General features: G+C 46.5%; 37 protein-coding genes. 25 read left to right on the forward strand and 12 right to left on the reverse strand.

Annotated features, from left to right (window positions below):
* Window positions 1–125 precede the first annotated feature (125 nt).
* Window positions 126–548 carry a hypothetical protein gene (locus FCL48_RS22185; protein WP_136875810.1) on the reverse strand — a complete coding sequence of 141 codons (423 nt, stop codon included), beginning with the start codon at window positions 546–548 and terminating at the stop codon, window positions 126–128.
* Between the two features lie 267 nt (window positions 549–815).
* On the opposite strand from FCL48_RS22185, the gene norR reads away from it, so the two are divergent.
* Complete coding sequence (gene norR / locus FCL48_RS22190; RefSeq protein WP_169309332.1) at window positions 816–2,351, forward strand: nitric oxide reductase transcriptional regulator NorR; 1,536 nt, start codon at window positions 816–818, stop codon at window positions 2,349–2,351.
* Between the two features lie 132 nt (window positions 2,352–2,483).
* Here the strand turns inward: norR and FCL48_RS22195 are convergent, their stop codons facing one another.
* The 8 genes from FCL48_RS22195 to FCL48_RS22230 all read right to left on the reverse strand — a co-directional run bounded on the left by FCL48_RS22195 (window position 2,484) and on the right by FCL48_RS22230 (window position 10,673).
* Window positions 2,484–3,212, reverse strand: a complete 729-nt coding sequence (locus tag FCL48_RS22195; protein WP_136875814.1) for a DUF1641 domain-containing protein — start codon at window positions 3,210–3,212, stop codon at window positions 2,484–2,486.
* Between the two features lie 11 nt (window positions 3,213–3,223).
* Entirely contained in the window at window positions 3,224–4,453 is a 1,230-nt protein-coding gene (locus FCL48_RS22200; RefSeq protein WP_136875816.1) for an NAD(P)/FAD-dependent oxidoreductase, read from the reverse strand.
* Between the two features lie 97 nt (window positions 4,454–4,550).
* Window positions 4,551–5,780: a sulfate reduction electron transfer complex DsrMKJOP subunit DsrP gene (gene dsrP, locus FCL48_RS22205; RefSeq protein WP_136875818.1), complete on the reverse strand. Its 1,230-nt coding sequence runs from the start codon at window positions 5,778–5,780 to the stop codon at window positions 4,551–4,553.
* 43 nt (window positions 5,781–5,823) lie between these two features.
* Window positions 5,824–6,792 carry a 4Fe-4S dicluster domain-containing protein gene (locus FCL48_RS22210; RefSeq protein ID WP_136875820.1) on the reverse strand — a complete coding sequence of 323 codons (969 nt, stop codon included), beginning with the start codon at window positions 6,790–6,792 and terminating at the stop codon, window positions 5,824–5,826.
* Between the two features lie 12 nt (window positions 6,793–6,804).
* A complete protein-coding gene (locus FCL48_RS22215) occupies window positions 6,805–7,410 on the reverse strand; it encodes a hypothetical protein (RefSeq protein WP_136875822.1) in 606 nt (201 codons plus the stop codon).
* A gap of 41 nt (window positions 7,411–7,451) precedes the next feature.
* Window positions 7,452–8,102 (reverse strand): hypothetical protein, encoded by a 651-nt coding sequence (locus FCL48_RS22220; RefSeq protein WP_136875824.1) that lies wholly within the window; start codon window positions 8,100–8,102, stop codon window positions 7,452–7,454.
* Window positions 8,102–10,420 carry a molybdopterin-dependent oxidoreductase gene (locus FCL48_RS22225; protein ID WP_136875826.1) on the reverse strand — a complete coding sequence of 773 codons (2,319 nt, stop codon included), beginning with the start codon at window positions 10,418–10,420 and terminating at the stop codon, window positions 8,102–8,104. Before FCL48_RS22225 ends, FCL48_RS22220 begins: the two co-directional genes overlap by 1 nt.
* A 19-nt stretch (window positions 10,421–10,439) precedes the next feature.
* A complete protein-coding gene (locus FCL48_RS22230) occupies window positions 10,440–10,673 on the reverse strand; it encodes a hypothetical protein (RefSeq protein ID WP_136875828.1) in 234 nt (77 codons plus the stop codon).
* Between the two features lie 701 nt (window positions 10,674–11,374).
* On the opposite strand from FCL48_RS22230, the gene FCL48_RS25075 reads away from it, so the two are divergent.
* On the forward strand, window positions 11,375–11,854 hold the full coding sequence (locus FCL48_RS25075; protein ID WP_169309333.1) for a hypothetical protein: 480 nt from the start codon (window positions 11,375–11,377) through the stop codon (window positions 11,852–11,854).
* A 379-nt stretch (window positions 11,855–12,233) separates the two neighbouring features.
* Here the strand turns inward: FCL48_RS25075 and FCL48_RS22240 are convergent, their stop codons facing one another.
* A complete protein-coding gene (locus tag FCL48_RS22240; protein WP_136875830.1) occupies window positions 12,234–13,421 on the reverse strand; it encodes a hypothetical protein in 1,188 nt (395 codons plus the stop codon).
* A gap of 649 nt (window positions 13,422–14,070) precedes the next feature.
* Here FCL48_RS22240 and FCL48_RS22245 point away from each other — a divergent pair.
* The 12 genes from FCL48_RS22245 to FCL48_RS22300 all read left to right on the forward strand — a co-directional run bounded on the left by FCL48_RS22245 (window position 14,071) and on the right by FCL48_RS22300 (window position 30,262).
* Window positions 14,071–16,401 (forward strand): PAS domain S-box protein, encoded by a 2,331-nt coding sequence (locus tag FCL48_RS22245; protein ID WP_136875832.1) that lies wholly within the window; start codon window positions 14,071–14,073, stop codon window positions 16,399–16,401.
* A 134-nt stretch (window positions 16,402–16,535) separates the two neighbouring features.
* The gene (locus FCL48_RS22250) at window positions 16,536–17,795 is read left to right on the forward strand and encodes a response regulator (protein ID WP_136875834.1); all 1,260 of its coding nucleotides are present in this window, start codon (window positions 16,536–16,538) and stop codon (window positions 17,793–17,795) included.
* Between the two features lie 72 nt (window positions 17,796–17,867).
* Complete coding sequence (locus FCL48_RS22255) at window positions 17,868–18,236, forward strand: roadblock/LC7 domain-containing protein (RefSeq protein ID WP_136875836.1); 369 nt, start codon at window positions 17,868–17,870, stop codon at window positions 18,234–18,236.
* A gap of 94 nt (window positions 18,237–18,330) precedes the next feature.
* On the forward strand, window positions 18,331–19,080 hold the full coding sequence (locus FCL48_RS22260) for an MBL fold metallo-hydrolase (RefSeq protein WP_136875838.1): 750 nt from the start codon (window positions 18,331–18,333) through the stop codon (window positions 19,078–19,080).
* A gap of 277 nt (window positions 19,081–19,357) precedes the next feature.
* Window positions 19,358–20,263, forward strand: coding sequence for a response regulator (locus tag FCL48_RS22265; protein WP_136875840.1), 906 nt, complete (start codon window positions 19,358–19,360; stop codon window positions 20,261–20,263).
* Between the two features lie 89 nt (window positions 20,264–20,352).
* Window positions 20,353–21,171: a ParA family protein gene (locus FCL48_RS22270; protein WP_136875842.1), complete on the forward strand. Its 819-nt coding sequence runs from the start codon at window positions 20,353–20,355 to the stop codon at window positions 21,169–21,171.
* Complete coding sequence (locus FCL48_RS22275; RefSeq protein ID WP_136875844.1) at window positions 21,143–21,763, forward strand: hypothetical protein; 621 nt, start codon at window positions 21,143–21,145, stop codon at window positions 21,761–21,763. Before FCL48_RS22270 ends, FCL48_RS22275 begins: the two co-directional genes overlap by 29 nt.
* Window positions 21,764–22,187: 424 nt before the next feature.
* Window positions 22,188–23,162, forward strand: a complete 975-nt coding sequence (locus FCL48_RS22280) for a radical SAM protein (RefSeq protein ID WP_240744922.1) — start codon at window positions 22,188–22,190, stop codon at window positions 23,160–23,162.
* A gap of 665 nt (window positions 23,163–23,827) precedes the next feature.
* On the forward strand, window positions 23,828–24,544 hold the full coding sequence (locus tag FCL48_RS22285; protein WP_136875846.1) for a hypothetical protein: 717 nt from the start codon (window positions 23,828–23,830) through the stop codon (window positions 24,542–24,544).
* Window positions 24,545–25,301: 757 nt separating this feature from the next.
* A complete protein-coding gene (gene hrpB, locus FCL48_RS22290) occupies window positions 25,302–27,917 on the forward strand; it encodes an ATP-dependent helicase HrpB (protein ID WP_205747797.1) in 2,616 nt (871 codons plus the stop codon).
* A 419-nt stretch (window positions 27,918–28,336) separates the two neighbouring features.
* Window positions 28,337–29,503, forward strand: coding sequence for a glycosyltransferase family 2 protein (locus FCL48_RS22295; RefSeq protein ID WP_136875848.1), 1,167 nt, complete (start codon window positions 28,337–28,339; stop codon window positions 29,501–29,503).
* Between the two features lie 405 nt (window positions 29,504–29,908).
* The gene (locus FCL48_RS22300) at window positions 29,909–30,262 is read left to right on the forward strand and encodes a response regulator (protein ID WP_256374308.1); all 354 of its coding nucleotides are present in this window, start codon (window positions 29,909–29,911) and stop codon (window positions 30,260–30,262) included.
* Window positions 30,263–30,881: 619 nt separating this feature from the next.
* On the opposite strand, the gene FCL48_RS22305 is transcribed toward FCL48_RS22300, so the two are convergent.
* Entirely contained in the window at window positions 30,882–31,115 is a 234-nt protein-coding gene (locus FCL48_RS22305) for a hypothetical protein (RefSeq protein WP_136875852.1), read from the reverse strand.
* Window positions 31,116–31,678: 563 nt separating this feature from the next.
* Here FCL48_RS22305 and FCL48_RS22310 point away from each other — a divergent pair.
* The 11 genes from FCL48_RS22310 (at window position 31,679) to FCL48_RS22360 (ending at window position 42,716) form a co-directional block, all read left to right on the forward strand.
* Window positions 31,679–32,704: a bifunctional oligoribonuclease/PAP phosphatase NrnA gene (locus FCL48_RS22310; RefSeq protein ID WP_136875854.1), complete on the forward strand. Its 1,026-nt coding sequence runs from the start codon at window positions 31,679–31,681 to the stop codon at window positions 32,702–32,704.
* A gap of 368 nt (window positions 32,705–33,072) precedes the next feature.
* A complete protein-coding gene (locus tag FCL48_RS22315; protein WP_136875856.1) occupies window positions 33,073–33,858 on the forward strand; it encodes a tyrosine-protein phosphatase in 786 nt (261 codons plus the stop codon).
* Complete coding sequence (locus FCL48_RS22320; RefSeq protein ID WP_136875858.1) at window positions 33,855–35,096, forward strand: CDP-alcohol phosphatidyltransferase family protein; 1,242 nt, start codon at window positions 33,855–33,857, stop codon at window positions 35,094–35,096. The genes FCL48_RS22315 and FCL48_RS22320 overlap by 4 nt, the downstream gene beginning before the upstream one ends.
* Window positions 35,093–36,178 carry a lysylphosphatidylglycerol synthase transmembrane domain-containing protein gene (locus FCL48_RS22325; protein ID WP_136875860.1) on the forward strand — a complete coding sequence of 362 codons (1,086 nt, stop codon included), beginning with the start codon at window positions 35,093–35,095 and terminating at the stop codon, window positions 36,176–36,178. Before FCL48_RS22320 ends, FCL48_RS22325 begins: the two co-directional genes overlap by 4 nt.
* A gap of 164 nt (window positions 36,179–36,342) precedes the next feature.
* Window positions 36,343–37,077, forward strand: a complete 735-nt coding sequence (locus tag FCL48_RS22330) for a dihydrofolate reductase family protein (RefSeq protein WP_136875862.1) — start codon at window positions 36,343–36,345, stop codon at window positions 37,075–37,077.
* Entirely contained in the window at window positions 37,074–38,111 is a 1,038-nt protein-coding gene (locus FCL48_RS22335) for a zinc-binding alcohol dehydrogenase (RefSeq protein WP_205747798.1), read from the forward strand. The genes FCL48_RS22330 and FCL48_RS22335 overlap by 4 nt, the downstream gene beginning before the upstream one ends.
* A gap of 21 nt (window positions 38,112–38,132) precedes the next feature.
* Complete coding sequence (locus FCL48_RS22340; protein ID WP_136875864.1) at window positions 38,133–38,510, forward strand: 6-carboxytetrahydropterin synthase; 378 nt, start codon at window positions 38,133–38,135, stop codon at window positions 38,508–38,510.
* A complete protein-coding gene (locus FCL48_RS22345; protein WP_136875866.1) occupies window positions 38,510–39,607 on the forward strand; it encodes a glycosyltransferase family 4 protein in 1,098 nt (365 codons plus the stop codon). Before FCL48_RS22340 ends, FCL48_RS22345 begins: the two co-directional genes overlap by 1 nt.
* Before the next feature lie 30 nt (window positions 39,608–39,637).
* On the forward strand, window positions 39,638–40,609 hold the full coding sequence (locus FCL48_RS22350; protein WP_169309334.1) for a bifunctional 2-polyprenyl-6-hydroxyphenol methylase/3-demethylubiquinol 3-O-methyltransferase UbiG: 972 nt from the start codon (window positions 39,638–39,640) through the stop codon (window positions 40,607–40,609).
* The gene (locus FCL48_RS22355; protein WP_136875870.1) at window positions 40,606–42,204 is read left to right on the forward strand and encodes a sulfatase-like hydrolase/transferase; all 1,599 of its coding nucleotides are present in this window, start codon (window positions 40,606–40,608) and stop codon (window positions 42,202–42,204) included. The genes FCL48_RS22350 and FCL48_RS22355 overlap by 4 nt, the downstream gene beginning before the upstream one ends.
* 65 nt (window positions 42,205–42,269) lie before the next feature.
* Window positions 42,270–42,716, forward strand: coding sequence for a nucleoside 2-deoxyribosyltransferase (locus FCL48_RS22360; RefSeq protein ID WP_136875871.1), 447 nt, complete (start codon window positions 42,270–42,272; stop codon window positions 42,714–42,716).
* A 302-nt stretch (window positions 42,717–43,018) separates the two neighbouring features.
* Here FCL48_RS22360 and FCL48_RS22365 read toward each other — a convergent pair whose 3' ends face one another.
* Window positions 43,019–44,092, reverse strand: coding sequence for a phosphatidylserine/phosphatidylglycerophosphate/cardiolipin synthase family protein (locus FCL48_RS22365; RefSeq protein ID WP_256374309.1), 1,074 nt, complete (start codon window positions 44,090–44,092; stop codon window positions 43,019–43,021).
* Window positions 44,093–44,237 lie beyond the last annotated feature (145 nt).

The following is a 44,237-nucleotide window of genomic DNA, read 5'->3' on the forward strand; positions in this document are numbered from 1 at the left end:
CAAAGTGTCAAGGCTGCGAGGAACGAGCACTCGCCTTGGTCTTGACACTTTGAGATAGCTGCACTACTCGGGCCTTTAAATAAACACGAAAGGTTAGCCGAATTTACAGAAAGAATGTTGCTTTATCAAAATTCTTCTCCGTGGGAGTGCAGCAGATCAAGTAAACTACTCGGAGGAAATCGTTGAATCGCTCTCTGGATAGAATCTGAACCAAACTTTATTACCAAATCATCCAAGTCATCGATGGCAAATTCACTAAGATATGTTTTTAATTGGGAATGTTTTTTGGCAAACAGCGGGTCTTGATTGAGATAGGTCTGAAGGGCAGAGTAAAATGGATCACCCATAGAAAAAATAGACGAATTGGTAGTGAGGCTTTTTGCACATACATCTTCAACGGAAAATAATCTAATGATATTACAGTTACTTTGACAGTAACCAGTCATACAGCCTGAATGCCCAATTATACTAAAAAAAAGGGTAGTGACAAATGCAGTGCAGAGTTTGGTCATATTCCACCACACGTACAATAGTTGTAAAACTCTCATAAGTTTCACCTCCCAGTGTTAAGTGGACGTTGACCTCAGTCGTAATACATTGTAGTTGCCTCCACAAAATTGATTTTTCAGTGCTTTTTTTTATAAGCTGCAGCTATGACATGTGAAGGTAACTTATAGTTTGTTATCCAAAAATAATGCCAAAAAAAACTTCAGTTATTTCAAGGTATAAAAAGTTCTTGTGGTAAATAATATAACAAATTACTGTTGCTGAATTACCCTGGCTGTTGTACTTTTTACACTATGGATAAAGCCAATATGTTAACTCAACTTGCTGATCAGTTAACAACCGCAACCGACCATGAAGAGCGGTATCGTATCCTACTTCGTGCCTTTCAGGATCTTGTTCAAAGTGATGCAGTTGCCTTGCTCAGAATGAATGGAGAAACCCTGACGATAGTTGCTTGCCTGGGGTTGAGTCCGGACGCCATGGGCCGTAGTTTTAAGATTACTGAACACCCACGCTTAGAAAAGATTTGCAAATCAGAGGAGGGCGTGGTCTTTCCTTCTGCCTGCACCTTATCGGATCCGTATGACGGCCTTCTCGAAACCGATGACTCTGCTGCGGCTCACGTACATTCCTGCATGGGCCTACCCCTTTTATTCAACCGGAAGTTGATCGGAGTATTGACTGCTGACGCCTTGGCGATAGATGTTTTCACTCATCTTGACATACCACTCATCAAGACTATAGCAGCATTCGCAGTAACGGAAATGCATACGTCGCAACTGATCGGACGCCTTCAGAATGCCGCCCAAAAAATGGACCGGATATCCCGGCACCTGGTAGAGGATGCACGGAGATCTGCAGGGATGGATCTAATTGGAAACAGCATTTCAATCAAGCAATTGCGACGTGACATCGAGTTGGTGGCTCGCTCGGATTTTAGTGTGCTCATCACTGGAGAAACTGGTGCTGGCAAGGAGGTGGTCGCACGTGCCATTCATGCATTGTCTATACGTCGTGAGCACCCGCTGATTTGCTTGAACTGTGCGACCCTGCCTCAAAATTTGGTTGATAGCGAGCTTTTTGGCCATGTCCGGGGAGCATTTACCGGTGCGACGACCGATCGGGCTGGAAAACTAGAACTGGCTGAGGGTGCCACCTTGTTTTTGGATGAAATAGGCGAACTGCCGCTGGATGACCAGCCGAAATTATTGCGGTTTCTTCAAACTGGAGAGGTGCAACGACTCGGCAGTAACCTTACTCAGTCCCTGAACGTCCGCCTGCTCTCTGCAACTAATCGCGATTTGGCCACCGCTGTGAAAGATAAACGTTTCCGAGCCGACCTCTTCCATCGTCTGAACGTCTACCCAATTCATGTTCCACCTCTTCGGGAACATCCAGAAGACATACCGTTGATCATTGGCCGGTATTGCGAGATGGTCCAGAGACAGCTTGGATGTAAAATGGTTAGGTTTCGACCAGACACCTGCCGGGCGTTACAATTATATGAATGGCCGGGAAACGTCCGTGAGCTTGAAAATCTTGTTGCTCGGGCTATCTTGAGAGCTGCTGCTGATCAGCTGGAAAAGGACTTGGTCGTTGTGGCTCCGCACCATTTCGGTGGTGAGATGTTATCAACGGTGAGTTTGAATTACACGGAGAAAGAAACAGATGGCAAGATTGGCCGTATCGTGAAGCCTTTAAAATCGGCCACTGATGACCTCCAGCGGGACCTTATCCAGGCTGCCTTAATGAATAGTAACGGCAACTGGGCAGCAGCGGCAAGAGAGCTTGGGATTAACAGAAGTAATTTGCACAAATTGGCAAAAAGATTGAATCTTAAATGATAGTGAGAAGGAGTTGTGGGAAGTTTAAGGATGAGATCACAACTCCATAATGTCTTTTTCTCTTTGTCGTTGAACACCTCCTCAAGGATTTAAAATCACTCTTAAGAAAGTGTCCATTAAGTTCCTACCACATCACCGGGGAACGGGCTCTTGCTTCAAGGCAGTCATCACGGTGGAAAGCTCGACCAGAATCCCCAACCCTTCCTGTACTTCGGGACGTTTCATCGCGGACATCATCCCCCAAATTCCTCGTATCGGTTCAATTTTTTCAAAGTCAACCTGTTGCATCCTGCTACCAACCCGTTCGGTCATTTCCAGAACCTGCTCGAATGTCTCAAAAGTACCGCGTTGTTTAAGACGTTCCAACCGTTCTATCGAATCGTTGAATGCAAGTTTGGATAGGTTTCCGGCATCCTTTTTCATATCCATGAGCGAACCGAGCATTTTGAGACCTTCAGCCATATTGCCCATATTGACAATAAACTGCCGGATCAGTTCCTGGAGGTTTTCAGGCTCAAAACCGTGCAGGCTAGTTTGCAGTTGTTCACTCAGTTCCTTGAACAAGTCTTTTGAATAGGGCTCGAAATCCTTTTTGAATTCCATAAATTTATTCAAAGTCTTTAAGGCTTCCGCCATGTTTTTACTGGAGATGAGCAGTTGTCCTATCATATCTCCGATATCTTCCAGATCGAACCTGCGATCCAGGCCGCTGAGTTTTCCTATGGTACTGACCACCATATCGTTAATGAGTGGTTCGAGATCCCGCTTGAGTTCCACATACGGTCGGATTGCCTGCTTGGCCTCTCTAATTTCTGCGGTCAGTTCATCGAGTCTTGCAAGAATTTTTTCTTCGTTGGTCATAGTGTCCTCCTTTAGTCCTGTACTTTTCCTGCAAGTGACATCTGGGCTTCCAGAGGCATTTCTTCTCCACTGACGAGTTTGTTCCAGTAGACCCACTTAAACATCATTTTCCCCCAATGATTGGCCTTGGACTCACCGAGCAGAGAGAAGGGTCCAAGCCCGGGAAGAGGAAATTTTCCTGGTAGTGGTTCGTATTTATAGTTGAAATCAATGAGTGCCGCCTTGTCAAAACCTGTTTCGATAAAGCAGTTGGCATGGCCATCAAAATCTGCGCGCAACGGTTCCCCGTTAATTTCCCGCATGAAGTTTTCGACCATGATTTCAGCGGAGAAATGTGCCACCGAACCAGCCTTGGAGGTCGGCAGGGTAGTGGTATCACCAAGGACGTACATGTTCTCAAAGTCTTCGGCTTTCAACGTGTGGTTATTGGTCTTTACATAGCCGATCTCATCCATGGCTACACCGGATTTGACCAGATAGCGGGCACCGACATTAGGAGGAATAGACACCAGTAAGTCAAATTCAAGTTCTTCGCCTCCGGCAGAAATGATTTTTTTGTTTGTGCAATCCACCTCTACCAGGTCATAATTGGCTGTGGTTTTAATATTTTTCTGCTCCATAAGTTGTGAAAAAAAGGCGCTTGCCTTGGGTTTAGTAAAAGCACCGGGCAGGGGAGTGACCAGCCTGATTTCTACCTGGTCACGCAGACCACGTTCAGTGAAATATGCATCGGCAAGATAGACAAATTCCAGTGGAGCCACGGGACACTTGAAGGGAAATTCGGCAATGTTGAGGATCAGTTTGCCGGATTTGAACTCACGGATGGCGCGGCTGAGATTAACCGCACCTTCGAGGGTATAGAAATCAAATGCGGTTTTTTGCCACCCTTCCATGAGGCCGGGTACTTCCTCTGGAGCAAGAGAAACGCCGGTGCAGACAATAATTTTATCATAATCATAACTGCCGGCAGTTGTTTCCACCCGTTGCTTGTCGGTGTCGATGGCAACTATTTCATCAACAACAAAGGTGACGCCTTTGGGGATAAATTCACTGCGGCTGCGGACAACATCTTCGGCTGTGTATATACCGAATGGAATAAAAAGAAGACCCGGTTGATAGATATGTTTGTCATCCTTGTCGATAATCGTTATGGCCCATTCATCACGATTGAGTAGTTTACGCAGCTTATTGGCAACCATGCTTCCAGCACAACCTGCACCGAGAATAACGATTTTTTTCATAGCACACCTCCTGGTGAGAGAAAAAATACATCTATATGTTTCCTGGATGGACGTTTAGTCGAACGAACTTGTTATGAGATTTTTTTGAGCTTTGAGATTATTTGGCGTCCGGGATGTCGCCATAGTCCTGTTCTATGATCAAAGCGGCTCTGACCAGCCAGGTGACGACAGTTACGCCTAAGGCGAAGATGCCCAGAGTCACACAGAGCTCAACCCAGGTTGGCAGGTAATCGACCACCTCTCCCAGTGGACTCGGAATAAGGCCAGGCACAATGAGGCCGATACCTTTTTCCATCCAGATCGCCACAAAAAGGAAAAAGCAGGCAGGAAGAAGCACTTTTGGATTGTTTTTGCCGGGATTAAAAGCAAGAACAAGGGTCGCCATGAGATTTACGCAGACAGAAGTCCAAATCCATGGAACCAGGGAGTTATGTCCATCCATGCCGAAAAAAAGATATATTGCAGAACTGGAGTGATGGGTGGGAAAGTAGAACTCTTTAAAAATCTCAGAAAAAAGCATCAGCAGATTGATTATCGCCGAAATAACAATAATCAGCCGCAGTTTATTAAACACATTCCTCTCAATTTTATAGGTTGTCGAGCTGTGAATAACCGCGAGAATAAGGGTAATTAACGCCGGTCCGGCGGCAAACGCCGAGGCCAGAAAGCGAGGTCCCATGAGTGGATTATTCCAGAATGGTCGGGCTGGCAGTCCCTGGTATAAAAATGCGGTAACCATATGGATTGAAAAAGCCCAGAAGATCGACAAAAAAACAAAAGGTCGATATTTTCGTTCATCCGCTTTGCGGCCCATATAGTGGCTGTACAAAATATATGCCGGAACCAGAGCGTTGAGCAGCAGATAGCCGTTCAGTACCAGAACATCCCAGGCAAGAATTGAAGAGGGGAAGTTGAACAGCCCGATACCGGGAATCAAATGCCATGCCTGAAGCGGCCCGCCAAGATCTACCAAAATAAATGACAGGCACATGATAATTGCGCCGACCGCGACGCCTTCACCGATAATGACAACCCTGTGGAAACCCGGGTCGTGAAAGATGTATGCCGGCAAAATGAGCATAACGGCAGCCGCTGCCACTCCAACCAGAAAAGTGAAATTGGAAATGTAAAATCCCCAACTGACAACATCGTTCATTCCGGTTACTGAAAGGCCGTATCTTGCCTGAAATGAATAGGCATAGATTCCAAGCCCCATAATACCAAACAAGACGATCCTGAACAGTTGAAAGCCAAAGCCTCCACGCAAGTTCCAGCGGATAACATCGCTCACAAACGTGATTAGATTTTTCTTTTGTTGTGCCTGCATTACCACACCTATCCCTCTCGAATTATGACTGTCTGTGACGCCATCAATCTATGAAGTACCAGAACTTTGGATCTGTACCAATTTCTTCCTTCATCCTGAACACCTTCTTATTTTTCAAGACGAAGCGTATCTCGCTGTCAGGGTCAAGCAGGTTGCCAAAAACACGGGCACCTGTCGGGCATGCTTCCACGCAGGCGGGCAGTCTGCCTTTGCGTGTTCGCTGGATGCAAAAGGTACATTTTTCCATTTTGCCTTTGGGACGAAGGCGATTGCCCAGGTAATGCTGTTTGAGGGTAATCTCTTCTTTTGGTATCTCCGCCTGTCCCCAGTTAAATCGTCTGCCGTAATAGGGGCATGCAGCCTGACAATAGCGGCAGCCTATGCACCAGTCGTAATCGACGACCACGATGCCGTCAGGCTCCATCCAGGTGGCCTTGGTAGGGCAGGCTTTGGTACAGGGAGCGTTCTCGCAATGAAAACACTGGGTACCCATGTAAAATTTGTTCTCCACCGGGACCTCATGGTAGTACTGGCCATCCCCTGTGCTTGGATCAAGTTTTCCAGGCTCCATTTCAAAGATCCTGATGTATTGCGTATCTGTTTTACGGTCCAGGTTGTTTTCTTTGACGCAGGCAGAGACACATTCCATAAACCCTTCACAGCGGGTGATATTAAAAGCATAGCCGTAGAGCACTCCTTCAATCGGCGGTAGACTGCTCATCTGCAGGTCAAGATTGTTGCGCAGTTTTGCCAAACGTTCCAGCCGGGCAACCGTCTCATCCTTTTCTTCCTGGGTCATCATCCGGTAATTCTCTTTGAAGAACTCCTGCCAGCGCAGTTTCATTTCTTCTGAGCTGGCCGCGTTCGCAGAAGGGATGCACCCAGCCGTCAAGGCTGCACTTCCTGCAGCGGCCGCAATGGACATCGTTTTTATAAAATCTCTTCTATTGCTTTTACTTGCAAGCAACTGAGAACAGATTTTTTCATTTTGGTCTTTTTTATCAGAGCTCATATGTTCTCCCTATCAGTCCAGTGGTACCGAATAGGTAGCCGGAAATCGCTTTTCAAATCGTGGCGAATGAGGATTGTGGCATGTGGTACAATTGAACACCACCCGCTCACCGGCCCAATTGGCAACTCGTTTGCCATGCGCGCCACCGAGCCAGTCTCGTTTCTGGCGAAAATGGCATTGACCGCAGAGCTGGTAGCTATGGTCGAAATCGATTTTTCTGCCCTTTTTATCCTCCAGAAAATTTCGTTCTTCGACATGGTGGCAATCTATACAGCTCAAAGCCTGCCCTTCCTGGCCGTGTTTTAGCGCGATATCACTATGGGTCAATTCCAGGCCCTGGTTCGCTGTGACAGCCTTTCCCGTATGACAACTGCTGCATTTAAAGCGGCCGATGAGTTTTTTGCGGGTGAGAACCCGAAAGGGACCATCCTGGTTTTCCTCTTTGGCCAAAACCGATTCCTGAATGACCAGTTTGTCCACGGGAACCGAGCGATTATCGAATTTTTCATTCGACATGTTCACTTCATCCAGGAATGATTTTTCACTTGCCTGTGCCTGTCCGCCGACACCAATGGCACAGCACAACACAATCAAACAGTTATTGAATATTTTAGTCATAATGAGCCTGGCATGAAAAATTGTTATAACCTGTTAATTGTTTAGGGCCGCTTGAACACCTGTACTGTCGCTGTCCGTACGACAACAGCGTGACATTGGCGACAATCCCCGCGCCCTGCATGGTTTACGCGTATTTCCTCGACAGCGCTTGGCCCGGTGTGACAGGCGATGCAGTTTTCTCGAAGTTGCAGGCTATGGGGAGCCGGTGGTGGCGAGCTGCTCAAAAACGACTGGCCGAGGCGTGGTGGTTGAATTGATTGCCAATTGCTATTGACAAAGAGTTCCTCGGTTTGCACCTGGGTATGACACTGGTAACAGAGAGTGTTTTCCGGATGCGGCGTCACAGGAACAAATTTGCCGAATTCCTGGCTAAAACCGCCCTTTTGATGGCAAGAGAGGCAATCAGTCTCATTGCCACTGAAGGTCAAATCCACCGGATGGGGAATGCGTGGTGGCGACCCGGGGTATTGTCTTAAACTGTAATAACTCGCCAGGTTTCGCCCGCCTGAGTCTGCCGTCAGGTATATTTCCGGGGTTGCCCGCTGGGCATTAAATATTTTTTTTCCAAGGTTATCATAGTTATCCGGTACTCCTGAATCTGCCATCACCCCTGATGAAAGAAGTGCAACGCCGATGCATCCAAGGATGGTAAAACACGTTATAAACCTGCTTTTTGCATTTGCATGTTTCATTATGCTTTCTCCAGTCTCACTGCACACTTTTTATAATCCGGCTGCTTGGAAATAGGACAGAATGCATCTAAGGTCACCTCATTGATGAGGTAGCTTTCATCAAAGAAGGGGACAAACACCATTCCCCGTACCGGAACACCTCTGCCGTTGATCTGGGCAGGCATGGTTATCTCACCTCGGCGGGAAATTATTTTAACCTTTTCTCCGTTTACCACGCCGAGTTCGGCGGCGTCTTCCGGGTGGATTTCGACATATGACGAAGGGACCGCATTATGCAGTACCGGCACTCGGCGGGTCATTGAGCCGGTATGCCAATGTTCGATGACCCTGCCGGTATTTAGCCAGAAGTTATATTCATTATCAGGCGATTCCGCGGCAGGTTCGTAGGGTCGTGCCCATATCCAGGCGCGATCATCTTTTTGACCGTAAAAATGAAAATCCTTGCCGTTGGTACAAGCCGGGTCGTGCTGCGGATTAAAGCGCCAGCGTGTTTCTTTGCCATTAACAAAAGGCCACTGCACTCCGGAACGTTCATTGAGTACCTTGTACGGCGCCATTTCATGTTTTGGTCCGGCATGGAACCGTCTATACTCTTCCCATATTTTTTCTATATAATCCTTCTCGCTCCAGGGAAATTGCTTCTCGAAACCAAGCCTTTTGGCAATCTCGATAATCTGCCAGGTATCAGACATAGCCTCTCCCGGTGGATCGACTATCTGGCTAAAATGCTGGGTCCGCCGTTCAGAGTTGCCGTACATTCCTTCCTGCTCAATCCACATGGCTGCGGGCAATATGACATCGGCAACATCTGTAGTGGGGGTCGGATAGACATCGGAGACAACGACAAACCGGTCCTCTTTCAGTGCACCTTCCCGGTATCTCTTGAGATTTGGCATGGTGACCATGGGATTGGTGACCTGAATCCAGATGAATTTTATGTCCCCTCGATCCAGAGCACGGAACATTTCCACCGTATGGTATGTTGGTTTTGGATCGATATTACTCAGAGGCACATCCCATATTTCAGCGGCCATCTGCCGGTCGTGTTCATTCATGACCACGCCATGGGGCAGGGCGTGGGTCAGGGTGCCGACCTCGCGAACGGTCCCGCAGGCGCTTGGCTGTCCGGTGAGGGAGAAGGGACTGTTTCCCGGGGTGGAAATTTTGCCGACGAGTAGATGAATATTATAGACAAGATTGTTGATCCAGGTTCCCCTGGTATGCTGGTTCATCCCCATGCACCAGAACGATGTCACCTTTAGCGAAGGATCACCATACAGGGCTGCCATATATTTGATGTCGGTGGCAGGGACGCCTGATATCTTTTCAACTTTTTCAGGAGTGTAATCTTCCAGAAACGCCTTGTAATCCTCGAAACTGATCCCTTCTTCTTGATCGGTGAACGCGAAATGGTCCTCTGTGCCATAACCGATATTGGTTTTACCTTTATGAAAGGAGACATGCTTATTGACAAAATTGGAGTTTACCCAGCCATTTTTGACGATTTCGTAGCAAATAGCATTGGCGACAGCCAGATCGGACTGGGGCTTAAACATTATTGACTTGTCTGCTGCCTGACTGGTCCGGGTGTGTCGTGTGGCAAAATCGATTATCTGCACATTTGACCGTCTTTTGCGATTGGCGAGTATGCGTGAATACAGTACCGGATGCATCTCTGCCATATTGTTGCCCCAGGTGATAAATACATTGGCATGATCGATATCCTCATAACAACCCATCGGTTCATCGATACCAAATGAAGTCATAAAACCGGTAACGGCGCTTGACATACAAAGCCTTGCGTTGGCTTCAACGTTGTTGGTGCCCAGGCAGCCTTTAAACAGTTTTGAGGCAACATAGCCATCCGGAATAGTCCATTGACCGGAGCCGTATATTGCTACCGAATCCTTGCCGTGTTTGTCCCTGGTTTCCTGGAGTTTTTGGGCGATGATATCGAGCGCTTCCTGGATGGGTACTTCCACCATGACACCATCTCTGCGGACCTTTGCCTTGGTGATCCTATCCTCACCATACAGAGCCTGGACGGAGTGGTAGCCTTTCATGCAGCAAAGGCCCTTGTTGACACTGCAGTTAGGGTCGCCCTTTACCGCTACCGCTTTGCCATCGCTAACCCCTATCAAAAGTCCACAGCCTGTACCACAGAAGCGACATGGCGATTTTTGCCATGATATCACGCCGGAGTTATTGGTCAATTTGCTCCAGTCAGCAAAACTCACCCCTGGAAAAATCGATCCTGCAGTGGCAAATGCACTGGTGATGGCTACCTGCTTAATAAATTGTCTTCGATTAAGTTTCATGGTCTGTTTATCTCCCTTGTCATTCTTTTTCATCATAGCCAAAAGTAAGGCTCAAGGACTGCAAGGACGGAAGCCTGCGCAGGTTTTTCTGGAGTCTTTCTTCAGTAGTAGCATCAGGGGTATCTGTGACAAGAACGACCACATCCTGATTATCAGCGGGGATTACCTGGCAGTAGTCCAGGGCGGAAAGTTCGGTGCGCATTGTTTCTCCGGCACCTTCTTTGGGTAGGGCGAGGTAACTGAATATGGGCATTGTCACTCCTTTTGCATGCGTGAAAAGTTACCGTATCGACAGCTATACTGCATTGTAGCATATAAATGGATAAAAAATTTGACATAAGTCAATTTGATATATTTTTTTCCTGAAAGTTGTCGAAACCCTGCCTGCAGAAGCAGGTTGGCCTGACGCTTAAGAAAACGGGCCTGATTGTTGATGAACCTTTAAAGAATGGGCAGATAATGCAGGCAAGCAGTGTATCGTGCGGATGGTGTTTTCACCGAAAGCGGATAATTTTTATTATGCCGAAAGTAGTTATCTGTGGCAACCCGCAATAATGATCTATCTGGGCCCACTTTTATTGAGAATGAGGGAGAGCTGTTTTTACCTTTGAAAGATCAGATAGTTGTAAGAAGACATCTACACCGCTTCCTGAACGGATGACACCCGTTCAGCCTGCACGACTGTCAGTTAGAATCAACCATCGTGCCTCACACCGTTCGTTAGGGCCGTTTGGTGTTTTCCTACATGCCCCTTGCTCTGACTCCAATATTTAGGTAATAATAATTTGCGGCCATAACAAATTATTGGTACTATTTTCTTGCTTTTGAAATTGTAGCGTCTACGCGTATCAAACTGTGGTGATGAACCGATTGGATTCTTAGTCAGTTGCCGAATTCTCAATATATTGAAACTATACAGCCTTTTCACGAAAAATAATTCTTGGAGGAACAGTTATGCGAAATAAACACAGTATTGCTTATATAGTGCTCTTTTGGTTTAGCATATTTGTTTCCGGATGTAGCGATATCAATTATGTGAAAAATGAATTAACGAATACGGCAAAACCAACCGGTGGAATAGAAGAACACGTCCCAGCAACAAAAACATTTTCAGCTGATCCGTCGAAAGTAAGAAATGCTGTCCTCAGTGTCCTGGACCAACAGGGATATATCTATGAAGAAAATCCTTCAACAGGAACTATAAAGACAGAGCCACAACCCCTATCTGGGCAAAATGACTCTGGTTTTATAGGTGCAACATACTCAGCTAAATTATTTATTAAGATTGCAAAATCCTCGGTAACTCTCAATGTCCGTTTTAATAAAGAATCAAACTTAACGATGGGTGGGCAAAATCTGCAATTCCCTGAAAAAGAAAACGCTCTTCGAAAGGATTTCTTTGATGCTGTGAATAATGAACTTGCTCAGCAATAGTCGTTTGACTTTTCCCAAAGACCAGATGTCACCCGGAAACGACAAAAGGACCTACAGCAAAAGAGCCATAAATCCTTAATTTTATCGACACGCCACCCTAGGCACACACAACAGAGTAACTGACAGAAGTCAGTTGCTCTATCCTTTCCTGATTCCTTCAATGGTAAATAGTACTTTTCTATGGGAGCCCGAGAGTGCCATGTTGTGCTTTAGTTACTATCCTGACATTCCTTCCAAAGTGATCAACAAAAATAATCACGGCGCTGCCAATCAGCCTTGTTGGGCAGTTTCTATAATTGCTATGACTCCAATTGTTTTGCCAAAAATAAAATGATAATTTCGTGATGTTGAAGTTCTAAATCATTTTCTAGCTGCCGGTTTACATACTCTTATTAACTATTTCCCGAATCTCGTTAAAGGTTGTGGAGTTATGTCCGCTTTTTTCCATCTTCTCATAGAGTTCAAGCCATTGGGGATAACTCACGCAACTTCGATCGTCTTTAAACACCTCCAGTATTATAAGCTCTGCTTTTTCGGTGTTGCCAGTCGCATAATAAAGGATCGCGAGCATGAAACGAACTTTTAAACGGTCAGGACGTGTATGGATTGCAAAATTTTTAGGGGCTATAAGGTATTCGAGTTCTTTTATACGTTCATCAAGAGGCATTCTAAGATTATTTGTAAGAATATCCTCCCCATATTCGTACGTCTCGAATATAGCCATTAAACCGCGAAGACTACTATAACGTATGCCCCAGATATCTTGCGTCGTTGCTAGATCTGCAGCTCGATGATACTCTCGAATTGCCTCGGCGCATGCAACAGCCCCCTCAGGCTCTATTTCCCAAATACACCCATAAGTTCTAACGAGAGATTGAGCCAGATAATAGTGGTACCGTGCATAATCAGGTCGAAGATCGATCGCATTGCGAATAAGGTTTACCCCATCGATTTTCTGTTTCAGTGTATCTGAATGAAATTCTTGTAGAAGACCAAGTTCGGCGAGTACTTCATGATTTTCAGGCGATAGCTTGTGAGCTTTTTCTAGAACTTTGATTGCCTCTCTTGAGCGATTGTCATTTGTTTTCATGATAAGGGCTTCGTCGAGCAGCAGTCCAACATCATCTTGTAACGCAGGTTTGTTCGCTTGAAATCGGTAGAGATTTGACAGTGCAGCATTAACTTCTGACTCTGATACCCCCGTCGCATAAGTACCGTTAATCGCTAGGCCTATTTGGCAGCCGGAGCTACTAGCAAATGCGGCCCTGAGCAACTTGTCACGCATTGCGGTGATGATTTTCAGATGAGCTGCAATTTCTGTTTTGTCGAGGTCGATGGCCTCCTGATATTCCTTAATTGCCATGTCGTATTCCATCTGGGTGGCGAAGCGATCACCAACTGAGAGATGGATGTTTATTTTGTCTCGGATTTCGCGGGAGGTGCGGACTTGGTTAATGATCTGCCAGGCACCAAGGATCAAGGCAATGATTCCTCCAATCAGCCCAATGATCGCAGAAATTCTCTTGAATTGGCTGGGAAGTTCAGACATCGTTTTCTTCGAAGTCATGGCTAAAGCCTCCAGCGGTGGCGGCATCGATCAATATTTTTCGTTCATCCCATTGCGGTGCTGGTCAGCACCGCGATTCTTTACTATGCAGCCACCAAAGACCAGTTTGTTGAAATCACAACAATAGTTCGAAATAAGCATTACCCTGCTGCCAAAAGGGGTCGTGGCGACAATACACTCATGGAAGCCTCGGATTAGAAGTAATCCTGAGAAGATTTTTAATAGCACGTTCCCTATCAATTAACAACTGTATGCTTCGCGGTGATTGTTAATCAGGTATATTGTTATACATCGCGTAATCAGACCGAAGCATTGAGCTCTGCATAGCTCGATTACCAATAACTTACTTGAATATCCAACCGACAAAATGATATAAAATACTAGGATTCTTTCAGGATTCAGGCTGTTTCAGTGGCATCGAAAATGCTGCATAAATGAAGGTGTCATGCTGAATGAGACAGAGATTCCAATTGCCATAGTATTGCAACACGCTTTTACAGTAATCATAAACTACGAGAATGTTCGGTTCTGTCTATACAACAGAAAAAGACTTTTTCATGAGATTGCTTCAGTTCTTTGGCTTTAGATAAAGCAACTTGGGCGGATTTTCCAGCTATTGCTGGTTCACAATCTTTTAAAGTTCGAATGTATGGAATCAACACTTCAAACAAATATAAGCGAGTTATATTACATATTTGAAAACACTACCGATGGGATTGTATTTGAGCAAAATGGTATTGTTGTCCGGCTGAACAGGGCAGTTGAACAACTGCTCGGTTATAAGCGTGAAGAAATTATTGGACTCCAATCACAGCAGTTTAAGAACATGATCTTAGAAGGTAGCAGTGATAGATTTTTAGACGAGTCAAACCATACTTTTTATGTAAAGAAAAAGGATGGTCAACATTTCTGGGCTACGATAAAAACGAATTCCTTCCTCAACGAAGATGATATTCCTGCCACCATATGGAAAATAGAAGATGTAAGCAGGCTCAGGGATGCAGAACTCAAACTCCGGCAAATGTCTCTGGCTGTTGAGCAAAGCTCTAACTCAGTAGTTATTACCGACACTGACGGCATTATACAGTACGTGAACTCCGCCTTTACTAAAACAACCGGCTACTCTGCCCACGAGGTCATCGGCAAAAATCCATCAGTACTGCAATCGGGGCGTACTCCCTCTCATCTTTTCAAAGAGATGTGGGAATCTATTACCCGTGGTATGGAGTGGAGCGGCCAGTTTATCAACAAAAAAAAGAACGGGGATTTTTACGAAGAGCATGTCGCAGTCGCTCCTATCAGAGATGAGCTGGGCAATATTACCAATTTTATTGCCTCCAAAGAAAATATCACCGAGCTGAAAAAGGCAAGAAAACAAGCAGAGAAGATGAGCAAAGCAAAAGGAGACTTTCTTGCTTATGTGAGCCATGAAATTCGTACACCGCTAAATGTGATAGCTGGGATGAGTGATCTGGTGCTTGAGACCAATCTTGAGACAGAACAACAGCAGTTTATGAAAAGGATCAAAAGTTCAGCGGATAACCTGCTTTTAATTGTCAATGATCTTCTTGATCATTCAAAAATAGAGGCAGGCAAACTTATCATCGAAAACCATCCTTTTTCATTAACCGATCTTGTAACCGATATTCAGGAGACGCTCTCTTTCCTGGCAGAAAAAAAAGGTATTACCTTGTCTGTATTTTCAGAGCAACCATCTGAATTTCAGCTTCAGGGGGACCGATTACGTCTGTATCAAATACTCTATAACCTGGTGAGTAACAGTCTTAAATTTACAGAGAAGGGAAAGGTAGAACTATCGGTTAACACTAAAGAAAGTGCACATGGACAACTTCTTGTCACCTTTCAAGTAAAAGATTCGGGGATAGGAATCCATCCGGATAAATTAAATACGATCTTTGACAGCTTCGTGCAGGCTGAAGCGGCGATAACAAGGAATTTTGGCGGTACTGGTTTGGGGCTTGCTATCAGCAACGAATTGGTAAAACTTATGGGAGGCAGCCTGGAGGTGCGATCCATTCCCGGGCTCGGCAGTACATTTTCTTTTTCCATTCTTTTAACTGCAACTTCTTCAGATGGCCTGGAACCACCAGACGACCAGAGAGAAGAAAATGATCTCCCATCTGAAAAGTTACATGTGCTGTTGGTGGAAGATGATAAAGGTAATCAAGAACTTGCTTCTGCTATCTTAAAGAGTGCAGGACATACCGTAACGGTTACCAACCATGGATTAGAGGCGCTTCAGCTGCTCGCCAACGGTGAATTTTTTCATGTTGTTCTCATGGATGTGCAGATGCCTGTTCTTGATGGTTTGACCACAACCCAATGTATACGTCGGGTGGAAGAGGGTGGGGGTACAGGGTTGCAGGAATGTGAAGATTTGGAACAAAAACTGGTTACTAATTTATTTGGTGGACACCAGCATATTATTGCCATGACCGCTAATACCATGCTCGGCGACAAGGAGCGATGCCGGGAGAGCGGAGTTGATAATTTTTTGGCAAAACCTTACACTAAAGTAGATCTTTTAAGCGTCTTAAATAAAAGCACAAAAGATAGCAGACAAAACAAAGACCTCTGTGTAAATGACCGACTTGAAAACAGCGCGGAAAATGATACAGCTAGCGTTTCATATATAAGGTGTCGCCAATACTTGTTGGAAAATTTCAATCTCAACGATGAAAGCTCCAAACATGTTTTAGATACCTTTATTGACTCATTGCAGCAAGATCTTGAACAGTTACATCAGTCTATACTTGATGGTAGCCGCGATAACATTCGTCTGTTTTCTCATAAGATGAAAGGGGCTCTACACAGTATAAACCTTGATGAATTGGCAAATCTGGCTCAGGAACTTGAAAATGATGCTCATATTCAGAGCCTTGTTGAAATTGGAACCATTACAGACCAAATAGGAAAAGCCTTGTCACCGCTCATGAAAAAATATGAGGAAATCAGCTGAACTGATGAAGCAGAACCACCATTTTATCAGCGAGGAGGGGCAGTTGAATTGAACGGTAATATCCGGAAGATGAATTGCAGATTTTTGATTTTTTCCAACAGATGTTTGTGCCTACTTCAACTACGACTTGATCTATGAATATTATTTTTTGCGAAGAATGCGGTAGCCGTAACGTTATTGAAGATGAGGCTCTACAAAACATAGACTCCAGTGCAATCCCCTGCCAGATCTGTGGCTTTGAGATTTCAACCGAACACCTCATCAACCATACCGGTGTCGGCAGAGTAATTAACACTTCTACTTACAAACTGTTGATTATTGATGATGACAAAGCGCACCTTAACTTACTGCAGGTCTCGTTGCAGAAAGAATATACCGTTAGTGTGGCGGCCTCCGGACTGGAGGGAATAGCAGCAGCAGTCAAACAGGACCCGGATCTTATCCTCATGGATGTCAGTATGCCTGGGTTGGACGGTTACGAGGTATGTTCGCAGCTTAAGAGCAATAAAAAGACTCGGCATATTCCCATTATCTTTGTTACCGCTAAGACTAAAGGGGATGATGAGTATAAAGGTTTATCTCTCGGGGCAGTTGATTACATCTTTAAACCGTTCAACATCAAGATTCTCAACGCCAAGATAGCTTCCCACCTTAAGTTCAATGCAATGCAGGAAGAACTGAAAAAGAAGATCAGCGAGCAAGAACAGTACATTGAGATTCTAAAAAGTGAGATTATCGAGGAATATACACCTAAACAGGAAAAAGATGATGAGAACACAGCCCGTGGCGGGGGGGACAATCGGTATATAGAGCAGGAGAACCAGAATCTGATAAACGTTATTAATACTCTTCGCGACCATATCACCATTCAAGATATGAACGGTAAAATCCTCTGGGCCAACAAAGCAACCATGAAAGCATTTGACGTCAATTTCTCCAGTCTTCAGGGAAAGAAATGCTATAATTTTTATTGTGAACGAGATTCTCCATGCGTTGGTTGTGTTTATGGTGATGGAACAAGCAAAAGTCCATCAGAACCAGTGGAGGTCTATAATACCAAATTGGGCCAAACATTTCTGCAGACCAGCCTGGCCCTACCTGGTACCGATGGCAAAATTGTGGGAGTAGCTTGTACTGCACAACTCGTAGATGCGTTGAAGCCCGGTGGAAAAGCAGAGGAGAAGGTGGTAGGTCCATCAATTGGTGATTTTCTTGAAACAAATTACAGTGAGTTGAACGATGTTATATCGACTCTTTTGATCAGCTCGGACACAATGTGCAATATGTACAGAGAAGATAAAAATCTTTTTAAAATTAATGAGTACATTGGTGACGCGAGTAAAAGACTCCGGATTTTATTTAACCAATTACGAAAAAATAGTGAGGAAAAATAAAGGAAAAGGAGGAGTCACTCTACTTAAACTGTTCTAAATAGTTATTAAACTTCACGAAATCAGGAGATGAAAATGTTACGAAATGAAAGATTGAAAGAGACACTGAACAGCCTTCAAGCAGCTTCTGCAGATATCGAGGGATGTGCGGTGGTGACTGAAGACGGACTGATCATAGCCAGCTCTCTCCAGCAGAACATGGAAGAGGATCATGTCGCAGCCATGAGTGCTGTAATGCTGTCCATGGGAAATCGCATTGCCAGAGAGTTGAAGCGGGGAGATCTTGAGCAGCTTTTTGTCAAAGGAAAATCCGGCTATGTCATCATGACCAATGCTGGACCACACGCTATGCTCGTGGCAATAACTCGTCCTGAGGCCAAATTGGGACTCATATTCCTCGATGTATCCCGGGCATCAAAGGCATTGGACGAAATCTTAGCGTAGCCTTTTCGGGTAGTTGTAAAGTGTTGATTTTATCGTTCCGACTCTCGAATGAATTGAGTTTTCAGGGGCATCGCATACTTGGAGGAGAAGCAACATGTTTGAAATATTCAAAGACGGACAACATAAAAACATCTGTTTAAACGATCTGTCTGAAGGGCATATGGTTGAAACGAATCAGCATATAATAGCCCATGGGGATGAAATGATCTGCCTTGATCCTGGTGGACATAAAATATTCAATAAACTATTTAAAGAAATGGCTGCTATCGGGCCACTCGGTAACTTAAAACATATCTTTTTTTCCCACCAGGATCCGGATATTGTAGCTGCAGCAAACGGTTGGTTGATGACCACCGATGCCAAAGGATATCTACCTGCGGTCTGGATGAAGTTTATAACCCATTTTGGCGTTGATAAAATGGTGGTAAATAGGATTACGCCTATTGATGACAACGGCATGATTCTCAACCTCGGAGGGTGTGAATTAAAGATTATTCCGGCACACTTCCTCCACTCTCCAGGCAATTTTCAGGTGTATGACCCTGTTTCCAAGATACTTTACTCTGGGGATCTTGGTGCATCTGTTGGTGCCAACTCTTCCTATGTTGATGATTTTGCAAGTCATGTACAATTCATGGAGGGGTTCCACAAACGTTATATGCCAAGCCCCAAGGCAATGAAAATGTGGGCTAATACCGTACGCAGTATGGATATTGAAATGATCGCACCCCAACATGGATCGCTGTTTAAAGGGAAAGAGCTGGTTAACCAGTTCATTGACTGGATAGACAACTTGAACTGTGGTGCGGAGTTGATGGGAGACAGTTTCCCTATTCCGGGCTAGGAGGTTGTCAAAAAATCTTATGGCCACAACAATACTCGGATCGACATAAGGATCTGTAACGAAATGGTTGAAATTTCCAGGTTATTTTGTGACGGGTCCTAAGCTGGGCGTAAGGATTGGAGTGGTTTTTGTTTGAGAAATGTTTTCTTCAGTTTCAGGGTCTTGTTTAAGAAGTCGTTACCCGTCGTGGTTTATAGAGGTGAGTCGGTTTAACGAAACAGGTTGGTTAAATTCTGATGAGTTAACGGCTATTGTGAACGGTACTTATTGATATTTCATGAATACTCCAAACAGAAAAAAAAGCATTCTCTGCATTGATGACGACAAAGCAATGCATGTCCTCTTGGAGTCTCAACTCGTGATAAGTGGCTACCACAGCCTGCATGCGATGAGCGGTAAGGAGGCACTCATAAAGATCAGGGAACATCAGGTTGATCTCATTATTTTGGATATCAGCATGCCCAACATGGATGGATTTCAGATTCTTGATCAACTGAAGATGGACGGTAGTACCCAGGATATTCCGGTTATTTTCCTCAGCAGCCTCAACCGCGAAAACCTTAAAGTCAAAGGGCTAGAGCGTGGAGCTGATGATTTTATTGTCAAACCGTTCACAGGTCCGGAGCTGATTGCACGAATTAAGGTCGTTTTGCGCAGGAATACACCCAAAAGGCAGCCCGTCGGCGATGTCCAGGGTAACCTGGAAGATCTTGGCCTTTTTGAACTCCTTCATATGTTTTCCTTCAGTGGTAAATGTGCGGTCGTTACGTTTCCTGAAATGGACGGCGAGTTGATTGTGGGACATGGTTTTATCCTTTCTGTGCGGCAGGGATCCTGGAAAGACAAAGAGGCTCTTCTTCGTCTCTTTTTCCTGGAGAAGGGCTCCTTTTCAATAAATTATGGAGAAAGGGAAGGTGGAAGGGTTGGCAGTATAGAGTCATTGCTTCTTTACGTAAGTAGTGGTTTGGATGAACTAAATGAGCAGATTAATGTTCTTGCTCCGAAAGGTTCCATGCTGCACCTGAGTTCCAGGGGGGAAGATTGCCATGAAATTGCAATGCTCAAGGATTCGTTTCCAATCTCTCTTGACACCTTGATTCTTTCCATGAGCGATAGTCTCAGTGCAAACTTTGATTTTGTCAAAGAAGCTCTACAGAACGGGAAGATCACAGTTAAAAGGTGAAGAGTACAGGTGGTCTGTATTTAAAGGTTATTTATACAACACCAGATCATTTTATAATTTTGGTCTGTTAATTCTATCAGGAGCAGAATGTGAGTTCAATTATCTCCATTTCATCTCATAAAGGTGGCGTTGGAAAAACAGTCGCTACCCTGAACCTTGGGGTTAGCCTGGCCAAAGCTGGCCATAAGGTTCTTTTGATTGATGGTGACCCACAGGGGAGCCTTTCTATGTCAGTCGACATGAAAAAAAAGAGTAAGGCTGGCTTGTGTCAGGTCATAAGCAATAAGGTACGGCCAGAAGATGTCGTGGTTGATGCTCAAAAGCTTCCACTCTCCATGGTTCATTTGGGTATTGATAGTCCCCTTGATCTTTTCAGGCTAACCCATGGCACCAAAACTAAAGAACTGAAGTCTTTATTAAAGCTGATACAAGCTATTTCTCAAGCTTACGATTTTACTCTTATAGACACTGCCAACAATGTAGGGTCTTTAAATGCTGTGCTTCTTTCCTGTTCAAACTCGGTAATAATTCCTATCACATGCAAGAGTAATTCGGTAAGATCTCTCCCTTTGTTGCTGAAACTCTTAACTCGAATAAAAGCAAAGTTGAATACGAAAATAGCCCTTCTGGGTCTCATGCTCCCAATGCTCAACGTCAACAACCCTTATGAACTTGAGATATTGACTATCCTCAGAGAGGCTTTTCCGAGGGGAACTTTCTTTTCTACTTTCGTTCCTTTTTCTCCGCTTTTTGATAAAGCGGACGTCAAGGCAGCACCCATCAGCTTTTTTGCGGGCGCTGAGGATATACAAACAGCTTATGATAAACTTTCTTTTGAAGTTATTCAGAGACTTGAAAACCAATTAAAAGGACTTGAAGATGACGAATATCTTGAAAAACTCTTCTGAATTGACAGAAAGTGCAAAGTTGATCAGTGATCTTTTGATTCATATCTCTGAGTCCCTTCCATATGACGTCTTCCATGATGTTTGTCCACCAGGCGGTCAATCTGAAGTTGTTGAAAATGTTCCTTTATTTGCAGATACGTTTCCCCAACCCCCAGCCAGACAGGAGAAGGAGAAAAGAGACCAACCTGTTGCTGTTGTCGAAGATAGAGATATCAGTGATTCTGGTTTTATGGGAGATAAACTCGAAAACTTATTAGCAAAACTCTGCCAACAGAGTGGCTTTCAAAGCGCTACCGTTGCTGATGAGCAAGGGTTACCGATTGGAGGGGTCAATACACCTGTTGACTTAAATGTGTTAGCGGCGTTCAGTTCTGTACTTGGCGGTGTTATTGACAAAGTGCCTTATTTTCTTGAGCAGCACAATGCCAACAACATTTCTGTAGACATCAATTATGTTGATAAGGCCGTGGTTCAGAAATTCCTTATTGGAGAAGTCCCTTTCTTCCTGCTCATCATATGCTCTCAGGATATTGACGAGAGAGCGTATATAGAATTATTTAGCGATCAGATTACAAGACTTTTGAAGCGGTAATGTTACGACAAGAATTCGAATGCTGCACTCTCCATAACGTTGCGGACTATAACACAATGATTGCCAAGGCGTCGGCAGAGACCGGCAATCACTTGTCCCCGAAAAGACCTGCTGGTGAGGATACATGCATCAAATCCCTCCACCAGAGAGAAAAATGAGACATACTTCCCATGCTTGTCCCTGTCTCACTTTTGTTGCCTAACAGGCTATTCTTCTGTGTAAATTAACAAGTAAGCGTGATATTCTGTTAACTTGATAGCCAGAAAAACATGTATGATATATGGCAGATATTCCCTCTCCTGTTGAATTCTGCGGTGGGAATTTTCCTTGCGCAGATCGCGGACTTTCAAATAGAGAGTATTCATCTCTAATGGCTATGCCGGGCAGGGAAAAGTAGATAATCGACTGTGATAAAAAGATATTCATGGGTGGTATGATGAGACGTTCCTATCTGGTGGCTGCAAAATCAGGTCTGCTGGCTCAAAGGATCGTTGAAAGTCGCCGGCTGTTGAAAAAATGTAATTTATGTCCACGCAGGTGCCATGTCGATCGTCTGGCCGGCGAGCTTGGTCTGTGCAGAACAGGTGCTGTCGCAGAGGTTTCCGGCTATGGCCCTCATTTCGGGGAGGAGGCTGTGCTGGTTGGAAAGATGGGTTCGGGAACCATCTTTTTCTGTGGCTGCAGTCTGCTCTGCGTCTTTTGCCAGAATTATGATATCAGTCATCCTGAGGAGTCCGATTGTTTTCCGGTGGACGAGGTGCAGCTTGCAAGGTTGATGGTTGATTTGCAGGAGCAGGGGTGCGGTAATATCAATCTGGTTACTCCCGGTCATGTCGTACCGCAGATCCTTGCGGCACTTCCCCACGCAGTAGAAAATGGTCTTACCGTGCCGCTGGTTTATAACAGCAGTGGTTACGACAGTGTCTCCATCCTGCAATTGCTGGACGGCATAGTCGATATCTACATGCCCGATTTTAAGTTCTGGTCTGCCGATTCAGCTAAACGATATGCCAACGCTGAGGATTATCCGGAAATAGCTCGAAGAGCCCTGAAAGAGATGCAGCGGCAGGTGGGAGATCTCAGGATTAATGAAAGAGGAGAAGCAGAACAAGGGCTCATAGTCCGGCACCTTCTGATGCCTGGCGGTGCCGCAGAGACTGACGCTATTCTAAAATTCCTGGCCGAAGAAATATCGGTTAACTGTTATGTAAATATCATGGACCAGTACAGAGTGTCAGGTATGGCTCGTCAGTTTCCTGAACTTGGTGCCGTAATTTCTGTTACAGAGTATCAGCAGGCCATGCTAAGGGCAGAGGAGTATGGCTTGAATCGTCTTAATGGTACGTACAAACACACACGGGGTCGATCCAAGCTAACTCATCAAAATTCAAATGATTAAGTTCAAAATAACCTTCTTTTCTTAAACGTATCTTTGTATGGCTTTAGCGGTGGAGACTGGTGAACAGTTTATTCCGCCTCTTGCTAATGAAGAAAAAAAGAAATTTCGCTACTTGTACTCACTACTCACTACGTTAGTAAGCTCTGGAACAGAAGCAGATTCCTCTTCCGGTAACATCAATTGTAAATAGAGACAAAGAAGGTTGGACCTCTGCGGATTCCAGATGGAAAACTAGATATTTTGAAATTTTTCTCGATGTGAAACCTGATTCCCTTGAGGAGGAAATATTAAATGTTCGTGAGAAAGGAAGAGATCTGATGGTGTGTTAGGTAGTGCCTGCTTTCACAATAGTTTTAAATCTATTATTGAAGCACTAGATCCAGGCAGCAAAGCTCAAATATTAACAGTTGAAGAATGGTTATAAGTTGGATACATGTGGGCGCAAATTGCCCATGGAAAACAGCAAACGGATGACGTTGATTAATGTGCCGGATAGGCGTACACTTTGTCGTTAATTCAAGGTGATATGTTGTAATGAATGGAAGTGGCATATAAAAAAATCAAGACAACAGTGTCGACAATAATTGGAAGAGATTTTTACAATCCTTGGGTTGCCATGAATGGTTTGCCTGCGGGAGCTGATGGAGTTGCAAAGGGAGAATAATATGAGAAAGAAATTTTTACTATCATTTGCTTGCACTCTACTACTTCTAGGGCTAATTGTGCCGATGAACGTTGCAATCGCAGGGGTTTCAGACGAGTTACGAATAAGGTTGGATGAGATTGGGGTGCTAGATGTTAAATTACACAAGCTGGTGGAACAAGAAGAAGAGGTTGGGCGGAAGATTCAAACAACCACTGATCCTGACCTCAAAAACCAACTGCGCAGCCAGCACCAGGAAATTCTTCAGGAGATCACCCAGATTTCCAAGTCCAAACTTGACACTCTTGGTGGAGCCGTCGATCTCCTAAGCGGCTATAGTCCTGCTAGCTACCGCGATTGGAAAGTTGCGATACATGAGACAGAACGTCTCGTCAATCTCCTCCAGATGGAGCGGGATGGGATCCTTGGGGATGCTGATGCACCTGACGAGCTTGTAATTGAAAGTGGCATAGAAAAGCTCCTTGAAAGGGCGGAATACCATTTAAATTTCTTATACGAAGAAGAGAAAAAAATCACATTAAAGAAACAACAGGACAAAAGTGAGATAGAGTCAGATAAGAAAATTGAAGGGTCAGAAAAACCAGGGCCTAAGGATAGCCTTATGGTTTGGTTCGACAAGCAGGAGACGGCTGTAAAAGCGGCATTGATTGCTGCCATAGCCTCAATTATTGGAGCCCTCACGACTATCGTCGTGGCAGTCATTAGACGGCGTAACTAATTTAGCGGACCGAATCGAGTAGCTTGGGGATTATCCACCAGCACCCACACCACCAAGCAAGCGGGTCCATACGAGGTGGTTCCCAGAGAACACCGTATCATAGCCGGATGAAGTATATGCGAAGCTCTTTGCCAGCAAGAAGGCGGCAACTGCAAGCAATACCTGAAAGTGGGATGAATTTTACATCGTGCCTGCCGATTCGCTTACCCTGTCTTGTTGAATGCGTGGCAGAGCATATGAGGTCTGGCCTTACTCTATGGGGTTGGCCTTTCAGCGGGGTGAGTTTTTCAGGCTTTTCTATTCACCTGCACTCCTGTCTCCTTCAGAGATTACCTCACCGTAACGCCCTTGTCTTCGGCGAGTAATTTGTATCACGTATCAAAACGTTCCTGCGGACGTCGAAAAAGCCCAGCTCTCACAGAACTCTACGTTAACATTGCCACAGCGATGCTAATCAATGTGACATATATGCCAACGAAGGATGTTTCCTGAAGGTCATGAAGAAGTTGCTTAAAATGCCTGTCAACAGAAACCCTGATGTAGATCTTTGGAAAATCATGATTTTCCTGGCATGAGCCCGATTAAGAACTCTATCATTTGTTGGAATTACCTCTATCTCACAAAAAAAGCGGACTTATACATCAGATCCGCGGTACCGGGAGCAGACATGGGCTTCATTGAAACCTCATTCCCCCGTTACCTGAACACACATCTGGTCCATAAAAATTGATTTGCCTGGTATGGTTCTGCTGGTACAATGGCTTTGCCGACAAAAAATGGCCGCACGTATCCACTGACTTCAAACCAAGCTTCCCTCTCTTGTATAGAGGCCGACAGCGAATCTTATCTTCTTTGTGTTGTAATGCATCTGCCGCAATTACCTATTCAAACTATAATTCCTGAATTGAGGGATGCGCTCCGCAGTGGATCAGCTGTACTGGCGGCACCGCCTGGTTCCGGCAAGACCACTATTGTTCCCCTGATGCTTCTTGAGGAACCATGGCTCAAAGACAAAAAGATACTTATACTCGAGCCAAGGCGGCTGGCCACCCGGGCTGCAGCCGCGCGGATGGCGGCCCTTTTAGGAGAACCGGTCGGCCGAACCATTGGTTACCAGATCCGCTTTGACCGGCAGGTTTCCCCGGCTACCCGGATTGAGGTAGTTACCGAAGGGATACTGACCAGGCGAATCCAGGAGGATAATGAGCTGCAAGACACAGGGCTTGTCATTTTTGATGAGTTCCACGAACGCTCTGTCCACGCAGACCTGGCCCTTGCTCTTTGCCTTGATCTTTGCCAACTCCGGGAAGATCTGCGGCTGCTGGTCATGTCAGCTACCCTGGATACCGGACCCATTGCCGAGTTATTGGGCAAGGTACCAGTGGTTACAGGAGAAGGCAGGAGCCATCCGGTCAGTATTGACTATCTGCCGCAGCCGGCCACCGGAAGACCAGCCGACATAACAACTGCAGGCATACGGCGTATATTGCGAGAACAGACAGGCGACATCCTCGCCTTTCTGCCCGGTGCAGGTGAAATTAAAGACGTCGCCAAACAGCTAAAAAATGACCCGGCTCTCGACAACGCCGTCATTGCACCGCTCTACGGCAACCTTTCCCAAAAAGAACAGGACCAGGCTATCACTCCTGATCCTTCCGGGCGCAGACGTATCATCCTCTCTACTTCCATCGCTGAAACCAGTCTTACCATTGAAGGTATTCGTTGCGTCGTTGACAGTGGCTGGTCACGACGGCCTCAATTCCACCCGGGCAGCGGTCTGTCCCGGCTGACCACTGTTCGCGTTGCAAAAGCTGTGGCAGAACAACGTGCCGGCAGGGCAGGGCGGCTGGGCCCTGGTCACTGCCTGCGACTCTGGTCTAAAGAAGAGCACTACTGTCTGGCCCCCTTTCACCCACCGGAGATAGTGGACACTGATCTCGCGCAACTGGCTCTTGAACTGGCCTTATGGGGAGTCCAGGATCCAGGCGAGTTACTCTGGCTCACCCGGCCCCGGCAGGGGGGGTACCAACAGGCAAGGCAACTCCTCTGTTCGCTGGGTGCTGTAACCAGCGCCGGCAGGATAACGGCGACCGGCAGACAACTGGCTGGCCTTGGTGTGCATCCCCGGCTTGGCCACATGCTGCTTAAAGGCAAAGAAAGAGGCCAGGCATCACTGGCCTGTGACCTGGCAGCACTCCTCTCCGAACGGGATATCCAGACCCACGGCGCCGATGCTGCAACTGCTGATCTGCAGAACAGGCTACACCTGCTCTCCCTGTGGCGCCAGAAAAAAATCGCTGCCGTAGTGGAGAAGGGAGGTGATCCGGGAGCATGCAGCCGGGTCGACAGGAATGCCCGCATCTGGCTGGAGCGCATGCACGAACAACGAAGCCCCTGTGATCCGGACATGGCGGGCATCTTGTTGGCCTTTGCCTATCCTGACAGGGTTGCCCGCCGCCGTCAGGGCCAGCAGGCAAATTACCTTATGGCATCCGGCCGAGGTGCGATGCTCCCTGATTTTGACCCACTCTCAATAAATGAGTACATTGTCGCCACCCACCTGGACGCCGGCAGCAAGCAGGGAAGAATCTATCTTGCAGCATCATTGTCGCTTCCAGAACTCCAAGAGCAGCATAGCAACCTGTTAACCAAAACGACGACCGTGTACTGGGATGAGGATACGGCACGAGTCATTGCCGCAGACCGCCTCTGCCTGGGTGCCATTGTCGTTGCAGAACAACCAGCACAAAAGGCATCTCCGGACCAGATCACCCAGGCTCTCTTGACCGGTATCAGCAGCATGGGCATAAACTGCCTTCCCTGGGACCAGGAAACACGTCAACTCCAGGCCAGGATAAACTGTCTCCACTCGTGGCAGCCCGATGAATCGTGGCCTGATCTCAGCGACAGCCACCTGTCCGGTGATCTTTCCTGGCTGATCCCTTACCTGACTGGTATCAGTAAAGCAGAGCAGCTCAAACAGCTGAACCTGCGGGAAATATTTATGACCATGCTGGGATGGGTAAAGCAGCAACAATTGGAACGCCTTGCCCCAACGGCCCTTACTGTGGCCAGCGGTTCCAAAATACGGCTTCGCTACCAGCAGGATGAACCACCTGTGCTCGCCGTTCGCATTCAGGAGATGTTTGGCACCCAGGAAACACCGGTAATATGTGCCGGCAGGATCCCTGTCCTGCTGCACCTCCTCTCTCCTGCCCAGCGCCCCATCCAGGTGACAGATGATCTGGCCGGGTTTTGGCAGCGAACATACCCGGAAGTAAAAAAAGAACTGAAGGGGAGGTACCCAAAACATTTCTGGCCGGACGATCCCCAGACAGCCGTTGCTACCAGACGGACCAAAAAAAGCATGTAACGATCGGAAAACTGATGGGAAAAATCGCCTTCAGCTGCTCAACCTGCTGCGACCTTTCTAAGTCTCAATGGTTTTTAAGCGCTCGTTGAGTGGATGTCGTCATATGTTTTGATTCATAACCTGATTGACACTGTTGTGATATATTGCAAGCCGCCTGATGTACGTTCTAAAGTCAGCAGCAAAGATAATCTGTGCGTATACGTAATAAACCTGTTTACTGGCCGAACGGCTTCCGGCATAAAGGTGGTGTGAACTTGATTTTGGCTTTTGGTTGGCGCATGGGAACTCGATTAATATGCGAGAATGGAGACCTACACTTGGAAATGGTTGGAAATGATGAATAAGCAGTTCAGTAGTTGTGATTTTAATGGGTTACCCAAAAAATTCTGGTGTTCTTTCCCAGAGCCAGGACGATAGTTATGTGGCTGCTTTCTATTGCTGTAGTAATTCTACTGCTTCACGTCCTGTCCGCTCTTGACGTTATTTTCGGGGTACGGAGCATGACAAACATAAAAGAGATCCCTCCAATAAAAGATGGTAAAGGACCTTTGGTTTCTGTCATCATACCAGCTTGTAATGAAGGGGAACAGATAGAGGCAGCTGTTTCAGCACTGCTCATGCAGAATTATAAAAATCTGGAAATTATTGCTGTAAATGATCGATCCTCAGATGAGACCGGTATGATCCTCGATCGTCTTAAGGCTTGTAATGGCTGTCTTTCTGTTATTCATATCAGTGAGCTGCCGCCTGGTTGGCTGGGCAAAACCCACGCTATGCATATGGGAGCTGCTGAGGCCAGAGGAACCTATCTGTTGTTTACGGATGGGGATGTCACAATGGCTCCAACGACTATTTCCAGGGCTGTTCACCGGATGCAGACAAAGCAATTAGATCACCTGACCCTCCTGTTCAAAAACAGTTCTGCAAACTGGCTCTTAAACAGTCTTATTTTGGATGCTGGCCTCGGCCTCGTTCAACTTCTCAGGGTCTGGCGTGCGAAAGATGCGGGTTCGCGTCACTTTGTTGGTGTAGGCGCGTTTAATATGGTCTGCCAAAAGATATATACTGATATTGGTGGCCATGAATCCTTTAAAACCCACCCCATTGATGACATTATGCTTGGAAAGGTTATCAAGAGGAGTGGTGGTGCTCAAGAGTGTTTGTTGGGGCATGAGATGGTAACGTTGCCCTGGTACGCGTCTGTGCCAGGTATGGTAAATGGTTTGATGAAAAATTGCCTTGGGGTTATCAATTTTCGTTTTCTGTTTCTGGCACCCCTTACCCTAACCATGATAATCCTTAATATAGCACCACTCTGGGCCTTTTTTCTCTTTGATGGTCCAACACGTGCAGTTTTCGGTATGGTTCTCATTGCAAAACTCCTGCCCGCCTTACTGGCGGCTCGCCTGTTGGGACTTTCCAGATGGTGCAGTCTTGGTACGTTGATTTCCCCTTATATCCTTGTTTACATCATGCATAGGGCTGCCTGGAGAGTTTGGCGTGATGGTGGTATCTACTGGCGATCGACCTTTTATCCAATCAGCTATCTGAAAAATAACGAATCCATTCTTTTTTTTAAAAGATAATGCCTGTCCGATAGGACTAAAAGGAAGAAAGAGAACGCTATAGTCTATGTACAAACTGAGATGCAGGTATCATCGGTCCAAAATGTTCGGGAATTAGTGTACCACGAGAGCACGTGAGTATTGCTGGTAACTCCAGGAAAGATGAGAGCAGGGTCCCTCGGAGCCGGCCTGCAGGAGCAGGCTTCAAAACACCTTAAGCTGCTGTGGAAAAATACATTGGTGGTGAGTATTTTGTATTGTATTTCATGGCGACTACAGCGCCTACAAGTGGTATGGCAAATTCGACCGATAAAAAATCATCTCCATCATCCGAATCAAAGCCAACTCAGGCACCTATAAATTGGTAGTCGACCAAAGCCAGCGCCAAACAAGCAACCACTTGGCCGGGGGAACAGGGAAACGATACTGGTTGTCGAAGACGAGGGTGCGATCCTCAAACTTGCTGAAAGAATGCTGAACAGTTTGAATTATGATGTCCTTATCGCGTCAAGCCCCGTCGAGGCACTTTCTCTTTCTGAAATGCACGAAGGAACCATCGACCTGCTGATTACAGATGTCATCATGCCTGAAATGAACGGGCGCGAGTTGTCTGAGAGGGTCATGACAAGACGCCCTGGAATGAAATGTCTTTTCATGTCCGGTTACACAGCCGATGCGATTGCTCAACATGGCGTTCTCAAGGCAGGGATGAATTTTCTTCAGAAACCATTCTCGAAACAAGATTTTTCAATGAAGGTAAGAGCAATTCTACAAGGCTGACTGATATCAACTGATCGAGAGAGGGATGAAAGGAGCAGTCAATTATTACTGAGGGAGGGTGAATACATTAATACCTGATCAACGCTGTTCACATCCGGTCGGCAGGCCATAAAACACAGGGATGGGTTGATTTTTCAAAATCAAACGAGGATTTTTTCCTGTCAATCTGAAGCCCTTGGATCTGCGAAGATCGTTGTCTGTTCATCGGTAATGCGGCAAAATTGTTGGAATTGCCTGATTGCATCACTGGATGAGAGCTGAACAATAGGCTAAGGAGATCTTTGAGTATTTCTTTGTTCGGAGTTCAGCGGACGCTTTATATCGTGATTTGCATGTAACTAAGGTTGCGATACTTCAGGTTATATTGAGAGCAGATCAACTATCTCCAATCTATTAAATTCAAAGGCACACATCTTAGAGGATTGCCAGGTCAGACCTCGTCAAAATCGATACTACTATCATTTGACCTGGCATCGCTCACAAATGAGGATATCGAGGGTAGGATTCTATTATTAAACCTGTTACCAAGAAAAGTATTAGGAGTTCTAACTCCCTTAGAAGTCGTTACTGATAGGCGCTTTGCACTTATTACTTGAATCCATAACCTCGAGTTAAAAGTTTAATCTCCCTTCATCTGTTCAAACGGAATATTCATTTTATCCACCCATTTGACCACTCCGGTTGCCGTATCCATAACATAAATATTAGTTGCTTTATCTCTGACAACCACCTCCATCTGATATTTACCCGCTGAAGGCTGTAAACTTGCCCCTGTAAGTAAAAAAAGTATGAGCATACCTATACCACCAACCAGAATCGATAGAAAATTTCTGCGTAATGTTCTCATCCACATGGCACCCTCCTTTTTTACAGATTTATGTGATAAACGACGTCTCAATACCAAATAGTTGCTAGGTAATTTACAGTAAAGATATTTCATCCACAACAAGATTACAAGTGAGGCAAGGTTACAGCCTGCTGCCTCTCAATTTGTTGAAAAAAGCTGTTTGGTTATCAGATTGGTCACCCTGATCGTACCAGTCGCCCATTCTGAGTCCACGGACACCGTAAAAACCATTTCTCCGTTATTCTATAGCATGATCTGGCGACTTGACGAGCAGTCTGGCTTATTTTTTCATAGCTCATCTCAATCCTTCATATCGGAGGCGTGGAGACTTCACACCAGAGTAAAAAGGGTTGGCAAATACTTTAGCCGTATGTGTAGGCCGACCATATGTTGCTGATAAAATTGGTAGCGACCGGGCCCTTTTCAGGTAATTGACGATTAATTGTACGATACGGTTGATAATGATTATCATATAACTTAGGGAAGGTCAAAATAGTACGTTACGACCAAAACTAAAAATACCCTGGATTGATGAGGGTACTTTTTAAATGCATCACACCGGAAAACATATGAATAAAGAAGTTACACCGATCACACAGAAATCAAGGTATCACCGTCTGATCAGCATGGTTTCACCCTCTGATAAGTTAGGCATTGCAATTGTTGCTGATCCCGACGCCATCGCTTCCGCTCTCACCTTAAAAAGACTTTTTTGGAGGAAAGCAAAGAAAATAGTTATTTGTAAAGTTAATGCGATCAAACGTTCCGATAATCTGGCGATGATTAAATCTTTAAACATCAGTCTCCCCTATATCAAACAGATTGATACAAAGGAGATAACAAAGTGGGCGACGGTTGATGCGCAACCACACCATCATCAATACCTATGCAATAAGCAATTTCATATACTCATTGATCACCATCTACCTTTTCTTTATCCCGACATTCCCTTCAAAGATATTAGAAATGATTATGGTGCAACTTCTTCTATAATGACAGAATATCTTCGTGCCGCAAATATAACCCCTTCAACAAGACTGGCGACAGCCCTTTTCTATGGTATCAAGACGGACACAGATAATTTTGCCCGCACCTCAACAGAGGCCGACATTAAGGCATTCCGATATCTTTACCCTTACGTCAATCTCAACATTATAAAAAAAATAGAATCTTCAGAAATTAATAAAGAAAACCTTGCTGCTTTTCGCTTGGCTTTTGAAGCCCTGCAACTTATTGAAGACACCGCTTTCATTCATATGGGAGAAGTTCATGATGCAGACACCTTGGTAATTGTTGCTGATTTTTTCATTAAGATGGCCGAGGCCTCCTGGTGTCTTGTATCGGGTATTCATGGTAACAAACTCATTATAATCATAAGATATGCAGGCTTTCGTCTCCATGCAGGAGCGACTGCAACTCGACTTTTCGACAAATTCGGGTCAGCAGGAGGACATAAAAATGCAGCTCGGGCAGAGATTCCAATTTCTATGCTGAAAAAAGAAAAAATCATTGTAGCTGAGATTAAAGATTTTATAGTTAATACCTTTAAACAACGCAGAGTTAATAAGATTAATGCCGCTACTCCTGTTGAATAAATCTCAATTGTCTGATTATGTTGTAGGCTCCTTATAAAAGCCATTCGGCGATCGCGTGGACGCAGTTGAGATTGATTTAAATGAAATATTTTGAGAAGTTTGTTATTTCTGGAAAACACATACTCAAAGGCCATTGTCTCAAATGACTGCGTACTCTAAGGACTTTGGGCGGCTTTGATGAGGTATAAGCCATAAGCCGATCCTCGTTGCCCTCGCTTGACATGCAAGACGCTATGTCTATCCTTAATTCAGGCTGACCTGACGACTGGAAGCACTAAACCTAATCTGCTGAACAGTTGAACCCGATTTGTCTATGTGGTTGAAATCAATAGACGACTAAGAACCGTATCCAAATTTACTATAACATTATGACAGAGCCTCTTCCTTTGATTGTTGGACGACGATTACCACTCTCTGGAGCTGTCAATTTTCGTGATATTGGTGGACAGGTAACTTCCGACAACCGGACTGTAAAGAGAGGACTTGTCTACCGCTCCGATCACCTCTCCCGCCTGTCAGATAAAGACCAGCAGCTTCTGCAGCGCCTGCGATTTAAAATGGTTGTTGATTTCAGAACAGTCCGCGAGCAGCAACAATCTCCCGATCTTCTGCCGGCTGATGGCTCTATTGGCCTGCTGTCACTGCCCGTCCAGGTAAATGACTTTGATCCGGCCATAGTTATGGAGCGTCTGAAGGCAGGCGATGACGTCTGGCTGTCCATGGATTTTTTTATCGAACTCTATCTAAAATACTTAGACGATTTTGGACCGATATGGGGCAAAGTACTCAATCTTGCAGCTTCTCATCATAACCTGCCCCTGGTCTTCCATTGCACCGGAGGCAAGGACCGTACCGGAATCTGTGCAGCACTGCTGCTTATGGCCCTTGGCGTACCAGAGGCAAGTATTATAGAGGAACACGATCTCTCAAACGTCTACAATGAAGAAAGGCTGCAACCTATCTATGCCCAATTCGCAGCTCTAGGTGTAGGACGCACAAAGGCTGCGCCCTATCTACAGGCACCCATTGAACCCCTTATTGCCATGTTTGATCATCTAAAGAAAAACTATGGCACCATTGAAGACTACCTGCTGGCAACAGCAGGGCTTAACCGGACAACGCTCACGGCTTTGCAGGCGGGTCTTCTGCAATGAAAAAGTTGCCGGATGCAAGCAGCGATAATGGAAGAAATTACTTTGCTGGCAACAGAGACCAAGGGGAGGTGCTCAGAGGGTTGCGTCGTCAATCGAGGTGGGCTGCTTTTCTTCTCATCTTCCCATGGTTGTTTACTTTATTCTATTGCCAGACCATCTTTTACAAAGAGCCGTTTGCCCTCTTGGCTCTTCTGCCAGGGCTTGCGACACTGGTCCATATTCATTGGCATCTTGTTCATCATTTAAAATCCAACCATCGTCAACTTGAAGAAAACAACCTTTTTGCAACTCTAGGAGCAGCCAACTGGATCACCCTGGTGCGCGCATCTTTCGTCGTTGCCCTGGCAGGCTTTCTGCCATTATCCTTAATGCCGCATGGTCTAGTCAGCCAGAATACGCTCGCCTGGGGTGGAGGGACTATCTATCTCGTGGTTTCCATACTTGATCTGTTTGACGGGTATGTCGCCAGGAGGCAGAGACGTGAGACCGAACTGGGAAAACAGCTCGATATCGTAACCGATGCCGCAGGCCTGCTGGTGGCCTCGCTGTTGGCTGTAGCTCTCGGTCGATTACCAGGTATCTATCTCCTTGTTGGTCTGGCCTACTATCCTTTTATTTTTGGCATCTGGCTGCGGCGGAGGCAGGCACTTCCTCTTGTTGATCTGCAACCACGTCCCTATTCGCGGATCATAGCCGGTTGCCAGATGGGTCTGGTGGCGATGGCGCTCCTGCCCATCTTTAAACCTGTGTTCACCTTTCTTGCCGCATATCTATTTATGATTCCGCTGCTGATCGGTTTTTTGCGAGATTGGCTGGTGGTGTCCTGCCGAATACAAACAAATGCTGATCAGCAGTCAGGTCTGGACCTTTGGATGCGATCCCTGGCAGGAAAACCCCTGCCTCTGGTAATTCGTCTGGTTGTCTTTACAGGCGGGATCGCAACACTTGCCGCTCATGGTGGTTTTCAGACACATCTGTTCTGGCAACTGGCTCATAGCTTAAGTTGCCTGCTGATAGTTCTTGGTTTCATGGGGCGCAGTGCAGGTCTTTTTCTTGTTTTGCTCCTTGGCAGCAACCTGTCGCCATTCGGGGTAAATGTTCTTTCAATGACTCTCTTTGCCGCTGCTGCTTCCCTTATATTAACTGGTACCGGCACCATGTCTCTCTGGGGGCCGGAAGAGGCGATTCTCTATCGTCGCAGTAAAAAGAATGCAAACACAGCCTGTGAGGGACAATGACGACGCCTATTTCTCACAAATCATCTTCGGAGGCTACCGCATCTTCTGCTGTTCAACGGGCTATAAAAAAGAGTTGGCGCTGGCTCCTTGGCTTATCTGGATTAGTGCTGGCCTGGTATGCCTTAAAGGGCGTTGCCTGGACCACGGTATGGGAGCTTCTGAACCGGCTCAGCCCTTTTGCCATCCTGGTCCTAGTTGTCATTAACCTCCTCATAGTGCCCGTAATGACTGCTCGGTGGTGGCTCCTTTTAAGGGCTCTGGGAGAGCCCGTCGGCCTGTTGCCCACCTGCGCTTACCGGATCGCTGCAAACGCCGTCAATTACCTTACCCCCGGACCGCATTTCGGAGGAGAACCTCTCTCCGTTTATCTCCTGCACCACAGGCAAAAAACATCATTATCAACGGCTGCGACATCGGTGGCTGTTGACCGGTTACTGGAGCTTCTGGCAAGCTTTCTTGTGCTGGGCCTCTGCCTGATTGCACTGACTTTTGTCGATAGCGGCCCCATAAAAGGGGGCAGGGGACTGTTCTTTGTCATTGCCGTACTGGTAGTCCTTACCTGGACATTGTCCGCGCTCTTTACTGGCAGAAGACCTCTCTCTGGAGCCCTGCTCCTGCTCATTCGGCTTTACAGGAGTACTTTTCCTCCAATATTCAGCACAAACGGGTCATTGATGGACATCATTATCCGGGGAGAGACTATGGCAGAAACCCTCTTCCGAGAGCATCGCTGCTATTTGCTCCTGGCCAACTTTTTATCCCTTGGCCATTGGTTTGCGATCTTTGCCGAATTCTGGTTGATGGCTTATTTTCTTGGCTTCCCTCTGTCATTCTCGCAATTGACTGCAGTCGTTGTGGTCGCACGCCTGGCCTTTTTTACGCCCCTGCCTGCAGGTATTGGCGTTCTCGAGACAGCCTTGCCATGGATGACTGCCACTCTAGGGCTGGGGAGTGGTCTTGGTCTGAGTCTCTGTCTGATTATTCGCTTTCGTGATATTCTCTTTAGTCTCGTTGGCTTGGGGCTTACGATGAAGTATTTGACTTGTCAGGGGAAGGTCGGTATCATCAACGTTAAATCATGAGGATGAGATAAAAATATTCCTTTAATAACAAGATAATGGAAAAATGCCTGTTCTGTGGATAACATAAACCTCTATTAAACAAGACATACTTGGAGTATGTTAAACACCCATGAGTTCTCGGCACCGCGAAAGGTTTGTCGTGGTGCCGCTGACAAAGGATCCCTATGGATGATAACCCTCAAGAAGAGTGGTTTGACCGCTTACCACTTCTGTCCAGGGAATGCCTGGACCGTCATCACCGTCCGCTGGTCACAGTCTCCTACGCCCAGAGTGTGGATGGCAGCATTGCCACCCGCAATCGAAAACAGCTGCAATTGAGTGGCCATCAATCGATGGTTTTAACACACCGTATTCGCGCCGCCTGCGATGCCATTGTCGTCGGTATCAACACAGTATTGGTCGATGACCCCCAACTGACTGTAAGACTTACCCCGGGAAAAAGTCCCCAACCCATTGTTCTTGACAGCAAACTGCGTATACCCTTGCAGGCCAGGCTCCTTGACCACGCCGACCACCGCTGCTGGCTGGCCTGTACCGATAAGAGTGACAAAAAGAGAATTGATACCATGGAAAAGCGGGGTGCAGAGCTGCTCCTTTGCCGCCATGACCGGCTTGGCAGAGTGGATCTGCACGACCTGTTACAAAAGCTCGGCGACAGAGGCATCAAAAGTATCATGGTGGAAGGAGGCAGCCAGGTGATAACCAGTTTCATTGAGGCACGGCTGGTTGATCAAATGATCATTACCATCGCTCCCCGTCTGGTGGGAGGTCTGCCGATCTTGAACGGGTCTTTGTTGGGCAATGGTTCCCTTTTGAATTTTGACCCGGTATCGTATCAACCCTGCGGTCAGGACGTCATCCTCTGGGGTCAGCCACAATGGCATGAATTGGAACTATGATGAAGCGGCAGTGGTTGGAATTTTCCGAGCCCGGCGAGGTAGCCATGAAAGTTGGACCGGTGCCACAGCCCGCGGCTGATGAGGTACTGGTGCAAACGCATTATTCTGCCATCAGTCCAGGGACGGAGATGCTGGTTTATCGGGGCCAATGGCCACAGGGAGTTCCGGTGGATGCAACTATTGATTCCCTGCCAGGAACCTTTAACTATCCTCTTTCTTACGGCTACTGTGCCGTCGGCCGTGTGATCGCAACGGGGTCGGATGTATCAGTCGATTGGCAGGGGCGCCGGGTGTTCGCTTTTCAACCCCATCAGAATCTTTTCTGCTGCGGAGTTGAGACTCTCCAGCCTGTTCCTGACGATCTCGATGATGAAACGGCCTTGTTCTTGCCCAGTATGGAAACCGCTGTCAATCTTCTGCTGGATGGCAGTCCGCTCATCGGAGAAAAGGTTGTTGTCGTTGGCCAGGGTGTCATCGGTTTGCTCACCACAGCTCTACTCTCGCGCTTTCCGCTTGCCTCTCTTACAACGGTTGAATCCCACCCGCTACGGCGCGAGGCATCCATACGTCTTGGTGCAGATGAATGCGTTGATCCGCAGGAAGCAGAATTCATCAAAGGTTTGGGGGGAGTAGCTGGCCAGGGTGGCAAGGCGGATCTAGTGTACGAACTGTCGGGTAACCCGGCCGCGTTAAATACAGCTCTTGCCCTTACCCGTTTTAGTGGACGGGTGGTGATCGGCTCATGGTATGGCGCTAAAAAAAATGAATTGGACCTGGGCTCTTTTTTCCATCGTGGCCGCGTTTCACTTATAAGCTCCCAGGTGAGCAGCCTCGCACCTCATCTCACCGGCAGGTGGAATAACAAGCGGCGACTGGATCTGGCCTGGAAGATGCTGGGCCTGGTTCGCCCGTCCGACTACATAACCCATCGTTTCGCCCTGGCCGATGCCTCTTCGGCCTATAGTCTCATTGACCACAGCCCGGAAGAGACGATCCAGGTCGTCTTTGACCATAAACTTGCAGAAAAAAAATGAGCACAAGCAAGGAGAGAAATCATGTACAGGCTCGGAATGCGACGTAAATTCAGCGCCCGCCATCACCTTATTGGCGGCGACTGGGGGGATGAAAATGTCGAGCACAGCCACAACTACCAGCTCGAATTGATCCTAGAAAAAAAAGAGTTGGATCAACACGGTTTTCTGGTAGATATTGTCGAGGTGGAGCACCATTTGGACGAGGTTACAGCTGTTTTCCAGGGCCAGTACCTCAATACACTTGCCGCCTTCGAAGGGATCAACCCCAGTATCGAAAGACTTGCCAATGTCATCCATGACATTTTTACAAAGCGGCTTGAGTCTTTTCAGCTGGAAGCTCTAACTGTTACCATCTGGGAGGATGACATCGCCTGGACATCTTACCGGGCGACTCTCTGATGCGGATCGGCTTCATCATCTACGGCAGCCTGGATACTCTCACCGGCGGCTACCTCTATGACCGTTTTGTGGTCGAGGGTTTGACCGGACTCGGACATGAGGTGGAAGTTATCAGTTTACCCCCAGGTTCCTATCTGAGGCGACTTTGCAGTGTTTTTTCCCAGGGGCTCTGGCGCCGCCTGCTGGCAGGAGGCTTCGATATTCTCATACAGGACGAACTCTGCCATCCTTCTCTTTTCCTTATAAACAAAAGGCTTCGCAGACAAGCAGACCGCCCGCTTTTGGTGGCCCTCGTCCATCACGTCCTCTGTGACGAACCACGTCCTCGCTGGCGGAACATGATTCTGGGTCTGGTGGAACGGAGTTTCCTTGCAACTGTCGACGGTTTCATCTACAACTCTGAAACCACAAGACGGACGGTGGCATCGCTATTTGAACACAACCGGCCCCTGGTTATTGCCTATCCAGCCGGAGACCGTTTCGGAAGCCCTCTTTCTGCTGAAGTCATTGCCAAACGAACCCATCGACCAGGCCCCCTGGAATTGCTTTTTCTGGGCATTGTCATTCCCAGAAAAGGCCTGCTGCCACTGCTTTCCGCCTTGGCCCATCTCGACCGGGAGGTCTGGCGCCTGTCGATTGCCGGCGGGCTCGACTTCGATCCTGCCTATACGGCGAGGGCGGAAAAACTCATCCGCGAACTCGACCTTGCGGATTCGGTTCGTTTTCTGGGTCCTCTCCAGGATGGCGACCTTGTTTCAATCCTCAGCACCAGCCATCTTTTCTGCATGCCCTACGCCTACGAGGGCTTCGGCATTGCCATTCTCGAGGCAATGGCCTTTGGCTTGCCGGCAATAGGTTGCAGTAATGGAGCCGCGCATGAGACCATCAGCCATGGAACAAACGGCTTTCTGCTTGACCCAGACGACCTGGCAGGACTGGCGCCGCTGCTTCTGCAACTGCATCAGGATCGAGAGCAACTGCAGCAAATGGCCCAGGCCGCCTGTTCGACCTATTGCAGCCGGCCGAAGTGGCAGGATAGCATAGAGGCTATCGACACATTTCTCCGAAAGCTCAGAGAGCTTCCGGACACTATTTAATCCAGAAAAGCTCAGGACCAAGGGATGCCGATGCAGCCGGATAATTACCTGAATTGCAGAAAACAACAGCGAGCAGGGGATGAAACAGCGAAGAGTTTTGATCCCAGCTACCTTGCCGCCAAGAAAAGCATTGATGACCGGGCTCTTAATCATCACGTCCTGGAGACGTTGCACCAGGCCATGCAACAATTAGCAGACGGTGCTCCATTGAAGATTCTCGAGCTCGGTACAGGCATTGGTACGATGCTCGAACGACTGGTTGATTGGGGAATATTGACAGGGCCTTCATCCTATCTGGCAACAGACATGGACCCGCGCCAACTCGGGGCGGCACGAAAACGCCTGTCGCAATGGGCGGGAAAGCATGGACACAGCTGGTCGTGGGCCAGTGATGGTGGTCAGCTGAGTACTGCAAACGCTGATGTTTCGCTGAGGCTTGAGGTCGCTCGAGCAGAAGAGCTGGCGGACAATTCCGCTTCACTGGGCCCGTTTCATCTCATCATCGCCCATGCAGTGCTTGACCTTGTAGATTTTCCCGTCGTGCTGCCGCGACTCCTGTCACGGCTCACCGATGGCGGCCTGGCCTATTTCACCTGCAACTTCGATGGTGAAACCGTCTTTTTGCCCCATTATGAAGGTGAAGAAGAAATTATGAAACGTTATCATGGCTCCATGGAGGTCCGTCTGACCGGGGCAAGCCACACAGGTCGGAGACTGCTTACTTTTGCACAAAGTGCAGGTTTAGAAATCCTGGCTGCCGGCAGCTCGGACTGGGTCATCCACCCTAGAACAGGCGGATACTCTCTTGATGAGACGTTTTTTCTGCATGCTATTATTGAAACAATAGAAAGGGAGCTTGCAAAAGATAAAAATCCACCGTCTGAGGTTGCCAACCTCACTCATTGGGCCCGCCTGCGGCATCAGCAAATTGAGGCCGGGGAATTGTCTTTTCTGGCCCGTCACCTTGACCTTCTGGTACAATACACCTCAGCTCTGCCATGAACTCTGGAAAAAACTTTTATATCTCGCTGGTTCAGCTCCTTGGTGCTTTTTTCTTCCTCAGTGTAGTGCTCAATTTTGACTATCCCGCAGACCACTGGTTGTCCTGGAAGCTTGTGCGGCCGTCGATTGATTGCTGGATGTTGTTCATTGTCTTAGCCATCGCCGCCTGCCGTTCGAAGCGTTTTTTATTCTGGACGACTCTCTCGATATACGCTCTGTTCCTAGTTCTTCGAATGATTCGTATCGGTGATACAGTTGTACCCATGTATCTCAACCGACCTCTGAACCTCTATATCGATTCCGGTTACATCTTCTCGCTCTACGACCTCCTTAAAACATCTACCCATCAAGATGATGTATTTCTGATATCGGCAAGCGCCCTGGTGATTGTGCTGGTTTACCTTGCTTTAAACTGGTATGCCTGGCGTTTAGCAGCCGGAAGTCTTTCAGCCAGGCCGGTCCGGATTACTGTACTGACCCTCTCGGGTCTGGTTTTTAGCGCAGCGATTATCGGCGGATGGCGCCCTGCCGAAACACCCGCCATCGTCCGTCTTTACGAGGAAGCCCTCTCCGCCCGGCACCAGCTCAATAAACAGCAAGCCGTTGTCGCCCGCATGGAGGAAACCGCTCAGGAGAGGGGAGTGGGACCCGCCTCCCTCGACGGTCTGAAAGGCGTAAATGTTCTTTTAATTATGGTCGAGTCGTATGGTCATATCGTCTACAGCAGGCCTCAATATAGAGAGGCAATGACAACCACCATGGCAGGCTTTGCAAAGGTTCTTGATCAGCAGGGATTCAAGGCGGTTTCTTCTTATTTGACGTCGCCCACCTACGGCGGTATATCGAGGCTTGCACACGGTACACTGGAATTCGGGTTTCGGGTAAAAAACAATCTCGATTATACAGCCTTACTGCGTTCCTCCCTGCAGCCCATGGCCTCCTATTTTCGCAAGAGCGGCTATCGTACCGTTTCAGTGATGCCCGGTACACGTTTTGTCTATCCGGAAGGGACTTATTATGGTTATGAACAGGCGTATTACGCAAACCATTTCAACTATAAGGGGCCGACTTTTGGCTGGGCTCCAATGCCGGATCAATTTGTCCTTGACTATGTTCATCGTCACGAATTCAATTCTCACGAGCAACCGCATTTTATTCGCTATGTATTGATCAGCACCCATGCGGCTTATAATATTCAACCGTCATTCATAGATAAATGGGATACCATCGGTGATGGTGGTATTTATAATGACCAGCCGCTTGTCCGCTACCCTATCCAATGGCCTAATCTTCAAAACGCGGGGAGTGCTTACCTCCGCTCTCTGGACTACGAATTTGTGACCCTGGGCGACTACTTTGCAAAGTATGTGAAAGACGACACCCTTATCATCATCATGGGTGATCACCAACCTAATTTACATCTTACAGGCGATGGTCAACCCTGGTCTGTGCCGGTGCACATCATCAGTCGAAACCCGCAGTTGCTCTCCCCATTTCAAAAACGTGGTTACACGCCAGGCCTTATCCCAGCCCAACCACTGCCTCATGATGGGATGGAGACCTTTCTCCAGGACTTTCTACAAGACTTCAGATAGCGTATTTACTTATTGATAATTCCAGAGTCTATGTATCTATAACCAATTTCAACTGTGGTGAAAAAATGAAATCTATATACTTTGCCGGACCATTGTTTACGATGGCTGAGAAGCAATTCAACCTTGATTTTTCCAGCCATCTTAAAGCTAGAGTACCAAAAATAGAAATAGTATTGCCTCAAGAGCGAGCGCCATCTTATCTCTTGCAGGATAATGGACAATATCTAGTTTTTAGGGATTGTCTAGAAATGATAGAAAATTGCGACCTTGTGGTTGCAATTTTGGATGGGGCAGATGCAGATTCCGGAACAAGTGTTGAAATTGGATATGCCTATGCAACTAAAAAACCGGTTGTAGGTGTACGAACTGACTTCAGGATTTCAGAGGAAAGAGGTTTGAACTTAATGCTGTCCAACATCTGCACAGAGCTTGTACTGGACATTAATTCAGATATGGATTCTCTTGCCGACAAGGTATCGGAATCGATCAAAATAATTCTGCAGTCCTCATAAAAAGTTACACGCGTACAGAAATCTTTGTCTAGATCTGCTTAGACAGACTCCAGGATGAGGTGGCAGGTTTGAATCTATAGGAGATATTTTGACTATTGGAAGTCAGAGATTCAACAGGCGTGTCTGCCATCACCTCACTTCAAAATGGAGTGATTATCTCAATACACCGAGGTGAACTGGGACCCCCTATAGATCACGCACGTCCTGGTGGTGCTCTTAGGTGGTACCTCGGCATGGGTGGTAACCCTTTTGTTTAACTTCAAAAGAAAACCCCATGCCCATGATCAGTAGAAAGGAAACTTTTACAAAAGAAAACCGAACCATCTGGCAAAGGGCATTATCCCATAAGTCTTCCATATTTTTTCCTTTTCTGCACCTGCCAGTAGCCCTTGCTTGCCTGTTGGGTTTGGGGTGCCGGTAATCAGTTGGGCCCCGTTTTTTCTTAGTTCAAAGCTTGAAATAGCCTCGCCAACAAGATCAGTATTGCCCCTGCAAACCAGAATGAGTTCGGAATTTAGGTTTGCTGATCTTGGGTCAATATTGTAGGTGCCAACAACCAGTATCTGATCGTCGATGATTGCTCTTTTGGCGTGTACACCCCAGTGGGTTGAGCTGATTGCTTTATCCTGATAATTTCCATTCTGCTGTTTCAACTCCATTCCTTTGTAGGCATAAAGGTTCAAGGCTGGTAGCTTTTGAAAATCATCCAACATTGGGAGTAAGGCCGCAACCGTATAGTAGGCATCTGTCGAATAGAGGCTGTTAGTCAGAACATTGATTGAAACGCCCCTGTTACTGAGATTACGAAAGTCTTCGAGTCCATCTTGTCTTAAAACAAGATAAGGTGACTCTATGCGTATTCTTTGTTTTGCTTCCTTTGCAAGTTCAACTATGGCTTTGTAAACGACTCTTTTTTCAACCCCTGATCCTGGGTGGTCTGTAATGAACTGGATATCTGAGCACGTGTGAATGCTCGTCAATGTTGGACGCTTGCGCAGGAGCTTTTTTAATGATTCATCCACACCTTTTTCTTTGAGCCAGTCGACTGCATCCTTGCTTTCTTCTGTTTGGCTAAGTACCTCCTCATTGCCGGGTTCATCTTCATATTCGGGTGTCTCTGTCCATTCTGAATTCCAGTAGAGATCGAAACTTTTAGATATTGAATGTACAATTTCACCTTTTACCCAGATATCACTGTCTATAAAATTGTAATGATGGGATAGGTCAAAATAGTCATCGCCAATATTACGCCCGCCAATAATCGCCGTTATATTATCCACGATCAACATTTTTCTATGGGTCCTGTGTTGTATTGCGAAAAAACGTTGAATCCCGGCTGTATTATAGTAGCGGATTTCTACACCAGCATCTTGCAGCTTTCGGGCAAAGGCTGGTTAGTTGTGCTAACCTAAAATTGATCAGTAAATGGGTGTTGTGCTAACCGAAAATTGACCACCTTAAGCAAGGCCTCTGCTATGATGATTTGCAAAAATCATTAAAGGGGGCAAGGAGTTGCTAAAC

Source organism: Desulforhopalus sp. IMCC35007 (assembly GCF_005116575.1).
GTDB lineage: Bacteria > Desulfobacterota > Desulfobulbia > Desulfobulbales > Desulfocapsaceae > Desulforhopalus_A.

Bases quoted from the DNA above. Each gene is read 5' to 3' on its own strand.
- FCL48_RS22240 (WP_136875830.1), bottom strand. From the start codon at position 13,421: ATGACTTCGAAGAAAACGATGTCTGAACTTCCCAGCCAATTCAAGAGA.
- norR (WP_169309332.1), top strand. From the start codon at position 816: ATGTTAACTCAACTTGCTGATCAGTTAACAACCGCAACCGACCATGAA.
- FCL48_RS22225 (WP_136875826.1), bottom strand. From the start codon at position 10,420: ATGAAACTTAATCGAAGACAATTTATTAAGCAGGTAGCCATCACCAGT.
- FCL48_RS22325 (WP_136875860.1), top strand. From the start codon at position 35,093: ATGACGACGCCTATTTCTCACAAATCATCTTCGGAGGCTACCGCATCT.
- FCL48_RS22250 (WP_136875834.1), top strand. From the start codon at position 16,536: ATGAATATTATTTTTTGCGAAGAATGCGGTAGCCGTAACGTTATTGAA.
- FCL48_RS22330 (WP_136875862.1), top strand. From the start codon at position 36,343: ATGGATGATAACCCTCAAGAAGAGTGGTTTGACCGCTTACCACTTCTG.
- FCL48_RS22355 (WP_136875870.1), top strand. From the start codon at position 40,606: ATGAACTCTGGAAAAAACTTTTATATCTCGCTGGTTCAGCTCCTTGGT.
- hrpB (WP_205747797.1), top strand. From the start codon at position 25,302: ATGGCTTTGCCGACAAAAAATGGCCGCACGTATCCACTGACTTCAAAC.
- FCL48_RS22310 (WP_136875854.1), top strand. From the start codon at position 31,679: ATGAATAAAGAAGTTACACCGATCACACAGAAATCAAGGTATCACCGT.
- FCL48_RS22280 (WP_240744922.1), top strand. From the start codon at position 22,188: ATGGGTGGTATGATGAGACGTTCCTATCTGGTGGCTGCAAAATCAGGT.
- dsrP (WP_136875818.1), bottom strand. From the start codon at position 5,780: ATGCAGGCACAACAAAAGAAAAATCTAATCACGTTTGTGAGCGATGTT.
- FCL48_RS22195 (WP_136875814.1), bottom strand. From the start codon at position 3,212: ATGACCAACGAAGAAAAAATTCTTGCAAGACTCGATGAACTGACCGCA.
- FCL48_RS22360 (WP_136875871.1), top strand. From the start codon at position 42,270: ATGAAATCTATATACTTTGCCGGACCATTGTTTACGATGGCTGAGAAG.
- FCL48_RS22275 (WP_136875844.1), top strand. From the start codon at position 21,143: ATGACGAATATCTTGAAAAACTCTTCTGAATTGACAGAAAGTGCAAAG.
- FCL48_RS22255 (WP_136875836.1), top strand. From the start codon at position 17,868: ATGTTACGAAATGAAAGATTGAAAGAGACACTGAACAGCCTTCAAGCA.
- FCL48_RS22220 (WP_136875824.1), bottom strand. From the start codon at position 8,102: ATGAAACATGCAAATGCAAAAAGCAGGTTTATAACGTGTTTTACCATC.
- FCL48_RS22245 (WP_136875832.1), top strand. From the start codon at position 14,071: ATGGAATCAACACTTCAAACAAATATAAGCGAGTTATATTACATATTT.
- FCL48_RS22320 (WP_136875858.1), top strand. From the start codon at position 33,855: ATGAAAAAGTTGCCGGATGCAAGCAGCGATAATGGAAGAAATTACTTT.
- FCL48_RS22200 (WP_136875816.1), bottom strand. From the start codon at position 4,453: ATGAAAAAAATCGTTATTCTCGGTGCAGGTTGTGCTGGAAGCATGGTT.
- FCL48_RS22295 (WP_136875848.1), top strand. From the start codon at position 28,337: ATGTGGCTGCTTTCTATTGCTGTAGTAATTCTACTGCTTCACGTCCTG.
- FCL48_RS22305 (WP_136875852.1), bottom strand. From the start codon at position 31,115: ATGTGGATGAGAACATTACGCAGAAATTTTCTATCGATTCTGGTTGGT.
- FCL48_RS22265 (WP_136875840.1), top strand. From the start codon at position 19,358: ATGAATACTCCAAACAGAAAAAAAAGCATTCTCTGCATTGATGACGAC.
- FCL48_RS22345 (WP_136875866.1), top strand. From the start codon at position 38,510: ATGCGGATCGGCTTCATCATCTACGGCAGCCTGGATACTCTCACCGGC.
- FCL48_RS22185 (WP_136875810.1), bottom strand. From the start codon at position 548: ATGAGAGTTTTACAACTATTGTACGTGTGGTGGAATATGACCAAACTC.
- FCL48_RS22315 (WP_136875856.1), top strand. From the start codon at position 33,073: ATGACAGAGCCTCTTCCTTTGATTGTTGGACGACGATTACCACTCTCT.
- FCL48_RS22215 (WP_136875822.1), bottom strand. From the start codon at position 7,410: ATGACTAAAATATTCAATAACTGTTTGATTGTGTTGTGCTGTGCCATT.
- FCL48_RS22340 (WP_136875864.1), top strand. From the start codon at position 38,133: ATGTACAGGCTCGGAATGCGACGTAAATTCAGCGCCCGCCATCACCTT.
- FCL48_RS22350 (WP_169309334.1), top strand. From the start codon at position 39,638: ATGCAGCCGGATAATTACCTGAATTGCAGAAAACAACAGCGAGCAGGG.
- FCL48_RS22335 (WP_205747798.1), top strand. From the start codon at position 37,074: ATGATGAAGCGGCAGTGGTTGGAATTTTCCGAGCCCGGCGAGGTAGCC.
- FCL48_RS22285 (WP_136875846.1), top strand. From the start codon at position 23,828: ATGAGAAAGAAATTTTTACTATCATTTGCTTGCACTCTACTACTTCTA.
- FCL48_RS22260 (WP_136875838.1), top strand. From the start codon at position 18,331: ATGTTTGAAATATTCAAAGACGGACAACATAAAAACATCTGTTTAAAC.
- FCL48_RS25075 (WP_169309333.1), top strand. From the start codon at position 11,375: ATGCGAAATAAACACAGTATTGCTTATATAGTGCTCTTTTGGTTTAGC.
- FCL48_RS22230 (WP_136875828.1), bottom strand. From the start codon at position 10,673: ATGCCCATATTCAGTTACCTCGCCCTACCCAAAGAAGGTGCCGGAGAA.
- FCL48_RS22210 (WP_136875820.1), bottom strand. From the start codon at position 6,792: ATGAGCTCTGATAAAAAAGACCAAAATGAAAAAATCTGTTCTCAGTTG.